51 protein-coding genes and 1 pseudogene (1 of these 52 cut by a window edge) are annotated in these 57272 nt (G+C 67.1%); 23 read left to right on the forward strand and 29 right to left on the reverse strand.

Going from position 1 to position 57272, the window contains the following annotated elements; genetic code table 11:
- The 3 genes from U4012_RS07955 to U4012_RS07965 form a co-directional block, all read right to left on the reverse strand.
- A protein-coding gene (locus U4012_RS07955) for a PLP-dependent aminotransferase family protein (protein ID WP_321797510.1) crosses the window boundary here: on the reverse strand, positions 1 to 143 show its 5' end (the start). The gene continues 1270 nt to the left of window position 1, outside the view; the window shows 143 of its 1413 coding nt (coding positions 1-143); the start codon lies at positions 141 to 143; its stop codon lies off the left edge, out of view.
- Positions 144 to 498: 355 nt separating this feature from the next.
- Complete coding sequence (locus U4012_RS07960; RefSeq protein ID WP_044848158.1) at positions 499 to 951, reverse strand: phosphate-starvation-inducible protein PsiE; 453 nt, start codon at positions 949 to 951, stop codon at positions 499 to 501.
- The gene (locus U4012_RS07965; RefSeq protein WP_415750363.1) at positions 948 to 1322 is read right to left on the reverse strand and encodes a LysR family transcriptional regulator; all 375 of its coding nucleotides are present in this window, start codon (positions 1320 to 1322) and stop codon (positions 948 to 950) included. The genes U4012_RS07960 and U4012_RS07965 overlap by 4 nt, the downstream gene beginning before the upstream one ends.
- A 417-nt stretch (positions 1323 to 1739) precedes the next feature.
- Between U4012_RS07965 and U4012_RS07970 the strand changes: the two genes are divergently transcribed.
- From U4012_RS07970 to U4012_RS07990, 5 genes are all read left to right on the forward strand, one after another.
- Complete coding sequence (locus U4012_RS07970; RefSeq protein WP_321797512.1) at positions 1740 to 2819, forward strand: Dyp-type peroxidase; 1080 nt, start codon at positions 1740 to 1742, stop codon at positions 2817 to 2819.
- On the forward strand, positions 2812 to 3627 hold the full coding sequence (locus U4012_RS07975) for a family 1 encapsulin nanocompartment shell protein (protein ID WP_044848156.1): 816 nt from the start codon (positions 2812 to 2814) through the stop codon (positions 3625 to 3627). The genes U4012_RS07970 and U4012_RS07975 overlap by 8 nt, the downstream gene beginning before the upstream one ends.
- A gap of 98 nt (positions 3628 to 3725) precedes the next feature.
- The gene (locus tag U4012_RS07980) at positions 3726 to 3995 is read left to right on the forward strand and encodes a hypothetical protein (RefSeq protein ID WP_124521663.1); all 270 of its coding nucleotides are present in this window, start codon (positions 3726 to 3728) and stop codon (positions 3993 to 3995) included.
- A gap of 613 nt (positions 3996 to 4608) precedes the next feature.
- Positions 4609 to 7440: an ATP-dependent Clp protease ATP-binding subunit gene (locus tag U4012_RS07985; RefSeq protein ID WP_321797516.1), complete on the forward strand. Its 2832-nt coding sequence runs from the start codon at positions 4609 to 4611 to the stop codon at positions 7438 to 7440.
- 124 nt (positions 7441 to 7564) lie between these two features.
- The gene (locus tag U4012_RS07990; protein WP_321797518.1) at positions 7565 to 9844 is read left to right on the forward strand and encodes an FdhF/YdeP family oxidoreductase; all 2280 of its coding nucleotides are present in this window, start codon (positions 7565 to 7567) and stop codon (positions 9842 to 9844) included.
- Positions 9845 to 9991: 147 nt separating this feature from the next.
- On the opposite strand, the gene U4012_RS07995 is transcribed toward U4012_RS07990, so the two are convergent.
- A complete protein-coding gene (locus U4012_RS07995) occupies positions 9992 to 11413 on the reverse strand; it encodes a cytosine permease (RefSeq protein WP_321797520.1) in 1422 nt (473 codons plus the stop codon).
- 405 nt (positions 11414 to 11818) lie between these two features.
- Between U4012_RS07995 and U4012_RS08000 the strand changes: the two genes are divergently transcribed.
- The gene (locus U4012_RS08000) at positions 11819 to 12742 is read left to right on the forward strand and encodes a LysR family transcriptional regulator (RefSeq protein WP_321797522.1); all 924 of its coding nucleotides are present in this window, start codon (positions 11819 to 11821) and stop codon (positions 12740 to 12742) included.
- A 133-nt stretch (positions 12743 to 12875) separates the two neighbouring features.
- Here the strand turns inward: U4012_RS08000 and argE are convergent, their stop codons facing one another.
- From argE to U4012_RS08025, 5 genes are all read right to left on the reverse strand, one after another.
- Positions 12876 to 14039: an acetylornithine deacetylase gene (gene argE, locus U4012_RS08005; protein WP_321797524.1), complete on the reverse strand. Its 1164-nt coding sequence runs from the start codon at positions 14037 to 14039 to the stop codon at positions 12876 to 12878.
- Positions 14032 to 14709: a DUF1028 domain-containing protein gene (locus tag U4012_RS08010; protein WP_044848150.1), complete on the reverse strand. Its 678-nt coding sequence runs from the start codon at positions 14707 to 14709 to the stop codon at positions 14032 to 14034. Before U4012_RS08010 ends, argE begins: the two co-directional genes overlap by 8 nt.
- 8 nt (positions 14710 to 14717) lie before the next feature.
- On the reverse strand, positions 14718 to 15155 hold the full coding sequence (locus U4012_RS08015; protein WP_124891813.1) for a RidA family protein: 438 nt from the start codon (positions 15153 to 15155) through the stop codon (positions 14718 to 14720).
- A 124-nt stretch (positions 15156 to 15279) separates the two neighbouring features.
- Positions 15280 to 16626, reverse strand: coding sequence for an NAD(P)/FAD-dependent oxidoreductase (locus U4012_RS08020; protein WP_321797529.1), 1347 nt, complete (start codon positions 16624 to 16626; stop codon positions 15280 to 15282).
- A gap of 193 nt (positions 16627 to 16819) precedes the next feature.
- Entirely contained in the window at positions 16820 to 17764 is a 945-nt protein-coding gene (locus U4012_RS08025) for a DUF6396 domain-containing protein (protein ID WP_321797531.1), read from the reverse strand.
- A 533-nt stretch (positions 17765 to 18297) separates the two neighbouring features.
- Here U4012_RS08025 and U4012_RS08030 point away from each other — a divergent pair.
- Both U4012_RS08030 and trpS read left to right on the forward strand, forming a co-directional pair.
- Positions 18298 to 18453, forward strand: coding sequence for a hypothetical protein (locus U4012_RS08030; RefSeq protein WP_193759875.1), 156 nt, complete (start codon positions 18298 to 18300; stop codon positions 18451 to 18453).
- A 210-nt stretch (positions 18454 to 18663) separates the two neighbouring features.
- Entirely contained in the window at positions 18664 to 19677 is a 1014-nt protein-coding gene (gene trpS, locus U4012_RS08035) for a tryptophan--tRNA ligase (protein ID WP_321797534.1), read from the forward strand.
- 114 nt (positions 19678 to 19791) lie between these two features.
- Here trpS and U4012_RS08040 read toward each other — a convergent pair whose 3' ends face one another.
- Entirely contained in the window at positions 19792 to 20205 is a 414-nt protein-coding gene (locus tag U4012_RS08040) for a VOC family protein (RefSeq protein WP_321797536.1), read from the reverse strand.
- Between the two features lie 98 nt (positions 20206 to 20303).
- Here U4012_RS08040 and U4012_RS08045 point away from each other — a divergent pair, with 98 nt between their 5' ends.
- Positions 20304 to 20657 (forward strand): DUF1493 family protein, encoded by a 354-nt coding sequence (locus U4012_RS08045; protein ID WP_321797537.1) that lies wholly within the window; start codon positions 20304 to 20306, stop codon positions 20655 to 20657.
- Positions 20658 to 20716: 59 nt separating this feature from the next.
- On the opposite strand, the gene U4012_RS08050 is transcribed toward U4012_RS08045, so the two are convergent.
- The 4 genes from U4012_RS08050 to U4012_RS08065 all read right to left on the reverse strand — a co-directional run bounded on the left by U4012_RS08050 (position 20717) and on the right by U4012_RS08065 (position 24662).
- On the reverse strand, positions 20717 to 21103 hold the full coding sequence (locus U4012_RS08050; protein ID WP_321797539.1) for a VOC family protein: 387 nt from the start codon (positions 21101 to 21103) through the stop codon (positions 20717 to 20719).
- A gap of 51 nt (positions 21104 to 21154) precedes the next feature.
- On the reverse strand, positions 21155 to 22075 hold the full coding sequence (locus tag U4012_RS08055; protein WP_124485759.1) for a bestrophin family protein: 921 nt from the start codon (positions 22073 to 22075) through the stop codon (positions 21155 to 21157).
- A gap of 175 nt (positions 22076 to 22250) precedes the next feature.
- Positions 22251 to 23258, reverse strand: coding sequence for a cytochrome d ubiquinol oxidase subunit II (cydB, locus tag U4012_RS08060; protein ID WP_321797541.1), 1008 nt, complete (start codon positions 23256 to 23258; stop codon positions 22251 to 22253).
- A 3-nt stretch (positions 23259 to 23261) separates the two neighbouring features.
- Positions 23262 to 24662 carry a cytochrome ubiquinol oxidase subunit I gene (locus tag U4012_RS08065; RefSeq protein WP_321797543.1) on the reverse strand — a complete coding sequence of 467 codons (1401 nt, stop codon included), beginning with the start codon at positions 24660 to 24662 and terminating at the stop codon, positions 23262 to 23264.
- A 408-nt stretch (positions 24663 to 25070) separates the two neighbouring features.
- Here U4012_RS08065 and fdhD point away from each other — a divergent pair, with 408 nt between their 5' ends.
- From fdhD to U4012_RS08090, 5 genes are all read left to right on the forward strand, one after another.
- Positions 25071 to 25940, forward strand: coding sequence for a formate dehydrogenase accessory sulfurtransferase FdhD (gene fdhD / locus U4012_RS08070; RefSeq protein ID WP_124485757.1), 870 nt, complete (start codon positions 25071 to 25073; stop codon positions 25938 to 25940).
- Positions 25940 to 27154, forward strand: a complete 1215-nt coding sequence (gene glp / locus U4012_RS08075) for a gephyrin-like molybdotransferase Glp (protein ID WP_321797546.1) — start codon at positions 25940 to 25942, stop codon at positions 27152 to 27154. Before fdhD ends, glp begins: the two co-directional genes overlap by 1 nt.
- A 190-nt stretch (positions 27155 to 27344) precedes the next feature.
- A complete protein-coding gene (gene moaA / locus U4012_RS08080; protein WP_321797548.1) occupies positions 27345 to 28463 on the forward strand; it encodes a GTP 3',8-cyclase MoaA in 1119 nt (372 codons plus the stop codon).
- Between the two features lie 45 nt (positions 28464 to 28508).
- Positions 28509 to 29072, forward strand: a complete 564-nt coding sequence (locus tag U4012_RS08085) for a molybdenum cofactor biosynthesis protein MoaE (RefSeq protein ID WP_321797550.1) — start codon at positions 28509 to 28511, stop codon at positions 29070 to 29072.
- A 61-nt stretch (positions 29073 to 29133) separates the two neighbouring features.
- Positions 29134 to 29391, forward strand: coding sequence for a MoaD/ThiS family protein (locus U4012_RS08090; RefSeq protein ID WP_321797552.1), 258 nt, complete (start codon positions 29134 to 29136; stop codon positions 29389 to 29391).
- A gap of 57 nt (positions 29392 to 29448) precedes the next feature.
- On the opposite strand, the gene U4012_RS08095 is transcribed toward U4012_RS08090, so the two are convergent.
- Complete coding sequence (locus U4012_RS08095; protein WP_321797554.1) at positions 29449 to 29697, reverse strand: hypothetical protein; 249 nt, start codon at positions 29695 to 29697, stop codon at positions 29449 to 29451.
- A 328-nt stretch (positions 29698 to 30025) separates the two neighbouring features.
- On the opposite strand from U4012_RS08095, the gene U4012_RS08100 reads away from it, so the two are divergent.
- Positions 30026 to 30673, forward strand: coding sequence for an HNH endonuclease (locus U4012_RS08100; RefSeq protein WP_321797556.1), 648 nt, complete (start codon positions 30026 to 30028; stop codon positions 30671 to 30673).
- A gap of 38 nt (positions 30674 to 30711) precedes the next feature.
- Here the strand turns inward: U4012_RS08100 and U4012_RS08105 are convergent, their stop codons facing one another.
- Entirely contained in the window at positions 30712 to 31092 is a 381-nt protein-coding gene (locus tag U4012_RS08105) for a nucleotide pyrophosphohydrolase (protein WP_044848135.1), read from the reverse strand.
- A gap of 483 nt (positions 31093 to 31575) precedes the next feature.
- Between U4012_RS08105 and acnB the strand changes: the two genes are divergently transcribed.
- Entirely contained in the window at positions 31576 to 34161 is a 2586-nt protein-coding gene (gene acnB / locus U4012_RS08110; RefSeq protein WP_044848134.1) for a bifunctional aconitate hydratase 2/2-methylisocitrate dehydratase, read from the forward strand.
- Positions 34162 to 34293: 132 nt separating this feature from the next.
- On the opposite strand, the gene U4012_RS08115 is transcribed toward acnB, so the two are convergent.
- Positions 34294 to 35217 (reverse strand): LysR family transcriptional regulator, encoded by a 924-nt coding sequence (locus U4012_RS08115; RefSeq protein ID WP_321797559.1) that lies wholly within the window; start codon positions 35215 to 35217, stop codon positions 34294 to 34296.
- A 67-nt stretch (positions 35218 to 35284) separates the two neighbouring features.
- Between U4012_RS08115 and U4012_RS08120 the strand changes: the two genes are divergently transcribed.
- Positions 35285 to 35902 (forward strand): LysE family translocator, encoded by a 618-nt coding sequence (locus tag U4012_RS08120; protein ID WP_044848132.1) that lies wholly within the window; start codon positions 35285 to 35287, stop codon positions 35900 to 35902.
- A gap of 88 nt (positions 35903 to 35990) precedes the next feature.
- On the opposite strand, the gene U4012_RS08125 is transcribed toward U4012_RS08120, so the two are convergent.
- Positions 35991 to 37415, reverse strand: a complete 1425-nt coding sequence (locus tag U4012_RS08125; protein WP_321797562.1) for a PLP-dependent aminotransferase family protein — start codon at positions 37413 to 37415, stop codon at positions 35991 to 35993.
- A gap of 388 nt (positions 37416 to 37803) precedes the next feature.
- Here U4012_RS08125 and U4012_RS08130 point away from each other — a divergent pair.
- Positions 37804 to 38040: pseudogene (locus U4012_RS08130) on the forward strand (branched-chain amino acid ABC transporter substrate-binding protein); the annotation flags it as partial.
- A gap of 30 nt (positions 38041 to 38070) precedes the next feature.
- Here the strand turns inward: U4012_RS08130 and U4012_RS08135 are convergent.
- The 4 genes from U4012_RS08135 to U4012_RS08150 all read right to left on the reverse strand — a co-directional run bounded on the left by U4012_RS08135 (position 38071) and on the right by U4012_RS08150 (position 41711).
- On the reverse strand, positions 38071 to 38988 hold the full coding sequence (locus tag U4012_RS08135; protein ID WP_321797564.1) for a hypothetical protein: 918 nt from the start codon (positions 38986 to 38988) through the stop codon (positions 38071 to 38073).
- 153 nt (positions 38989 to 39141) lie between these two features.
- Positions 39142 to 40878 (reverse strand): site-specific integrase, encoded by a 1737-nt coding sequence (locus U4012_RS08140; RefSeq protein ID WP_321797566.1) that lies wholly within the window; start codon positions 40876 to 40878, stop codon positions 39142 to 39144.
- Positions 40879 to 41027: 149 nt separating this feature from the next.
- Positions 41028 to 41219, reverse strand: coding sequence for a DUF2964 family protein (locus U4012_RS08145; protein ID WP_124485744.1), 192 nt, complete (start codon positions 41217 to 41219; stop codon positions 41028 to 41030).
- Positions 41220 to 41231: 12 nt separating this feature from the next.
- Positions 41232 to 41711: a universal stress protein gene (locus U4012_RS08150; RefSeq protein ID WP_321797569.1), complete on the reverse strand. Its 480-nt coding sequence runs from the start codon at positions 41709 to 41711 to the stop codon at positions 41232 to 41234.
- 265 nt (positions 41712 to 41976) lie between these two features.
- On the opposite strand from U4012_RS08150, the gene U4012_RS08155 reads away from it, so the two are divergent.
- Together U4012_RS08155 and U4012_RS08160 are read left to right on the forward strand one after the other, a co-directional pair.
- On the forward strand, positions 41977 to 42738 hold the full coding sequence (locus tag U4012_RS08155; RefSeq protein WP_321797571.1) for a 2-keto-4-pentenoate hydratase: 762 nt from the start codon (positions 41977 to 41979) through the stop codon (positions 42736 to 42738).
- A 143-nt stretch (positions 42739 to 42881) separates the two neighbouring features.
- Entirely contained in the window at positions 42882 to 44288 is a 1407-nt protein-coding gene (locus tag U4012_RS08160) for a 3-deoxy-D-arabino-heptulosonate 7-phosphate synthase (protein ID WP_321797574.1), read from the forward strand.
- A 62-nt stretch (positions 44289 to 44350) separates the two neighbouring features.
- On the opposite strand, the gene U4012_RS08165 is transcribed toward U4012_RS08160, so the two are convergent.
- From U4012_RS08165 to U4012_RS08185, 5 genes are all read right to left on the reverse strand, one after another.
- Entirely contained in the window at positions 44351 to 45406 is a 1056-nt protein-coding gene (locus tag U4012_RS08165) for an AraC family transcriptional regulator (protein WP_321797576.1), read from the reverse strand.
- 139 nt (positions 45407 to 45545) lie between these two features.
- Positions 45546 to 45872 carry a hypothetical protein gene (locus U4012_RS08170; RefSeq protein WP_044848119.1) on the reverse strand — a complete coding sequence of 109 codons (327 nt, stop codon included), beginning with the start codon at positions 45870 to 45872 and terminating at the stop codon, positions 45546 to 45548.
- Between the two features lie 31 nt (positions 45873 to 45903).
- Positions 45904 to 47421, reverse strand: coding sequence for a hypothetical protein (locus U4012_RS08175; protein WP_321797579.1), 1518 nt, complete (start codon positions 47419 to 47421; stop codon positions 45904 to 45906).
- Positions 47422 to 48091: 670 nt separating this feature from the next.
- A complete protein-coding gene (locus tag U4012_RS08180) occupies positions 48092 to 48928 on the reverse strand; it encodes an alpha/beta fold hydrolase (RefSeq protein WP_044848485.1) in 837 nt (278 codons plus the stop codon).
- Positions 48929 to 49259: 331 nt separating this feature from the next.
- Positions 49260 to 50093 (reverse strand): oxidoreductase, encoded by an 834-nt coding sequence (locus tag U4012_RS08185; protein ID WP_321797582.1) that lies wholly within the window; start codon positions 50091 to 50093, stop codon positions 49260 to 49262.
- Positions 50094 to 50187: 94 nt separating this feature from the next.
- On the opposite strand from U4012_RS08185, the gene U4012_RS08190 reads away from it, so the two are divergent.
- On the forward strand, positions 50188 to 51159 hold the full coding sequence (locus tag U4012_RS08190; protein WP_321797584.1) for an AraC family transcriptional regulator: 972 nt from the start codon (positions 50188 to 50190) through the stop codon (positions 51157 to 51159).
- Between the two features lie 57 nt (positions 51160 to 51216).
- On the opposite strand, the gene U4012_RS08195 is transcribed toward U4012_RS08190, so the two are convergent.
- On the reverse strand, positions 51217 to 51906 hold the full coding sequence (locus U4012_RS08195) for a CoA pyrophosphatase (RefSeq protein WP_321797587.1): 690 nt from the start codon (positions 51904 to 51906) through the stop codon (positions 51217 to 51219).
- 334 nt (positions 51907 to 52240) lie between these two features.
- On the opposite strand from U4012_RS08195, the gene U4012_RS08200 reads away from it, so the two are divergent.
- Complete coding sequence (locus U4012_RS08200; RefSeq protein ID WP_321797644.1) at positions 52241 to 53101, forward strand: PhzF family phenazine biosynthesis protein; 861 nt, start codon at positions 52241 to 52243, stop codon at positions 53099 to 53101.
- 58 nt (positions 53102 to 53159) lie between these two features.
- Positions 53160 to 53366 carry a hypothetical protein gene (locus tag U4012_RS08205; RefSeq protein ID WP_321797589.1) on the forward strand — a complete coding sequence of 69 codons (207 nt, stop codon included), beginning with the start codon at positions 53160 to 53162 and terminating at the stop codon, positions 53364 to 53366.
- A gap of 119 nt (positions 53367 to 53485) precedes the next feature.
- Here the strand turns inward: U4012_RS08205 and U4012_RS08210 are convergent, their stop codons facing one another.
- Positions 53486 to 57007, reverse strand: coding sequence for a pyruvate carboxylase (locus U4012_RS08210; protein WP_321797591.1), 3522 nt, complete (start codon positions 57005 to 57007; stop codon positions 53486 to 53488).
- Positions 57008 to 57272 lie beyond the last annotated feature (265 nt).

Below are 57272 nucleotides of genomic sequence, written 5' to 3' on the forward strand. Positions count from 1 at the left end.
AGGTACGCGTGCAGCACGGTCGTGATGCTGATCCGGTGCTGCTGGCTTGCCTGCCGCACCGACGGCACACGATCGCCATGTCGATACACGCGTTGCCGGATGAGTCTCTCTATGTCGTTCGCGAATTTCTCGTAGAGCTTCATCCGCCTCGCCCCGCCAGCGGTGAACCAGCCTGCGACGCACAGGTGCGCGTGCCGTGCCGCTGCACGAAGCCGGATAGCCGTGTCCGGCCGCGGGCGTTCCGGTGCGAGCCACGTCCATTACCGAAATTGAAGGCGGATAGCAATGCGAAATCCATCATGAGAAGGATCGGCATCCTACTGCGTCATTTCGGCGAATGTAAGTGACAGTTTGGCGATCAAACCTCAAATCGCACACGTGTGGTGAACAGATGGAAACGCGGCAGCCGCGAGTCGGCGCCGCACCGAATCAATCTCGGTATAACGAAATGAGCTGCCGAACCGACGCCCCCATCGATCGGGCCCGCACACACACGCATCACCGACGCGCATGCACGTCGTCCTCGACGTCGTCGACCTCCGCCGGAAAGCGATGCTGGCCGAAGCTGAGGATCAGCACGCCTACCGCGAGCAGCACGATTCCGAACGTGGTCATCAGCATCCGCTCGGGGCTGTCGGTGGCGCCGCGCAGGATCAGGTCGCGCGCGAGCGACGTCATCGCAATGAACAGCGGAAAGCGCACCGGCAGCCGGCCGAGCCGCAGGTAACGCACGTTCATCGCGAGCACTTCGAGATAGAGGAACATCAGCAGCAGGTCGGTCAGCGACACCTCGCCCGCGAGCACGACCTTCCACGCTTCCTGCGTCATCGCGAACGCGGTCGCGAGGCCGATCACGATCAGCCCGGCCAGCTCGGCCGCGTGGAGGAAGTGTCCGAAGCGGCGGCGGATGCGCTCGGCGGCCGTATCGGCGGAAACAGTGGACGTATTCAAGGCGATGACCGGTGCAATGAGGGTTGTGCCGCGATCGACGCTGGGTCGACACGGCGGATGGTTTCGGGCGGCGGAAAGGCCGCGACGCGCGCATCGGGAAAGGTTGCGCACGCACCGGCCGCGTTGGTGGCCTGCGCGACCGCGGACAGCGTGCGCCGGCAGCACTGGTGGAACGCGACGCCGGCATCGGTACACGCCACGTCGCCGCCCGCACGCGCCAGCAACAGCCGGCAGCCGAGATACCGTTCGAGGCGGTCCAGCCGCTCGCTGACTTGCGCGCGTCCGAGCTTCAGTTCGGACGCCGCGGCGGACACCCCGCCATGCTCGACCACCGCGACATAAATACGCATCGCTTCCAGCAGGTTCATCATGATGGTCCTCGTCGGCGGGCGGAGCGAACCTAATCTACTGCACGCGCCACGCCCGCTCAAGAGCACAGCGCCGCAGGTTTCAGGAGTACAGCTGCCCGCCCGCGACGCAGAATCGGACCCCGATCAACCCATTCGAATGACAGATTGGCGATACGTGTTCCAAAGACCCGCCGAAGCTGCTAGATTGCATGCTCGACGACGTTACGCGGTGCGGCGAGGTCGCGCGCCGGGCGAACGCGCGGCCACCGAGCCTGCCTCCCCCTTGCGCGCCCGGGCGGCAGGCCGCCGCCGCTGCGGCCCGTTGCGCGATGCCCGCGCAACGTCCTTCATCCGCATGTCACAAAGAGAACAGTCGCATGACACAGTCCAACCGTTCGTCTTCGCGCGCCGCGGCATCCGCGGCCCGTCCGTCCCGACATGACTGACCGGCAGGCCGCGATGCAAACCCGTCCCCCGCTTTCCCAGGCCGTTCACAGCCCGGTCACGCGCAGCGCGATCTTCCTCGTTGCCACCGTCAACCCCGGCGCCGAGCGCGCCGACACGATCCGCGCGTGGTGCGGCGACATCGCCGCGCTCGTGCGCTCGGTCGGCAAACGCGTGCCGGACGGCAACCTGTCCTGCGTATGCGGCTTCGGCGCCGACGCCTGGGATGCGCTGTTCGGCGATCCGCGCCCCGCGTCGCTGCATCCGTTCCGCGAATTCGGCGCCGGCCAGCGCGTCGCGATCGCGACGCCCGGCGACATCCTGCTGCACATCCGCGCCGACGCGATGGACCTGTGCTTCGAACTCGCGACCCAATTGCTCAGCGCGCTCGGCGACGCGGTCACGGTCGTCGACGAGGTGCACGGCTTCCGCAACTTCGACCAGCGCGCGATGATCGGCTTCGTCGACGGCACCGAGAACCCGGAGGGCCGCGACGCGGTCGACTTCACGGTGATCGGCGACGAAGATGCCGAATTCGCGGGCGGCAGCTACGTGATCGTGCAGAAGTACCTGCACGACATGGCCGGCTGGAATGCGCTCGCGGTCGAGACGCAGGAGCGCATCATCGGGCGCACCAAATTGTCCGACATCGAGCTCGCGCCGGACGTGAAGCCGTCGTGCTCGCACAGCTCGCTGACCACGCTCGACGAGAACGGCCAGGAAGTGAAGATCCTGCGCGACAACATGCCGTTCGGGCGCCCCGGCTCCGGCGAATTCGGCACCTACTTCATCGGCTACGCGCGCTCGCCGGCGCCGATCGAGCAGATGCTCGAGAACATGTTCGTCGGTCGCCCGCCCGGCAACTACGACCGGCTGCTCGACTACAGCCGCGCGGTCACCGGCTCGCTGTTCTTCGTGCCGTCGGCCGACCTGCTCGAGGCGCTCGCCGATCGCCCCGCACCGGGCGCCGAAGCCACCGCCACCGCCGCGCAGCCGGCCCCCGCATCGCCCGAGTCGCGTCGTGACGGCTCGCTGAACATCGGATCGCTGAAAGGAGCCAAAGCCTATGAATAACCTGCACCGCGAACTCGCGCCGATTTCCTCGTCCGCCTGGGAGCAGATCGAGGAAGAAGTCGCACGCACCTTCAAGCGCTCGGTGGCCGGGCGCCGCGTGGTCGACGTCGAGGGCCCGGCCGGCCCCGAGCTGTCGGCCGTCGGCACCGGGCACCTGCGCGAGGTCGCGGCACCGCGCGAGCTGGTCGGCGCACGACTGCGCGAAGTCCGCACGATCGTCGAGCTGACGGTGCCGTTCGAGCTGAGCCGCGATGCGATCGACAGCGTCGAGCGCGGCGCGCGCGATGCCGACTGGCAGCCGGCGAAGGACGCGGCGCAACGCCTCGCGTTCGCGGAAGACGGCGCGATCTTCGACGGCTATCTGGCCGCGGACATCGTCGGCATCCGCGAAGGCACGTCGAACCGCAAGCTCACGCTGCCGGCCGACGTCAGCGCGTATCCGGACGCGATCAGCGACGCGCTGGAAGCGCTGCGGCTCGCCGGCGTCGACGGCCCGTACTCGGTCGTGCTCGGCTCGGACGCCTACACGGCGCTCAGCGAAGCGCGCGACCAGGGCTATCCGGTCCTCGGCCACATCAAGCGCATCGTCAGCGGCGAGATCATCTGGGCGCCGGCGATCAGCGGCGGCTGCGTGCTGTCCACCCGCGGCGGCGACTATGAACTGCACCTCGGCGAAGACGTGTCGATCGGCTACACGAGCCATACCGACAAGGTCGTTCGCCTTTACCTGCGCGAAACGTTCACGTTCCTGATGCTGACGAGCGAGGCATCGGTGGCCGTGGCGCCGCAGGGCAACCCGGCGACCTGACGTTCCGCCCGCGCGATGCCCGACCGGCATCGCGCCCACCGGCCGCATGGCCGGCCGCACGTTCGTCGCCGATCGAACCATCCTGCATGGAGCGAGAAATGAGCGAATCGAATGAAGCACTACAGGCACTGCAAGCGTCGATCGACAGCCTGAAGCAGGCCGTCGACGCGAACGCGAGCCGCCAGGCCGGCGACACCGCCGTATTGTTCACCGTGGTGGCGCTGATGCTGGCCGAACTGCCGCCCGACACCCGCAACCTGATCGAGGATTCGTTCTCCGTCTGGGCCAATGGTCTGCAGAATGCGGCACTGTCAACCGACGTGAAGCAGATCGCACGGCAGAAACTTGCGATGACGCTCTCCGACTGACGCCGCCGCCTCGCCACGGTTGGGCCATGTCCGGCCCGCACCGTGCAACCCGCCCGCTTCGCCAGCGGCCGCGCGCCACGCACCGGTTGCGGTGCGCGCGCGGCCCGGCCTGACCCGTGCGCGCACGCTGCCGCGCTGCGCGCTCGCGCCGCCGATGCGCGCGCGCCGTACTGCGTCGCGCGCATCCCTTCCCGTTTGCTCCCTGCCGGCGCCCTGCGCGCCGATGTCGCACCGCGCTTCGCGCGCGTCGCACGCCGCCACGTTTGCGCAGCCCGCGCGCCGCACCCGCACGCGCGCTCGTCTGTACTCCTTGCATCTCATGCTCGCACGCTTGTGAGGGTGCAATTCCCGGCCGGGCCGATGCGGAACTGTGTCTTGGAGGCCCCGGGCCGATTCGCTATTTTGAACGCAGTCGAAGTGATGGCGCAGGCGCCGCGAAGCAGCGGTATTGCCGGCGTCGAGCACGGCCGGTCGCCATGCCGGCGCGCGCGGCGCGACGGCGCCGGCATGGCGCGCGCGCCGCCGGTCGCGTCGTGCGGCAGGCACGCCCCGGCGCCCTCGAGCATCGGGACTTCCGTTTCGATTCACGTTCATTGACAGGAGCCAGACCACCATGCCCGCACTTTGCGACATCTGTCACGCCCGGCCGGCCGTCGCGCGCGCCACCGTGATGCAGGACGGCGAGCGCAAGACGATCTCGATCTGCGACTACCACTTCCGTCAGCTGATGCGGCATCAGAGCATGCTGAACCCGTTCGACTCGCTGCTGGGCGGCGGCGCGTCGTCGCTGTTCGGCGAGTCCGGCGACACGTCGCCGCTCGCCGCGGAGATTCCGCGCGAGTCGGTCGACCCGACCGACGCGTTCAGCGAGCAGACGCTCGAACTGCTGCAGCGCGCGGCCGAGAAGGCGCACGAGCTTCGCCGCAGCGAACTCGACACCGAACACCTGCTGTACGCGCTCGCGGACACCGACGTGTGCGCCGCGCTGCTGAAGGAACTGAAGCTGTCGCCGCAGGACATCAAGTCATACATCGACGAGCACGCGCACACCGGCACGGCCTCCCCCGATGCGTCGCTCGACAAGCTGTCGATCTCGCCGCGCGTGAAGAAGGCCGTGCAGTACGCGTTCCAGGCGTCGCGCGACCTCGGTCACTCGTACATCGGCCCCGAGCACCTGCTGATCGGTCTCGCGTCGGTGCCGGACAGCATCGCCGGCACGCTGCTGAAGAAATACGGCGTGACGCCGGAGGCGCTGCGCCAGAAGGTCGTGAAGGTCGTCGGCAAGGGTGCGGAAGACGGCCGAGTCGACGCGCCGACCGGCACGCCGAATCTCGACAAGTTCGGCCGCGACCTCACCGCGATCGCGCGCCAGGGCAAGCTCGACCCGGTGCTCGGCCGCGCACAGGAAATCGAAAGCACGATCGAGGTGCTCGCGCGCCGCAAGAAGAACAACCCGGTGCTGATCGGCGAGCCGGGTGTCGGCAAGACCGCGATCGTCGAAGGCCTCGCGCAGCGGATCGTGAACGGCGACGTGCCCGAAGTGCTGCGCGGCAAGCGGCTCGTCGAAGTCAACATCAACTCGATGGTCGCCGGCGCGAAGTATCGCGGCGAATTCGAGGAGCGCGCGAAGCAGCTGATCGACGAAGTGACCGCCAAGCATGACGAACTGATCCTGTTCATCGACGAGCTGCATACGATCGTCGGCGCGGGCCAGGGCGGCGGCGAAGGCGGGCTCGACATCGCGAACGTGCTGAAGCCGGCGCTCGCGCGCGGCGAGCTGAGCCTGATCGGCGCGACCACGCTGAACGAATACCAGAAGCACATCGAGAAGGACGCGGCGCTGGAGCGGCGCTTCCAGCCGGTGTTCGTGCCGGAGCCGAGCGTCGAGCAGACGATCGTGATCCTGCGCGGGCTGCGCGACAGCCTCGAGGCGCACCATCAGGTGACGTTCGCCGACGACGCGTTCGTCGCGGCCGCCGAGTTCGCCGACCGCTACATCACCGCGCGCTTCCTGCCCGACAAGGCGATCGACCTGATCGACCAGGCCGCCGCGCGCGTGCGGATCGGCGCGACCTCGCGCCCCGTCGACATCCAGGAAGGCGAAGCGCAGATCGCGCAGTTGAAGCGCGAGCAGGACTACGCGACGTCGCGCAAGCGCTTCGACGAAGCGAAGCAGTTCGAAGAACAGATCAATGAGAAGCAGAAGTCGCTCGACGAAAAGATGGAAGCGTGGCAGCGCAAGACCGGTTCCGAGACGCTCGAGGTGACCGTCGAATCGGTCGCCGAAGTCGTGTCGCGGCTGACCGGCATCCCGGTGTCCGAGCTCACGCAGGAAGAGCGCCAGAAGCTGCTGAAGATGGAAGAGCAGCTGCGCGAGCGCGTGGTCGGCCAGAACGACGCGGTGGTCGCCGTCAGCGACGCGGTGCGGCTGTCGCGCGCCGGGCTCGGCCAGACGCACCGGCCGATCGCGACGTTCCTGTTCCTCGGGCCGACCGGCGTCGGCAAGACCGAGCTCGCGAAGGCGCTGGCCGAGACCGTGTTCGGCGACGAGCAGGCGATCATCCGCATCGACATGTCCGAGTACATGGAGCGGCACGCGGTCGCGCGGCTGATCGGCGCGCCGCCCGGCTACGTCGGCTACGACGAAGGCGGCCAGCTCACCGAGCGCGTGCGGCGCCGCCCGTACAGCGTGATCCTGCTCGACGAGATCGAGAAGGCCCATCCGGACGTCTACAACGTGCTGCTGCAGGTGTTCGACGACGGCCGGCTGACCGACGGCAAGGGCCGCGTGGTCGACTTCAGCAACACGATCATCATCGCGACGAGCAACCTCGGCGCCGCGATCATCATGGACAACCTCACGCAGCCGGAAGCCGCGCGCAAGACCGACAAGGCGATCCGCGAGCAGCTGATGCAGGTGCTGAAGGGCCATTTCCGCCCCGAGTTCCTGAACCGGATCGACGAGGTGATCGTGTTCCATGCGCTGTCGAAGGAGAACATCCGCTCGATCGTGCAGATCCAGCTCGACCGCGTGGTGCGCACCGCCGCCGCGCAGGACATCACGCTCGTGATGGGCGACTCGCTCGTCGAACACCTGACCGAAGCCGGCTACCAGCCGGAGTTCGGCGCGCGCGAACTGAAGCGGCAAGTTCGGCAGATCATCGAAACGAAGCTCGCGAAGGAGATCCTCGCGGACAAGCTTCAGTCGGGCGACCGCGTCGAAGTCGACTACGACACGGCCGGCGACACGGTGACGTTCAACAAGCTCGCGCCGCCTGATGCGAAGGACGCGAAGCAGGACGCCGACGGCAAGGCCAGGCCGAACGGCAAGGCCGCGAAGGCATCGGCCGATGAAAAGGATGACGAAGCAAAGGCCGATACGCCGCCGCCCGTCGCGAAGGCATCCGGCAAGAAGTCGTCCGGTGCGAAGAAGGACGCGCACTGATACCACGCGGGCCCGGATGCCCGGGCCCGCATGACCGGCGCCGTCCGCCGGACGGCGCCGCCCCACGCCGCGACGCGGCGCAACCCGAGCCACCCCGCAGCGGGCCCGGCTCATGGAGATTCACATGACAAATCGACGCGACGTGCCAGGCATCAGGAAGTACGATGGGCCCGCCGGCGGTTGGGGCGCGCTTCGCGCGACAGCCGAGGCCGTGCGCACGCAGATGGAAACCATCGAGGCGCCGATCGTGCTGATGCGGACCAACCAGCCCGACGGTTTCGACTGTCCCGGCTGCGCGTGGCCCGACAAGGAACACAAGTCGACGTTCCAGTTCTGCGAGAACGGCGCGAAGGCCGTCACGTGGGAGGCCACGACCAAGCGCGTGACGCCCGAGTTCTTCGCGGCGAACACCGTGTCGTCGCTGCTGCGGATGTCCGACTACGAGCTGGAGAACATGGGCCGGCTCACGCATCCGCTCGTCTACGATCGCGCGACCGACACGTTCCGCGCGGTCGAATGGGACGACGCGTTCGCGCGCATCGGCGAAGTGCTGCGCGCGCTGCCGCCCGAGCAGGTCGAGTTCTATACGTCGGGGCGCGCGTCGAACGAAGCCGCGTACCTGTATCAGCTGTTCGCGCGCGAGCTCGGCACCAACAACTTCCCCGACTGCTCGAACATGTGCCACGAGCCGACCAGCGTCGGCCTGCCGCAGTCGATCGGGATCGGCAAGGGCACGGTGTCGCTGGAGGATTTCGACCACTGCGAGCTGATCATCTCGATCGGCCACAACCCCGGCACGAACCACCCGCGGATGATGGGCACGCTGCACGAGTGCTCGCGCCGCAACGTGCCGATCATCGTGTTCAACCCGTTGCGCGAGCGCGCGCTCGAACGCTTCGCCGATCCGCAGGACATGATCGAGATGGCGTCGTTCGGTTCGACGCGCATCGCGTCGACGTACTACCAGGTCGACGCGGGCGGCGACGCGGCCGCGCTGAAGGGCATCATGAAGGCGCTGCTGCAGCTCGAGGCCGAGCGCGGCGACGTGCTCGACCGCGACTTCATCGCGCAGCACACCAGCGGCTTCGACGCGTTCTCCACCGACCTGCAGGCCACGTCGTGGGACGACATCGAGCGCGCGAGCGGCCTGAGCCAGGCGCAGCTCGAGCAGGTCGCGCTCGCCTATGCGAAATCGAACGCGACGATCGTCACGTACGGGATGGGCGTCACGCAGCACAACAAGGGCACCGCGACCGTGCGCCTGATCGCCGACCTGCTGCTGATGCGCGGCAACTTCGGCAAGCCCGGCGCGGGCGTATGCCCGCTGCGCGGCCACTCCAACGTGCAGGGCAACCGCACGGTCGGCATCACCGAGAAGCCGTCGGCCGAGTTCCTGCAGAAGATCGAGGACGTGTGCGGCTTCAAGCCGCCCGCGCATCACGGGCACGACGCCGTGCAGGCCATGCAGGCGATGGTCGACGGCCAGGCCAAGGCGCTGCTGTGCCTCGGCGGCAACTTCGCGGTCGCGCTGCCCGATCCCGAGCAGTCGTTTCCCGCGATGGCGAAGCTCGATCTCAGCGTGCATCTCGGCACGAAGCTGAACCGCTCGCATCTGCTGGTTGCGAAGGAAACCTACATCCTGCCCGTGCTCGGCCGCACCGAGCTCGACATGCAGGCGAGCGGCCGGCAATCGATCACCGTCGAGGATTCGATGTCGATGGTCCACGCGTCGGCCGGCAAGCTCAAGCCGGCGTCCGACGCGTTGCGCTCGGAGCCCGCGATCGTCGCGGGGATCGCGCATGCGACGCTGCCGAACAGCAAGGTCGCGTGGCTCGACTTGATCGCCGACTACGACCGCATCCGCGACCTGATCGACAAGACGGTGCCCGGCTTCGAGGCGTTCAACGAACGGATCCGCACGCCGGGCGGCTTCCGCCTGCCGCTGCCGCCCACCGAGCGCGTGTGGCCCACGCCGACCGGCAAGGCGATGTTCTCGGTCTACACGGGCGTGAAGGAAGACGCGGACGTGCTCGGCGCCGAGCAGGTGCTGCGGCTGATCACGCTGCGCAGCCACGACCAGTACAACACGACGATCTACGGGCTCGACGACCGCTATCGCGGCGTGTTCGGGCGGCGCGACGTGCTGTTCATGAACGCGGCCGATCTCGCGAAGTACGGGCTCGAACACGGCGACCTCGTCGACATCGAGACGATCACCGCCTCGGGCCGCACGCTGCGCCTCGAGAAGATCACCGCGATCGAGTACGACATCGCGCCGGGCTCGGTCGGCGCGTATTACCCGGAAGCGAACGTGCTCGTGCCGCTCGACTACATCGACAAGGAAAGCGGCACGCCGTCGTACAAGTCGGTGCCGGTGCGGGTCGCGCGTTCCGCGGTCGTCTGATCCAAGGGCCGGCAGGTTCGCGATGTGCGGTGCGCCGCATGATGCCGCGAACCTGAACCGGCCTGTCACCCTTCTTCCCGTTCCCGGCCGCCGCATCGCAACCGATGCGGCGGCCGCTTCGTTTTCACGTGGCGAACGGCACGCGGCTTACCGCGCCGTCGACGGCGGCAGAGCCGCGCCCGTCTGCCGGCGACGGTACGCGCTGTCGCGCGTCGCGAGCCAGTAGTACAGCGGCGACGTCAGCGCGAGGCCGACGAGCCAGGACAGGTCGGCGCCGCCGAGATGCGCGGGAATCGGGCCCGCATACATCGGCGTGTTCATGAACGGGATCTGCACGACGATCCCGATCGCATACGCGAGCAGCGCCTGCGGATTGAAGCGGCCGTACACGCCGCCGTCCGCCATGAAGATCGACTGGATGTCGTACTTGCCCTTGTGGATCACGTAGAAGTCGATCAGGTTGATCGCCGTCCACGGCACCAGCACGACGAGCAGCGCGAGCACGAGATCGACGAGATTGCCGACGAAGTTGGTCGACGCGCCGATCGCCGCGTAGCAGCACGCGATGAAGATCACCACCGACACCACCGCGCGCGTCTTCGCGGTCGGAATCCACTTGTATGCGAAGGTCTGCACCGACGTGATCACGGCGAGCACCGCGCCGTACAGGTTCAGCGCGTTGTGGCTGATCACGCTCAGCAGGAACAGCACCAGCATCAGCAGGCCGAGCGGGCCCGTCGCCTGCTTGACCGCGTCCATCGTGTCCGCGCCGGCCGGCACCGCGAGCACCGCGACCGCGCCGAAGATGAATGCGAGCGTCGAGCCGATCGTGCAGCCGAGATAGGTCGCCCAGAACGTCGACGCGACGCCGGCGTCGTCCGGCAGGTAGCGCGAATAGTCCGACACGTACGGTGCGAACGCGATCTGCCACAGCGCGGACAGCGACACCGTTGCCAGCCACCCGGCGAAATCGAAGCCGCCGCGCGTGAGGAAATCGGCGGTGCTCACGTGCGACAGGATCATCCAGAAGCCGACCACGATGCCGATGCCCAGCACCCATGTGCCGATCCGGTTCAGGATGTGGATGAACCGGTAGCCGACGATCCCGATCAGCCCCGACCCCACCGCGCCGATCACGATGCCGACGGGCACCGGCACCGACGACGCGATGCCGTGCACCGACTTGCCGGCCAGCACGATGTTCGACGCGAAGAAGCCGACGTACATCACCGCCGCGATCACCGTGACGAGCAGCGCGCCCCACGAACCGAACTGCGCGCGGCTCTGGATCATCTGCGGGATGCCCATCTGCGGCCCCTGCGCCGAATGCAGCGCCATCAGCACGCCGCCGACCGCCTGGCCGACGACGATCGCGACGATCGCCCACATCAGGTTCAGGTGAAAGAGCTGCACGCCGAGCGCGCCGGTCACGATCGGCAGCGGCGCGATGTTGCCGCCGAACCAGAGCGTGAACAGGTCGCGCACCTTGCCGTGGCGTTCTGCGGGCGGCACGTAGCCGATCGTGTGTTTCTCTATCATGGGGGACGCGTTGCGGTCCGCGGTCGTCATGGCGAAGTCTCCTGTGCTGCGCGGCGATGCGCGCGTGCCGTTTCAGCCGGCGCGCGACCGTGCGCGCGCCTGCAATCGGGTCCGGACACGCGGGCGACGCCGATCGGCGCGCCGGCACCCACTACGCCACTACGCGCGGGGACGGATGACATGCCCCGCCGGTGCGTGCGCGCTTTTGTCGCGATCCGGATTGGAGACGATGGTGCGCCACGCATGCGGCGACCGGAAAATACTAAAAATATTTCCGGGACATACGAAAAAGCTCTGCAGCGGAAACGGCGGCGCCGATTTTCTTCGGTTAAGGTGCTACCCGAAACGATGGCCCGGTTGCGCGCGCCGGCGACGCGTGCGCGCCGGAGCCGAGTAACAGGGGTATCAGGGGTAACAGCGGTAACAGAGGTGCTCGTGGCTCACTACACTTTGCGGCAACTGAAATATTTCGTGACGACGGTGGAATCCGGCAGCGTCGCCGAGGCGTCGCGCCAGCTCTTCATCGCGCAGCCGTCGATCTCCAGCGCGATCAAGGGGCTCGAGGAGAGTTTCGGCGTGAAGCTGTTCATCCGCCATCACGCGCAAGGCGTGTCGCTGACGCCGAGCGGCACGCGTTTCTACCGGAAGGCGCAGGAACTGCTGCGCATCGCGCACGAATTCGAACAGAATGCGCTCGCCGACAACGACGTGGTCACCGGCCAGATCGACATCGGGTGCTTCGAGACCGTCGCCCCGCTCTACCTGCCGCAACTGATCGCGGGCTTTCGCGAGCGCTACCCGGGCGTCAACATCCGGCTGCGCGACGGCGACCAGCAGGAGCTCGTTCAGGGCCTCACGGCCGGCACCTTCGATCTCGCGTTCCTCTACGATCACGATCTCGACGGCACGATCGAAACCGAGCCGCTGATGCCGGCGCAGCAGCCGTACGTGCTGCTGCCGGAGAACCACCGGTTCGCGGGCCAGTCGCACGTCTCGCTGCGCGACCTCTGCGTCGAGCCGATGATCCTGCTCGACGTGCTGCCGAGCCGAACATACTTCGTCAGCCTGTTTCACGAACTGGGGCTCACGCCGAACATCGTGTTCGCTTCGCCGTCGATCGAGATGGTGCGCGGGATGGTCGGCCAGGGCTTCGGCTTCTCGCTGCTCGTCACGCGACCGCATTCCGAATACACGTATGACGGCCGGCGCGTCGTGACGATCGGTCTCAGCGAAACGGTCAGCCCGTCGGGGCTCGTGAGCGCACGGCTCAAGCGCGGGCAGCTGACGAAGCAGGCGCAGTCGTTCGTCGAGTTCTGCCGCGAGCGGCTTGCGCAGATCGTCGCGGAATCGGTGCGGTAGAACGACGGGAAAAACCGCACGCGCCGGGGGGCGCGCAGTGTGCGGTTTGCGGTTTGCGGTTTGCGGCCCGACTACCCGACCGACTCAGTCGACTGAATCCGCTGAGTCGGCTGAGTCGTGCGGATCGATCGAATCAACCCGCTTCAGCGAGATACGCCGCAAGCCGGGCGAGCATCGCGTCGCATCCGTGCAGCTGCTCGACCGTGACGAACTCGTCGGGCTTGTGCCCCTGGTCCATGCTGCCCGGCCCGCACACGACGGTCGGAATGCCGGCCTGCCCGAACAGTCCGCCCTCGGTGCCGAACGAGACCGTGCCGAACGCTTCGGAGCCGCTCAGCATCGCGAGCAGTCGCGCGGCTTCGCTGTCCGGCGACGTCGCGAGTCCCGGATACGCGCCGAGCGGCTCCAGGCGAATGTCGGTATCGGGCTGCACCGCGCGCATCTTCGGCAACAGTTCGGATTCCGCATAATCCTGCAGCTTCATCGGTACGTCGTGCGCATCGAACGCCGGCAGCGCCCGCACCTCGAAGTCGAATTCGCATTCGGCCGGCACGATGTTCAGCGCGCGGCCGCCCTTGATCAGTCCAGCCTGCACGGTCGAGAACGGCGGATCGAAACGGTTGTCGCGATGCTCGGGCCGCGCGAGCGCCGCGCCGATCTCGCCGAGCCGGCCGATCAGCTTCGCCGCGTAGTCGATCGCGTTGACGCCGAGCGGCGCGTACGCCGAGTGGCACGCCGCGCCCTTCACGTGGCAACGCATCGCGAGCTTGCCCTTGTGACCGAGCACCGGCTTCAGTTCGGTCGGCTCGCCGATCAGGCACAGGCGCGGCCGGTGCGCGCGCGCGGCCAGCGCGTCGAGCATCGGCCGCACGCCGAGACAGCCGACTTCCTCGTCGTAGGAAAACGCGAGATGCACCGGCAGGCTCGATGCCCGCGCGACGAACGCCGGCACCGCCGCGAGCACCGACGCGATGAAGCCCTTCATGTCGGCCGTGCCGCGCCCGTACAGCCGGCCGTCGCGTTCGGTCAGCCGGAACGGCTCGACCGTCCACGCCTGCCCGTCGACCGGCACCACGTCGGTATGGCCCGACAGCGCGATGCCGCCGCGATCGCGCGGCCCGATCGTCGCGTACAGGCTCGCCTTCGTGCGTTCCGCGTTGTAGAACAGCTCGCTCTCGACGCCGAAGCCGCCGAGATAATCGCGGATGAATTCGATCATCGCGAGGTTCGAATCGCGGCTGACCGTCGCGAAGCCGATCAGCCGCTCGAGCAGTGCGCGGCTCGACGTGTCACTCATCGCCCGGCACCCCGTAGCTCGGCGCGGCGGTCGGGTTCAGCGCGCGCGTCTGGTAATCCTGCATCTGCGGGCGATACGCGTGCCACAGCGCATCGAGCTGCCCGATCGGATCGGCATCGGCCCAGTCGACGCGCAGGTCGACGATCGGCCAGGTCACGTCGCCGGCCACCTTCAGCGCGGCCGAATGCACGGGTCCGGCCTCGCCGCCCGCCGCGATCGCTGCGTGCATCGCAGCCAGCAGGCGATCGGCCAGCAGCCCGGGCGCCTGCTCGAACGCGCGCGCCATCGCATCGATCACGGCCGGCGCGGCCAGCAGATTGCCGGCCGCCACGCATTGCTCGCCCTGCACCGCATGGTGCGTGCCGAGCGCTTCCTTGCCGGTGAAGCACGCGGTCTGCCCCTGCCCGTCGATCACCGTGACCTGCCGGTACTGGCTCCAGCCGTTCGCGCTGAGCGCGTGGTCGAGCGCGGCGGCCGGCGCGAGTTGCCGATGCTCGATCAGATCGAGGATCTGCGGGCCCAGCGCCGGCAGCGTGATGTTCTGCGTCGCGACCGCGCCGACGCCCGCGCGCACCCAAGGGCAGCGTGCGCCCACCGCGATGCTCGACGAGCTGATCGCGATCCCGAGCTGGCCCGTTTCCGGGCAGCGCCCGACGATGGAGAAAGTCATGTCGGCTCCTATGCGCGGTTCGGCTGCCAGTTGTCCGGGATCACGGCGATCACGTCGATCTCCATCAGCCACTGCGGCTGGCCGAGCGCCGACACGACGAGCCCCGTCGAGATCGGATAGACGCCCTTCAGCCATTTGCCGACTTCCTGGTACACCGGCTCGCGATAGCGCGGGTCGATCAGGTAGGTCGTCGTCTTCACGATGTGCGTGATGTCGCTGCCGGCTTCCTCCAGCAGCTGCTTCACGTTCTTCATCGCCTGCGCGGCCTGCGCGCGCGGATCGCCGAGGCCGATCAGGTTGCCGTCGAAATCGGTGCCGACCTGGCCGCGCACGTACACGGTATTGCCGGCGCGCACGGCCTGGCACAGGTCGTTGTCGAGCGTCTGGTTCGGGTAGGTATCCTTCGTGTTGAACATCCGGATACGAGTGTGGGTAGGCTGGCTCATCGAGGTCCTTCGATTGACGGTGTGTGCGCCCGCCGCAGCGGAAGCTGTCGCGGCGGGTTCTGGTTGTAGCGAGGGCGCCGCGTCCGGGCTTCTTGCCGCGCGCGGGCCGTGGCGTGAGCGCGTATCAGTCGATCGCGTCGACGAGCGGGCAGGCATCGACCCGCGCCGTGTGCGCCGTGTCGTCGTGCGCGGTGCGCGTCTCGGCGCGGCGTCGCGACGCGTCGTGATAGTCGAGGTACTTGCGCTGCGTGACGATGTGGTCGGCGATGTGTTTCGCGTCGTGCCACACGCCCCAGATGAAGCTGGAGCCGCGTCGCGACAGCCACGGCAGTCCGAGGAAATAGATGCCCGGCTCCTTCGACACGCCGCGCTGATGCTGCGGCTTGCCGTTCGCGGCGAACGCGTCGACGTTCAGCCAGCCGTAGTCGACCGCGTAGCCCGTCGCCCAGACGATCGATGCGACGCCGGCGCCGGCCAGGTCGAGCGCGAGGATCGGCTCCGCGACGCAATCCGGATCCGGCAGGATGCGGCGCGCTTCCGGTTCCTCGGGCAGGTCGAGGCCGTTGCGTGCCGCGTATGCGTCGGCCGCGTCGAGCAGCGACAGGTAGTTCTCGTCGCCGCGGGCGAGATTGGCCGCGAGATCGCGTTCGAACACCGCGACGCCGCCGTCGAACGACTTCGTCAGCCCCACGAGCGTCACGCCCTGGTGCGCGAGTGCGCGGAAATCGACCGTGTGGCCGCCGCGCGCACCGCTCACCGCGATCGTCACGTGTTCGCGTCCGGGCGTCGCGACTTCCTTGTCCCATTCGCCGAGCACGCCGAGCCACCAGCAGAAATCGCGGCCGCGATACGCGCGCGGCGGGCGGTCATGCGGGCCGACCGACAGGTAGACCTGCCGGCCCGCGCGCTGCAGCTCGTCGGCGATCTGCACGCCCGACGAACCCGCGCCGACCACCAGCACCGCGCCGTCCGGCAATTGCGCCGGGTTGCGATAGTCGGCGGAGTGGATCTGCACGAGGCTGGCGTCGTCCGGCGCGATCGGCGGGATGATCGGGCGCTGGAACGGACCCGTCGCGACGACCACGCGGTTCGCCTCGATCGTGCCGTCCGAGGTTTCGACGATGAACCCCGGCTTGCCCGTGTTGCGCACGACGTTCTTCACTTCGACGCCGGTGCGGATCGGCGCGTCGAACTTGCGCGCATAGGCTTCGAAGTAGTCGGCGACCTGGTCCTTCGACGCGAACGCATCGGGATCGAGGCCGTCGAATTCGAGGCCCGGAAAGCGGTCGTGCCACGCGGGGCCGTTCGCGACCAGCGAATCCCAGCGCCCGGTGCGCCAGCGCTCGGCGATGCGGTCGCGCTCCAGCACGAGATGCGGCACGCCGAGCTTGCCCAGGTGCTCGCTCATGGCCACGCCGGCCTGGCCGGCCCCGACGACCAGCGTATCGATTGAGGTTGTTTCCACTGCCACGGCTGTCTCCTTGAAGTGCGGCTCGCGGCGATGCTCGTGTCGTCGCGCGAGGGGGAATGGAGACATTCTGCTGACAGGCTCGCTAGGGCGAAACGATCATTTTTGTGGTTGTTGACGAGAAAAAAGCTGGGGCGATCGAGCATGGCTGGCGGAACGGGCATACCGCGCCGCGTTCGGCCCAGACTGCCCAACGCTATTCCTGCGTATGTGCACGGTCGATGCGATGCCCGGCGGAAACGGGAAGCGTGTCCGAAACCGGCAGCGTCGGTTTCGCCGCATCGATCAATGTCGCTTTGTTGCCGTCCCACTTGGGCAGTTTGGCCGGCGGCAGCGGCACGACCTTGTCAAGGTTCGGCAGGCGAAGGTCCGGATCGCGCTCGAGGCGGTCGGCGAGTACGCTGTAACGCTCGGCACGAGCACGATCCTTCACGTTACCAACCACCGGATCACCATCGTCGAATGCGCCGAACAAATACCCGGCGCTCTTGGCGCTCCCGTATTTAACGCCATCATGCAGAATCTTGAGGGCTCGGTCGTTGTCTTCGCCAAGCGACTTGTCCGCGCCCACGAGTGTTGTCCCGAGCGCGTAGGCGGCATCCCCGCTACCTTGTGCATATCCGCATTCCAGCATTTGAAGCGCAATCTTGCGATTACCCCAAAAGCCTGCTTTGGGATCGTCATAAATCGCATCCATCTTGCCGCCCAGATAGGCCATCGCATTCGGGCTGCCCCTATCGGCAGCCAGTTGCCAGAATGCATAGGCTCTACTCGCATCCTGCTTCACACCGATCCCGTCCATGTAATACGTGCCCATCAAATCGTAGGCCGCCGGAATGCCGAGTTTCATCGCCTGTTCAGCGATCTGAACGGCGTGTTCGGAATCACGATCCACGCCTTCGCCTCGCGCGTACGCATTCGCCAGATTCAACATCGCCTTCCAGTGTTTGCGCTCGGCGGCCTTCGCCCATAACTCGACGGCCCCCCTATAGTCGCGCTGATCCGGCCACAGCAACGAACTGGTGAGCGCGATCGCTCGCGTATTCCAGCGATCTGCCTCTGGATCGATCCGAGGAGCAACGTCGGCTTCATGCTTGCATTCGAACGCTTCGCGGTGCGGATTGAACGCAGTCAGCGACATGTTGCGAGGAAGCGAATCGTTCCTTGAACAGGCGGCACATCCAACGATCAGAAGAACGGAAGCCAATCGGATCTGCCGGCCACGGTCCGCGGTAATCAGACGCAATCGAATTCGCACGATATCGAATACCTTGCACGACAAGAAATGAATGCACGGTCACGTGCGCAGTATGGAACGGCACAAACGGCCTGCTGACAAGGCCCTCATCCGGCAATTTCATGGGCCGTCGGCAATGGTCCGCAGTCGGGACAGCATCTCCGTTCATATGCCGCTGATTTTACGTTGCGTCCCTTTAACCTGTCCCCACCCCACAATTCTTGACTATGCGCACGCCGTCGAACTGGTAGGATGCGCATCACTAGGCGAGACGCATCCGGCGCACCTGATCGTTCCCCTTTTCGATCTCCCGCACGCGATCCCCTTGCCGGCCGAGCCACGGCTCAGCCCCCCGTCGAACCCCGCAACACCCCGGCGTCGGCCCCACCCGACCCGTTGCAGCAACCGTTGGAGTAGCGCACGTTGCGCCTGCAAGCATGAAGAAACTCAAGCAGCACATCCGCACCTTGGGCGAGATCGACCGCACGCCGCTGGTACGCGCCGGCGCGCTGCTGTTGATGGCCGGCCTGCTGTACCTGCTGTGGCCGTCGGCCGAAACCGCCTACCTCGCGATGGAGTCGGTCATACGCTGACGCAGCACGCCCGTCCCCGCACTACGCTATACTCGCGCAATGGAAACCCAACCTGCCTCGCCGAACGTGCATCGCTGGTGGCGCGCCTGACCCAGGCGGCCCGTTTCCTTTTGCATGTCCCGAACGTGATGCCGCCAGCCATGGCGGCATTGTCGTTTCTGCGCCCGAATCATGGCTGGTGGCTTCGATAACCCGGAGCCAATCCACACCATGACGCACCCGACCCGACCGACCATCCTCACCGGCGACCGCACGACCGGCCCGCTGCATCTCGGCCACTACATCGGCTCGCTGCGCGCGCGCGTGCAGATGCAGCACGACGCGACGCAGTTCCTGCTGCTCGCCGACACGCAGGCGCTGACCGACAACATGGGCCGTCGCCAGCGCGTCACCGAGAACGTGATCGAGGTCGCGCTCGACTACCTGGCCGTCGGCATCGACCCGGCGATCTCGACGATCGTCGTCCAGTCGCAGGTGCCCGAGCTCGCCGAGCTGTCGCAATACCTGCTCAACCTCGTCACGGTCGCGCGCCTCGAGCGCAATCCGACCATCAAGGAAGAGATCCGCCTGCGCGGCTTCGAGCGCGACATCCCGGCCGGCTTCCTGACCTATCCCGTCAGCCAGGCCGCCGACATCACCGCCTTCAAGGCGACGCACGTGCCGGTCGGCGACGACCAGTTGCCGATGATCGAACAGACCAACGAACTCGTGCGCCGCTTCAACGCGACGGTCGACAAGCCGGTGCTGGTGGAATGCGAGGCCGTGCTGTCGGCGGTCACGCGGCTGCCGGGCATCGACGGCAAGGCGAAGATGAGCAAGTCGCTCGGCAACGCGATCACGCTCGGCTCGACGCCGGACGAGATCGCGCAGGCCGTGAAGGACATGTACACGGATCCGAACCACCTGCGCGTGAGCGATCCCGGCCAGGTCGAAGGCAACGTCGTGTTCACGTTCCTCGACGCGTTCGAGCCCGACGTGCAGAAGGTCGACGAACTGAAGGCGCACTATCGCCGCGGCGGCCTCGGCGACAGCGTCGTCAAGCGCGTGCTGAACGAGCGGCTGCAGGCGCTGATCGAGCCGATCCGTGCGCGCCGCCGCGAATTCGAGGCGGACAAGGCGGAGGTGATGGCGATCCTGAAGCGCGGCACGATGCATGCGCGCGAGGTGGCCGGCGCGACGCTGGCCGAGGTGAAAGGCGCGATGGGGCTCACGTATTTCGATTGAGCCGTGCGCGGCAAACGCGGCCGGGCGGCGTGGCGTGGCGCAATGCCGGCGCCGCGCTTACCCCGATGTCCACCGGCACACCGCGAAGCCCCGGTCAGTCGTCCGCAAGCACCGTCACGACCGCTCGTGCGCCGACGGCGCTGCGTGGCACACGGCCTCGATCCGGTTGCCGGCAGGGTCGACGAGAAACGCCGCGTAGTAGTCGGCGTGATAATGCGGCCTCAATCCGGGATCGCCGTCGGACTGCCCGCCCGCGCAGAGCCCTGCCTCGAAAAATGCATGTACCTGCTCGCGAGAAGCGGCCTTGAAGCACCAGTGCCGCTTGCTCGTTCCAACTTCGGCGGGATCGAGATACACGGCCAGGAAAGTCGAGGCGGTGTCGTTTGCATTGCAGCGTTCGCCGTAACCGAGTGCGGCGGGCCGGTCGTAAACCTTGGCCGCGCCAAGTGCGGCCATGACGCCGTCATAGAACGGGCGTGCCTGGTCGATATCAGGAACGCCGATGGACACGTGGTCGAGAAGTTGCATGGGATTGGCTCCGTTGAACGAGCACGAGTCTACACAAACATGTCACTTCGACCCGGCTACCGGTACAACCAGATCGCAAAACCGGAGGACAGGATTCCATGACGGACGACCGCCACATTTGGGAAGCACTGGAAGCATTCGTTCGCGAGGAGGCGGCAGTATCGAGCAAACAGCGGATTACCGCGGAAACCTCGATCGCCGACGATCTCGGACAAACCGGAGAAGACGCGGACATCTTCATGGAGCGCTTCTTCGCGCGATTCGGTGTGGATCGCGACGACTACGATTTCGGGCGTTACTTCCTGATGGAGGGTGAAGGGCTCCTGTATCACCTGGTTCGCAAGTTCATTCTCAGGAAGCCCCATACGTTCGATCGAGACGCGTTGACCGTCGGCATGCCGGGCAAAGCCATCGCGCTGGGTGCGTGGGACGCGGATGCGATCAGGAACTGAACCTCGCGCAGCGTCACCGACGCTTTGATCGGCGCGTCGAACACCGCGCGCGCCACGCGTCACTTCATCTGCATCAGCTGCACGAGGTTGCCGCACGTATCGTCGAGCACCGCGACCCGCACGGGCCCCGCGTCCATCGGCGCCAGCGTGAAGCGCACGCCGAGCGCGTCGAGCCGCGCGAACTCCGCGTCGAGATCGTCGACCTGGAACGACGCCGCCGGAATGCCGTCCTCGTAGAGCGCCTGACGATACGGCCCGACCGCGCGATGATGGCTCGGCTCGAGCATCAGCTCGGTGCCGTCAAGCTGGTCCTTCGACACGACCGTCAGCCAGCGGTACTCGCCCACCGGCACGTTGTTCTTCAACCGGAAGCCGAGGGTGTCGACATAGAACGCGAGTGCCTTGTCCTGATCGTCGACAAAGATGCTCGTCACGTAGATGCGCATGTGATGTTCTCCGAATCACGCGTGCCGCCGCGCGCGTCGTCGCCGTGCCGCTCACGTGATCTGATACGTCGATGCCGGCACGAATTCCTCCGGCATCGCGCGATCGCCCAGCTCCAGCACCGACCGTTCGATCGTGCGCGCCATCGCATCGAGCGCGAGCGCGTTCGGCGCGAGGCCGAACGGCTCCGCGACCTCGTTCGCGATCGCTTCGAGCGCGATCAGCGTGTACGAAATGAACACGCAAATCAGCGGCGTGAAAAACTCCGTCGAATCGACGAGGCCGAACGGCAGCAGCACGCAATAAGCATAGACGGTGCGATGCAGCAGCACGCTGTACGAGAACGGAATCGGCGTCGTCAGGATCCGCTCGCAGCCGCCCACCGCCTTGCCCAGCTCGACCAGCTGCGCATCGAACATCCAGCACGTCGCGTCGCTGCCAGGCGCGCGGCCCAGCGCGCGGACGATTCCGCCGCGCAGTTCGTCGAGAATCGCGACGGGCTGGTAGCACTTGTGCGCGAACGCGGCGGCGCGCTCGGCGCCGAGGATGCGCTGCAGGTCTTGCGCCGGATCGGTATGGCGCAGCTGATGCTTCAGCGCATACGTGAACGCGATCAGCAGATCGGCGAGCCGGTTGCGCTCCGCGTCGCCGACGCTGTCGGGCAGGTAGCGCCGCAGTTGCGACGTGACGGTGCGCGCGGCGATCAGCAGGTTGCCCCACAGAAGCCGCGCCTCCTTGAAGCGCTCGAAGCTCGCGTTGTTGCGAAACGCGAGAAAGATCGCGAGCGCGAGCCCGAACAGCGTGAACGGCGCGGTGTTCAGCGGAATCTTCTCGCCGAAGATGCGCCCGTTCGTGAAGACCGCCAGCGTGCTGACGACCGCCATGAACACGAGTTGCGGAATGATCGACTGCAGCACGGAGCCGTTCCATACGAACAGCATCCTGAGCCAGTTTTGTCGTGGTCTGACGATCATGGTGTTTTCTCGACTGCCAAGGGAATACGCAATGCGGCGTGCCGCCGCCCGATGTGCGACGGCCCGCGCGTGGCGGGCCGCTGTCCGATCGATACCGGGCCGGGTGACGAGCCGCACGGCGTCCGCGCGAGATGATACGCCCGCGCACGCCGCGCGCCGTCACCGGCCGCGCCGGTCAGTGATAGCCGGCGTCGCCCTCGCGCACCTTGCCGCGGAACACGCGGTACTGCATCGCGTTGTACACGAGAATGATCGGCAGCACGATCACGGTGCCGACGAGCGCGAACAGCTGGCTCGAATGGCTCGACGACGCATCCCAGATCGTCAGCGACGGCGGCACGATGTTCGGCCAGATGCTGATCACGAGGCCGGTATAGCCGAGGAACACGAGCGCGAGCGTCAGCAGGAACGGCGTTGCCTCGTGCCGGCGCTTCAGCGTATGGAAGATGCCCCACACGCATGCGACGACGAGGACCGGCACCGGCAGGAACCAGCCGAGGTTGCCGCTGCCGAACCAGCGGTGCGCGACGGCCGGCAGCCCGATCACGGTCCACAGGCTGACCACGCCCATCACGGCGAGCAGCACGCCCGCGAGCGGCTTCATCAGCACGCGCATCTTGCGCTGCAGTTCGCCGTCGACCTTCAGGATCAGCCACCCGCAGCCGAGCGTCGCATAGGTGACGAGCACGCCGATCCCGCAGAACAGGCTGAACGGCGACAGCCAGTCGAACGGCCCGCCCGCGAACTGGTTGTTCACGATCCGGATGCCCTGCAACAGCGAACCCAGCGTGACGCCCTGGCAGAACGCGGCCAGCGCGGAGCCGCCGATGAACGCGAGATCCCACAGGTGTTGCGTGCGGTTCGCCTTCGCGCGCAACTCGAACGCCGCGCCGCGGAAAATCAGCCCGACCACCATCAGGATCAGCGGCAGGTAGTTCGCCGGCAACAGCGTCGAGTAGACGACCGGGAATGCGCCGTACAGGCCCGCGCCGCCGAGCACCAGAAAGGTCTCGTTGCCGTCCCACACCGGCGCGACGGTATTCAGCATGACTTCGCGTTCGACCTTGGCGTCGAAGAACGGAAACAGCAGGCCGATGCCGAGGTCGAAGCCGTCCAGCATCACGTAGAGGAACACGCCGAGGCCGATGATCGCGGCCCACACGACAGGAAGATCGATCTGCATGGCTTACTCCGCTTCGGTGACGTTCAGCGGCGTGGACAGCGCGCTCTTGCGCAGCCCCGGATGCCGGTGCAGCTCGATGTATCCGGCGTGGGCAGCCGGTCCGCGCTTCATCAGGTTCAGCATGTAGTAGATACCCGTTCCGAACACCAGGAAATACACGACCACGAAGATCAGCAGCGACACGCCGACCTGCTGCGCGCTGAGCGGCGCGACCGAATCGACGGTGCGCAGCACGCCGTATACGGTCCACGGCTGCCGCCCGACCTCGGTCGTGATCCAGCCGGCCAGTAGCGCGACGATGCCCGACGGCCCCATGCACACGACGAACCACTGGAACCAGCGCGTTTCATACAGGCGTCCGCCCTTTCTCAGCAGCAGGCCGAGCAGCGCGGTGAGCAGCATCAGCATCCCGAGGCCGGCCATGATCCGGAAGGTCCAGAACACGATCGGCGAATACGGACGGTCCTGCGCCGGGAATTCCTTCAGCCCGCGAATCTCGCCGCTCCAGCTGTGCGTGAGGATCAGGCTGCCGAGGTGCGGCACCTGGATCGCATAGCGCGTCGTCTCGGCCTGCATGTCGGGCAGGCCGACGAGGTTCAGCGCGGTGCCGCCCTTCTCGGTTTCCCACAGCCCTTCGATCGCCGCGATCTTCGCCGGCTGGTATTCGCGCGTGTTCAGCCCGTGCGCGTCGCCGACGACGATCTGGACCGGCGCGAGCAGCAGCAGCATCCACAGCGCCATCGAGAAGCTGCGCTTCACCGGCTCGTCGCGGCGCCCCTTCAGCAGGTGCCACGCGCCGCACGCGGCGACGATGAAGCCCGCGACGATGAACGCGGCGATCGTCATGTGCACGAGGCGATACGGGAACGACGGGTTGAAGATGATCTTGAACCAGTCGACCGGCACGACGAGGCCGTTCTCGATCTTGTAGCCCTGCGGCGTCTGCATGAAGCTGTTCGACGCGAGGATCCAGAACGTCGAGATCAGCGTACCGACCGCGACCATCAGCGTCGCGAAGAAGTGCGCGCGCGGGCTGACGCGCTGCCAGCCGAACAGCATCACGCCGAGGAAGCCGGCCTCGAGGAAGAAGGCGGTCAGGACTTCGTACGTGAGCAGCGGGCCGGTGATGTTGCCCGCGACGCGCGAGAAGCCCGCCCAGTTCGTGCCGAACTCGTAGGCCATCACGACGCCGGAGACGACGCCCATCCCGAAGCCGATCGCGAAGATCTTCGACCAGAACTGGAACATGGATTTGTAGGCGGCGTCGCCGGTGACGAGATAACGCCATTCCAGCACCGCCAGGAAGCTCGCCATGCCGATGCTGATCGCCGGAAACACGATGTGGAACGACACCGTGAACGCGAATTGCAATCGGGCGAGATGGAACGCATCGAAGATTTCCATGACCGTAATTTGCTCGTGGTTGTGAGGACGTCAGCTCGAAGCAGGAAATCGCGCGACGGCTTCGCGACGGCACGTGCACACAACGACGGATCGCAGTGCACGGCAACGAAGCGTGAATGACGATATCGCGTTTCAGACGATACTCGCAATCGCGCGGACGTGCGCTGAAACTGTGCTTTCCCCGGGGCCGAAGATGTGTGTACGAAAAACCCGTTTCGGCGCCGCGAGGCCCTCGGCTGTACTGCTTTCCGCTCTGCAACGCTGTGCATCCGCGGCACCGCCGAACGCCCGTACCATCGGCTCCTGGCCTGCCCGTGGCGAGCGAGCGCGACCCCGCGCACCGCCCCCGCAGAATCCGTTTCGATCGCCCGGGCGCCCGCGCCGGCCGATCCCCCTGGAGAAACCCGCATGGAGCCCAGCGACCGCCCCGACGATCCGGCCGGCACCCGCGCGTGTCATGTGACGCGTCATCGTGCCGGCGACGCGCGGGACACCGTCGATCGCGTCGTCGATGAAACGCCGGTTGCACTCGTATTCAACGGCATCGCGCACACGGTGATGATGGCGACGCCGATCGATCTCGACGCGTTCGGCCTCGGCTTCGCGCTGAGCGAAGGGATCGTCGAGCGCGCGTCGGACGTCTTCGATATCGAAAGCGAATGCCGGCCCGGCAGCGCCGAAGTGCGGCTCACCGTGGCGCAGCAGGCGTTCATGGCGCTGAAGGCGCACCGGCGCGCGCTGGCCGGCCGCACCGGCTGCGGCGTCTGCGGGATCGAGAGCATCGCGCAGCTCGACCTGCATCCGCCGCGCATCGCGGCCGCGGGCGCGGCGGCCGGCATCGGCGCCGACGCCGTCGCGCGCGCCGCCCGCGCGCTGCCGCAGCGGCAGCCGCTGATGCACGCGACCGGCGGCATCCACGCGGCCGCGTGGTGCGAGCGCGACGGCACGGTGCTGGAAGTCGTCGAGGACGTCGGCCGCCACAACGCGCTCGACAAGCTGATCGGCCGGCTCGCGCGGCGCCGCGCCGACCTGGGCGCGGGCTTCGTGTTCCTGTCCAGCCGCGCGAGCTACGAGCTCGTGCGCAAGGCCGCACGCGTCGGCATCCCGATGATCGCGACGATTTCTGCGCCGACCTCGCTCGCGATCGACGTCGCCCGCGAAGCCGGCGTGCGGCTGCTCGGCTTCTGCCGCAACGACGGCTTCGTCGAATACGTGTCGCCCGACCCGCTCCCGTTACCCGAACCGACGCCTGCGCAAGCGCAGGCGCTCACCGCTTGATGAAACCCCTGACCGATTTCGACACCGCCCAACGGCAGTTCGCCGGCGTATTTGCGCCGCCACATGCGGCCGTCTCCATCCCGGTCGCGCAGGCGGCCGGCCACGTGCTCGCCACGCCGCTCACCGCCGTGCTCGACCAGCCGCCCGCCGACCAGAGCGCGATGGACGGCTACGCGGTCCGTCATTCGGACCTCGAATACGGCGAGCCGCTGCGCGTCGCGCAGCGCTGCTATGCGGGCGACGCGCCGTCGGCGCTCGCGCCGCGCACGGCCGCGCGCATCTTTACCGGCAGCCTGATTCCGCCGGGCGCCGACACCGTCGTGATGCAGGAGCACGCGCACGAACAGGATGGCTGGGTTGCGTTCGACACACCGCAGCGCAGCGGATCGCATATCCGCCGCCGCGGCGAGGAAGTGCGCGCGGGCGCCCTGCTGATGCCGGCCGGCATGCGGCTCGGCGCGATGCACGTCGGCGTCGCCGCCGCGCAGGGTTGCGCGCGCATCGACGTGCGGCCGCCGCTGCGGGTCGGCATCCTGACAACCGGCGACGAGCTCGTCCCGTGCGGCCAGCCGCGCGCGCCGCAGCAGATCTACAACAGCAACGCGCCGATGCTCGCCGCGCTGGTGTCGGGAACCGGTGCCGGCGTCGCGGCGAGCGAGCACGCCGCCGACACGCCGGCCGCCGTCGAACAGGCGCTGCGCGGCATGGCCGCGCGCTGCGACCTGGTCGTCTGCGTCGGCGGTGCATCGGTCGGCGACAAGGACCTGCTGCGTCCCGCGCTGACCGCGCTCGGCGCGTCGTTCGTGGTGTCGGGCGTGCGGATGAAACCCGGCAAGCCGGTCGCGCTCGCGCGGCTCGACGAACGGCCCGTGGCGCTGCTGCCCGGCAATCCGGGCGCCGCGATGACCGCGTTCGCGCTGTTCGTCGCGCCGCTGATCCGCTGCCTGCAGGGGCGCGACGACTGCCTGCCGGCCGTGCCGTCACTGCCGATCGACATCGACGTCGAACCCGATGCGCAGCGCGAGCGCGTCGTCCGCGTGCGCCGCACCCTCGACGCCAACGGCGCGCCGGTACTCGATACGCTGCGGCAACAAGGCGCCGGCACGCTGCAATCGCTCGTTCAGGCGAGCGGGCTCGCGCGGCTGCCGGCCGGCCGACGCATCGCGCGCGGCGACGCGGTGCCGTATTACGATTTCGCGCACTGGCTTGCGTGAGCATGCCGATGCGCGTCATGTCCGCCTTGCGTGCAGGCAGGATCACGAACTGTATTCCTGCATTTCGGGCGGGATTGTGTCCCTGTCGGGAAAATCCGGCGGACTATCCTCACGAAGAGGCTCGTCACGACCCGTGCGCCGACACGTCGGCACACAGGCGGCCGATCGGCGACGCCGCTCCGCTCACTTCATGCAGGTCGAAAAACCGATCGTGAATGCCATCGCTCCCGCACCGGCCGCCACTGCATCCGGCGGCGCATCGCCCGGCGCCTTTTCCCGCCCGCTCGACACGCTCGCGCGGCCGCTGCGCGATCTGCGGCTGTCCGTCATCGACCAGTGCAACTTCCGCTGCGGCTATTGCATGCCGCGCGACAGCTTCGGGCCCGACTATGCGTTCATGCCGTCGTCCGAGCGGCTGTCGTTCGCGCAACTGGAGAAGATCGCGCGCGCGTTCGTCTCGCTCGGCGTCGAGAAGATCCGCCTCACCGGCGGCGAGCCGCTGCTGCGCCGCAACCTCGAAGCGCTGATCGAACGGCTCGCGATGCTGACGACCGTCGACGGCAAGCCCGTCGAAATCGCGCTGACGACCAACGGTTCGCTGCTCGCGGCCAAGGCACGCACGCTGCGCGATGCGGGCCTGTCGCGCGTGACCGTGAGCCTCGACGCGATCGACGATGCCGTGTTCCGCCGGATGACCGACACCGACGTGCCGGTCGCGCGCGTGCTGGCCGGCATCGAGGCTGCGCAGGCGGCCGGGCTCGCGCCCGTGAAGGTCAACGCCGTGATCGAGCGCGGTGCGAACGACGACCAGATCCTGCCGCTCGTGCGCCACTTCCGTCATAGCGGCGTGGCCGTGCGCTTCATCGAATACATGGACGTCGGCGGCGCGAGCGCGTGGTCCGGCGACAAGGTCGTGCCGGCCGCGCGGATGCGCGAACGCATCGACGCGAGCTATCCGCTCGTGCTCGTCGGCGAACCGGGCCACGACGCCACCGCCATCCGCTGCCGGCACATCGACGGCGCGGGCGAGGTCGGCTTCATCGCGAGCGTGTCGCATCCGTTCTGCGGCACGTGCTCGCGCGCCCGCGTGTCGGCCGACGGCCAGCTCTATACGTGCCTGTTCGCGACGCAGGGCACCAACCTGCGGCCGTGGCTCGACGACGGCGCATCGGTCGACCACCTCGCCGACGCCGTGCGCGCGCGCTGGACGCGGCGCGACGACCGCTATTCCGAGCGGCGCGCCACGCGTGCGGCCCGGCCGTCGGGCAAGACCTATCCGACCGTGCGCATGTCGCTCGTCGGCGGCTGACGGCTGCCGCGCTCGGCGGCGCGCACCGCTTACTGGAGAACCGTCATGACGAGTTTCACCGAATCCCGTGCCGCGTCACCCGACGATCCGTCGCGTGACGCCGCCCATGCCGAACCCGCCGAGCCGCACGCCGAGCCGCCGCCGGCGATTGCCGCCGGCTTCGAGGTGCGTGTGCAGTACGCGGCGATCGACGCCGGTACCGAGATCGCACCGATCGTTCGGAATCCGAATGTCGGCGCGGTCGTGAATTTCATCGGTGTCGTGCGCAACGAAGGCGACGTCGACGACGTGATCGCGCTCGAAGTCGAGCACTATCCGACGATGACCGAGCAGGCGCTCTGGAGCATCGTCGAGGAAGCCAGCGCGCGCTGGCGGCTCGAAGCGGTCAGGATCGTGCATCGCGTCGGGCGCATTCCGCTCGGCCAGCCGGTCGTGATCGTCGTGGTGGCCGCCGCGCATCGTGCGTCGGCATTCGATGCGTGTGAATTCATCATGGACTTCCTGAAGACGCATGCGCCGTTCTGGAAGAAGGAGATCCGGCACGACGGCGTGGCCGGCTGGGTCGAGCCGAAGGCGCACGACGATCAGGCGATGCGGCGATGGGGTTGAGCGTGCCGGTCAATGCGTTGCCGATTCCGCCCATTCCGCCGATTTCGCCCGGGACATTTCAATGAAACTGACGATCAAATACTTTGCGAGCATTCGCGAACAGCTGCATATCGATCAGGAAGTCGTCGAGATCGATGCGCACGAGGTCACCGTCGACGCGCTGCGCGGCACGCTCGCCGCACGCGACGCGCGCAGCGGCGAAGCGTTGCACATGGACCGGCCCGTGCGGGCGGCCGTGAATCTCGAGATGGTGACCGGGGGATTCGTCGTGCGGGAGGATAGCGAGGTGGCGTTTTTCCCGCCGGTGACGGGTGGGTGATCCGTTCGCATCGGGCGGCGACCGGCGGGCTTCGGCGGCCCGATGCCTGACCGACGGTTAGACGAGTTCGTGAAGAAAATCCGAGACCGGGTGGTCGATCGACGCCAGGTAGCCGGCCATCGCGCCGACCACTTTCCGCACGGCCGGACGCGCGGGCATCCGTTCGCGCGAGGCGAGCAGATTCGGTGTTTCGGCCGTCATCGGCGCACCCTTGCGCGCGCCGAACAACTGCTCCATGTAGAACGCGATGTCCGCGTACGAATAGGTTTCGGCGAGAAATTCCCGGTCGGCCAGCACGCGCTCCATGCGTCGATCGTATTGCCGGGCTTGCGAATCGATCGAGCACGGCACGCGAAAGATGCTGGGGTTTGTTGCGGAGTTGAGGGTGCTTGGGCCGCGGCAGCTTGTCGACAGTTTGAGGGAAGAAATAGAGGCGGCGAAGGATTTATACGAACGGGGACGTGTAGCTCGGGACGTGATTTACGGGAGACTGGCAAGCTGAGGGCTCGCGGAACCAGATTGGCATCCCAACTTGGTGGGCCACGGGAAACGGGCATCAAACGACAAACGCCGCGCGTTATGTTAGATTTCTGGTCTTCAGCCTACCTATAAAGCTAATCGGGCAAAAAAACAAATGGCAACGTGGACCGAAGATATTACACTCGCATTGGAACAGCTTGGTGGCATTGCCCCTCTCTCCGAAATTTACGAGAGGGTTGCGACTATACGACCTAAACCACATCCGGCAGATCTTGGCGCCTCTGTCCGAGGAGCCATTGAGCGAAATTCTTCCGATTCGACGGTTTTTTCTGGAAAAGATCTATTCTTTTCCGTGCATGGAATTGGCGGCGGAGTATGGGGATTACGATCGTTGGAGAAATCCACGCCACTGGCTTCCGATATCGACGCCCTCGGGGATCAATCACCGCAAAGACAACGCCAAGAAACATACCGCATCCTTCGAGACACTGTACTGTCTCGCCAGATAAAGCTCCTACACAAAAACAAATGCCAAATATGCGGGGAATCGATAAAACTTCCTAGCGGAGAGTTCTATTCCGAGGCCCATCATATACAGCCCCTCGGAAATCCGCATAAAGGACCAGATACGTCAGAAAATATTATTGTTTTGTGCCCCAACCACCATGTAATGCTCGATTATGGCGTCATTCCGATCGACCCGCTAAAAATCAGGTTGCATCACAAACACAAAATTGGGGTCAACTACATTTCTTATCACAATAAAGTGATCATGAAACCCGCTCATAAGACGGGCAAATAGATCATAGCCACGCGACTTGCCGTGACTTGCATCCAGCCTCATTTCTCCTGATTTTTATATTCAGAGTATTTTCGCGAGTCGCCCCTCACTCTGTCAGCCGGATACTTTGCCCGGTTGAGCTCCATCTTCTCAAGCACCGCCTGAAAAAGATCGACATCCATCTTGTCCGCGAGGCGAACCAGATACACCAATACGTCGGCCATCTCGTGACGGACGGCCGTCAGGTTGGCTTCGCCAAGTTCGCTCTTGTCGCCCGAAACGAGCCATTGAAACGGCTCCAGCAATTCACTCGCTTCGATGCTGAGCGCTGTCGCCAGGTTCTTCGGCGTGTGGAATTTGTCCCAGTCGCGCTCGTCGACAAACTGGCGGACGAGTTCGCGCAACTCCACTAGATCATTCCGCAACTCAGACTTTTCCACGTAGCGACTCCTGGTGCATATCCAAAATCTACCGATGCCTTCGACGGCATGCGGGCATGAGAAATCCGCCCTTCGGCCTGCAAGTACAGCTCCCCCGCACGGACAGACCCGAATGATATAGGAGCTGGAAGCTGCCCCGGCAAGCGTCGTACCAAGGGCAAGCGAAATGCCGTCCCGCCGTCAGGGCATCGTAGCGACGGCCCAAATTCACGATCACGCCCCTGCGTCGAACCGTCCCGCTCCGGCCCACGCAGTTCGCGATTTTCCGCCCGCTTCGCATCCAGCTTCGATGCGCCCCGCCGGATACCCAGCAAGACGGCTCAGCCGCCACGCGCCGCAACTCTTATATAAGACATAAGACATTTGACGCCTGACCATATTGCGACTAGAATCCCGTCCAAGCAGTGAAGCAGTGTCCGGAACAGCAGCCTCGGCGTGCCTGGAAAGCCCTTCCCCTGAAACGCAATCTCAGCAGGTCCCCCCATGCTTGAAAACTTTCGTGCTCACGTGGCCGCCCGCGCCGCGCTCGGTATTCCCCCCCTGCCGCTGACGGCCCAGCAAACCGCCGAACTGGTGGAACTGCTGGCGCACCCGCCCGCAGGCGAAGAGCAGACGCTGCTCGACCTGATCACCCACCGCGTGCCCGCCGGCGTCGACGAAGCCGCGCGCGTGAAGGCCGGCTTCCTGGCCGCCGTCGCGAAGGGCGAGACGGCCTGCCCGCTGATCTCGCGCGAGCGCGCGACCGAGCTGCTCGGCACGATGCTCGGCGGCTACAACATCCAGCCGCTGATCGAGCTGCTGTCCGACGAAGCGGTCGCGGCCGTCGCTGCCGACGCGCTGAAGAAAACCCTGCTGATGTTCGACCAGTTCCATGACGTGAAGGAACTCGCCGACCAGGGCAACGCGCACGCGAAGGCCGTGCTGCAGAGCTGGGCCGACGCCGAATGGTTCACGAGCCGTCCGGAAGTGCCGGAAAGCCTGACCATCACGGTGTTCAAGGTCACGGGCGAAACCAACACCGACGACCTGTCGCCGGCCCCGGACGCCACCACCCGCCCGGACATCCCGATGCACGCGCTGGCGATGCTGAAGAACGCGCGCCCCGGCATCACGCCGGAAGAAGACGGCAAGCGCGGCCCGGTCAAGTTCATCGAATCGCTGAAGGAAAAGGGTCACCTGGTCGCCTACGTCGGCGACGTGGTCGGCACCGGCTCCTCGCGCAAGTCCGCCACCAACTCGGTGCTGTGGTTCACCGGCGAAGACATCCCGTTCGTGCCGAACAAGCGCTTCGGCGGCGTGTGCCTCGGCGGCAAGATCGCCCCGATCTTCTACAACACGATGGAAGACGCCGGCGCGCTGCCGATCGAACTCGACGTGTCGCAGATGAACATGGGCGACGTGGTCGAACTGCGCCCGTACGAAGGCAAGGCGCTGAAGGACGGCAACGTGATCGCCGAATTCCAGGTCAAGTCCGACGTGCTGTTCGACGAAGTGCGCGCCGGCGGCCGCATTCCGCTGATCATCGGCCGCGGCCTGACCGCGAAGGCGCGTGAAGCGCTCGGCCTCGCACCGTCGACGCTGTTCCGCCTGCCGCACCAGCCGGCCGACAGCGGCAAGGGTTTCTCGCTCGCGCAGAAGATGGTCGGCCGCGCATGCGGTTTGCCGGAAGGCCAGGGCGTGCGCCCGGGCACGTACTGCGAACCGAAGATGACCTCGGTCGGCTCGCAGGACACCACGGGCCCGATGACCCGCGACGAACTGAAGGATCTGGCGTGCCTCGGCTTCTCGGCCGACCTCGTGATGCAGTCGTTCTGCCACACCGCCGCTTATCCGAAGCCGGTCGACGTGAAGACGCACCAGACGCTGCCGAACTTCATCAGCACCCGTGGCGGCATCGCGCTGCGTCCGGGCGACGGCGTGATCCACTCGTGGCTGAACCGCATGCTGCTGCCCGACACCGTCGGCACCGGCGGCGACTCGCACACGCGCTTCCCGATCGGCATCAGCTTCCCGGCAGGCTCGGGCCTGGTCGCGTTCGCGGCCGCCACCGGCACGATGCCGCTCGACATGCCGGAATCGGTGCTGGTCCGCTTCAAGGGCAAGATGCAGCCGGGCGTCACGCTGCGTGACCTCGTCAACGCGATTCCGCTGTACGCGATCAAGCAAGGCATGCTGACGGTCGCGAAGCAAGGCAAGAAGAACATCTTCTCGGGCCGCATCCTCGAAATCGAAGGCCTCCCCGACCTGAAGGTCGAGCAGGCGTTCGAACTGTCGGATGCGTCGGCCGAGCGTTCGGCAGCCGGTTGCACGGTGCACCTGAACAAGGAACCGATCATCGAATACCTGAACAGCAACATCACGCTGCTGAAGTGGATGATTGCGCAGGGCTACCAGGATCCGCGCAGCCTGCAGCGCCGTATCGCGGCGATGGAGCAGTGGCTGGCCGACCCGCAACTGCTCGCGCCGGATGCCGACGCCGAATACGCGGCCGTCATCGAGATCGACCTCGCCGACATCCACGAGCCGATCGTCGCCTGCCCGAACGACCCGGACGACGTGAAGACGCTGTCCGACGTGGCCGGCGCCAAGATCGACGAAGTGTTCATCGGCTCGTGCATGACCAACATCGGTCACTTCCGTGCCGCGTCGAAGCTGCTGGAAGGCAAGCGCGACATTCCGGTCAAGCTGTGGGTCGCGCCGCCGACCAAGATGGACCAGAAGCAGCTGACGGAAGAAGGTCACTACGGCGTGTTCGGCACGGCCGGCGCACGCACCGAAATGCCGGGCTGCTCGCTGTGTATGGGCAACCAGGCGCAGGTGCGCGAAGGCGCGACGGTGATGTCGACGTCGACCCGCAACTTCCCGAACCGTCTCGGCAAGAACACGAACGTGTATCTCGGCTCGGCGGAACTGGCGGCAATCTGCTCGCGTCTGGGCAAGATCCCGACCAAGGAAGAGTACATGGCCGACATGGGCGTGCTCACGGCAAACGGCGACAAGATCTACCAGTACATGAACTTCGACCAGATCGAAGACTTCAAGGAAGTCGCCGACACCGTGCAGATCTAAGCATGCTGTCGCGCTACGGCGGGTGATGCCCGTCGTGGCGATACGCAATGGCGCCGCGGGCTGAATGGCCGCGGCGCCATTTTTTTTTAATTTTTGGATGTCGCCGGCGCTAAAAGCGGTCCGGCTCACACGTCAGGCCATCGCCTTCAGCCAGCCGAGCAGATCCGCTTGTGCGCTTCCGTCCTTCACGGGCTCCGGCGTCAGCAGGCAATAGTGCGAGCCGTCTTCGACGAAACCCATCGGCGCGACCAGCACGCCGCTTTCGAGGTCGTCGCGAACGAGATGCCACGGCCCGATCGCGACACCCAGCCCCGCGACGGCCGCCTGAAGGCTGAAATAGAAATGGTCGAACGCCTGCCCGCGTCCGCTTCCCGCAGCCTGATGCGCGGCCGCCGCCCATTCCTTCCATGCGTCCGGCCGCGTCCGGGTATGCAGTCGCGGCGCGCCCCGCTTCAACGCGCGGTCATGCCGACTGCCTGAAAACCACGCATCGACCTTGTCGGGCCGGCACACCGGACCGACCTTCTCCGCGAACAGTCGCTCCGCGTGATAGCCGGCGGGCCACGCAAAGTCATTGCGGCGAATCGCCATGTCGATGCCGTTGTCGAACGAGAACGGGCCGCCCGCCGCGGCGAGATGGATATCGACGCCCGCGTAAGCCGCCTGGAAATCCGGCCAGCGCGGAATCAGCCAGCGCATCAGCAGCGTCGGTTCGCACGACAGCACCCAACGCTGCGCGCGGGCCGCCTCGGTCCGCAATTCATGCGCGGCCTGTTTCATCAGATGCAGGCCGTCATGGACGGCCTGCGCCAGCTTGCGGCCCGCGTCGGTCAGGAAGACCCGACGACTGCGCCGCTCGAACAACGCCACACCGAGATCGTCTTCGAGCAGACGCACCGCGCGACTGACGGCGCCGTGCGTCAGATGCAGTTCATCGGCGGCGCGGCTGAAATGCTCATGGCGCGCCGCCGCTTCGAAGCAGCGCAGGGCAATCAGCGACGGCAGATTGGCTCTAATTTCATGTGAGTCAAACTCACCATCCTGGTCAGAAATCATCGCTTTTCCTCGCGAATCGTGATCCCTAATATTCGCTCATCACGATGAATTTCAAAAGGGCGATGCAATGACGGAATGGATAGTCGTAGTCACCATCACGCTGCTGGCCGTCGTCAGCCCCGGGCCGGATTTCGCGATGGTCACGCGCAACAGCCTGATGCTGTCGCGCCGCTCGGGCCTGCTCACCGCGTGGGGAATCGGGCTGGGCGTGACGGTTCACGTGAGCTACACGCTGCTCGGCGTAGGCCTCCTGATCCGCCAGTCGCTGTGGCTCTTCAATGCCGTGAAGCTCGTCGGCGCGCTCTACCTGATCTACCTCGGCGCGAAGATGCTCGCGGCCAAACCCGTGGACGGCCGCCCCGCGACGCAGGCCGCGCCCCTGTCGGATCTGGCGGCGCTGCGCACCGGCTTTCTGACGAACGCGCTGAATCCGAAAACCACCGTGTTCATCGTCAGCCTGTTCATGCAGGCGGTCCGCCCCGACACGCCATTGCCGGTGCAGATCGGCTACGGCCTGTTCATCGCGCTGGCGCACGCGGGGTGGTTCAGTCTCGTGGCGCTCTGTTTCTCCGCCGACGCCGTCCGCGATCGCTTGCTGTCCTTGCGTCACTGGATCGATCGCACGTTTGGCGTGTTGCTCGTCGGCTTCGGCGTGATGCTGGCCATCGCGCGCGGCAGCCGCTGATCGCCGCACGCCGACACCCGGGCGCGCAGTTCAACCCGCATATCGCCATCGAGCAGGCCGGCGCACGCGACGCGCACCGGCCTTCGCCTCACCGCATGCACGACGCCGCGAGCTTGCCGACCGCGATCACCGCCTGCTCGATCTCGGGCGACCACGGGCTGCTGTAGTTCAGCCGGATGAAATTGCGGTAGTTGTCGGTGATCGAGAACATGTAACCCGGACCGATCGTGATTCCCTGCTCCAGCGCGAGCTGGTACAGGCGCATCGCATCGACCTGCGCCGGCAACTCGACCCACAGCACGTAGCCGCCCGCCGGGCTCGAGATGCGCGTGCCCTCCGGAAAGAACCGCGACACCATCGCGCGCATCAGGTTCGCCTGCTGCGCATACGCCTTGCGCAGGCGCCGCAGGTGATGCTCGTAGCCGTCGCGTTCGAGAAACTCGGCGATCGCCAGCTGCGGCAGCGACGGCGTCGCCAGCGTGTTCAGGAACTTCAGCTTCTCGACCTGATCGCGATACCGGCCCGGCAACGCCCAGCCGATCCGGTAGGCCGCCGTCAGGCTCTTCGAGAACGACGCGCAGTGCAGCACGATCCCGCTGCGGTCGTAGGCCTTCAGCGTGCTCGGATGCGACTCGCCGAAATACAGTTCGTTATACACACCGTTCTCGATGATCGGCATGTCGATTTTAGTTGCGAACTCCACCAGTTCGCGCTTGCGCTCGTCGGGCATCTGGAAGCCGAGCGGGTTCTGGAAGTTCGGCATCACCATGCATGCGGCGATCGGCTGCGACTTCGCGATCGCCGCCAGCGCCGCGATGTCGATTCCGTATTCCGGGTGTGTAGCGACCTCGATCGCCTTCATCCCCATCCGTTCGATCGCGTGCAGCATCGCGTAGAACGTCGGCGACTCCACCGCGATCGTGTCGCCCGGTTTCGCGACTGCCTGCAGACACAGGTTGATCGCCTCCGTCGCGCCGACCGTCACGATGATCTCGTTCGGATCGACCGACATCCCGTTTTCCAGGTAGCGTCGTGCGATCTGCCGGATCAGGCGCGGATGGCCGGGCGGCAGCCCGTCGGTCACGCCCCACAGCGACTTGTCGCGGCCGGCCGCATACGCGTAGCGGTTCAGCTTCTCGAACGGGAACAGGCTCGGGTCGGGGTACGGCGAGCCGAGCGGCACCGCGTCGTCGGTGCCGATCGAGCGCAGCGTCGACAGCACGAGCCGGCTCATGTCGACCGACGACGAGATCGCGATCGGCTTCGACGGGCGCAGTTCGCGCACCGGCGCATGGTTGTCGTCGCGCCGCAGGTTGACGAAGTAGCCCGACTGCGGACGGCTTTCCAGCAGCCCGCGGCTTTCGAGCAGCAGGTACGCGTGCAGCACGGTCGTGATGCTGATCCGGTGCTGCTGGCTCGCCTGCCGCACCGACGGAATCCGGTCGCCGTGCCGGTACACGCCCTGGCGGATCAGGCGTTCGATGTCGTCCGCGAGCTTTTCGTAGAGCTTCATCGCATGCTCCCCGCCGGCGCGCGCATGCGCGCCGCCCCTCCGTGTGCGTCCGATGCGCGCGTGTTCTGCCCGCCGACCGGGCTGTCGTGACGCCTGATTGCTCCCTCCGGTTTTGCCTTTTCCATCGCCGTGGCTCGCTTTTGAAGATGCGCCGGGCGGCCCGTGACGTCTGGGCTTGCGGCACTGTGCACTTGATGATCGGATCTTAAAAGCAGAACAGTTGGCGCGGAGTACACACATCGGATACGCACACAAGAGTACAGTTCGGCGCGAATTTGCGATTTCGGGCGAACTGTACGTCTTATGAATTGGCGCAGAGGCTGGGGAGGCGGCGGCTGGGGATTCGAGGGGGTACCGGGTGATCGCGCAGTTCGCGGTTGCGTCCGCGGTGTATGCGCCGTTTGCGTACGACGCGACGCTCGCGATGATCGCAGCGATCCGCAAGGCCGATTCTGTCGACCGCAGCAAGATCGTCGCGAGCCTGCCGGGCGTGTCGGTCACGGGCGTGACCGGGAAGATCTCGTTCGACGAGCGCGGCGACCTGATCAAGCCGCCCTACACGCTGTTCCGCGTCGAACAGGGGCAGTGGCACAGCATTCGCACGGTCGGCGGCGCGTCGAACTGATCGACGCCGAGCAGCGCGCGGCAGGCGGCGTCATCGCGCCGTCTGCTGCCGCTGCACCTCCTGCGCCTTCATCTGCAGATACGCGCCGCGCTCGACTTCGTGCAGTTGCTGCGGATACTGCTCGGTCGCGTCGAACCAGCGCGCGAGGCGCTGGTCGAGCGGCTTGTCGAGCGTCGCGAGATACGTGTCGATCGCGAGGTAGTAGCGCATCGTGTTGCGCTCCAGCAATCCGCGCACGCCGCCGATGTATTGCGGCTGCGCAGCCGATGCGCCGCTCGCGGCCGTGAACCCGACCTTGTCGCTGCCGACCGTCGCGAGGTAGGTCTTCATCGCCATGCGGCCGACCGTGCCGAAGCCGTACGAATACGTGAGGTGCAGGAACGTGCGCGACGCGCCGACCGGCACGGCCTCGAGCGCGATCCGGTAATCCTTCGTGCCCATCGGGCCGCTGTCGGCGGTCAGGTCGACCTGGAAGTAGTCGGGCGTCGCGGCCGCCACGCGGTAGCGGAACTGCACGCGGTAGGTGTCCGACAGCTTCTGCTCGATCTTGCGGCCGAGGTTCACGTCGAGCACCGGACCGTTGCCGCCTGTCGACGCGTGACAGTACTTCGTGTTCAGGTGCAGGATCAGCACCGCGCACCAGTTCGCGGGGCCTTGTGCGGGATCGTTGAGCCTGCCGTTCACGACGGCGAACGGATAGTCGACGACCGCGTAGATATCGCCCTTCAGCGATGAAGATGCCTCGGACGATTCGAGGTACAGCGGGCGGTGGAACGGGTTGTTCTTCAGTTGCTCGCCGAGGCTGTGGTAACGGTCGAGCAGTGCCGCCGCGCCGTCGGCGCCATCCGCGCCGAACGACAGCGCGCTCCAGCCGACGCATAGCGCCGCGACGAGCGCGTGCCAGGCGCGGCGGGCGCGCGGGGCTTGCGGGGGGGTGGATGTCTCCATTCTTGTGCTCCTGCCGGGGGCGCGCAGGGATTGCGTGCCTGTTGCGTTACCGAATAAACCGTCTGACCGCCATCGCTGCCCTGTCGTTCCGTTCGTTTCGCATGCAAGCGTCCGTGCACCGGCTCGCTTGCTCCCCGCTTGTTCCCCGCTTGCTCATTTGTCAGCCGAAAACGCACTCGACATCTGCCGCGCCCGCTTCACGTCGTCCCCATGCAGATAAATCGACGTCGTCGAGATCGACGCATGCCGCAGGTTGTCGCGCACCGTCGTCAGCTCCGCACCGCGCGCGAGCGCATGCGTCGCGTGCGTATGGCGCATCCAGTGCGGGCTGGCCTGCCGCAGCTTCTGCGCGAGCGCAGGATTGTCGTCATCGACGAGCGCGGCCGTCTGCGCGAAGAACCGCTGCATCACCTTCCACAGCCGCACGCTCGTGATGCCGGCCGCACCGTCTTCCGCGAGGCTCGCAATCAGCGGCGTATCCGGGCGCCAGCGCACCGGCGTCACCGGCAGCCGCCGCGCGACCAGATGCCGGTCGAGCGCCGTGCGCGCGAGCGGCGGCAGCGCGACACGCGCGGCCTTGCTGCCTTTGCCGATCACCTTCAGCCATGCATCGCCGTGCGCGTCCGTTTCGATGTCGCCGAGCGTCGCGCCGACCAGCTCGCTCGCACGCAGCCCGGTCGCATAGCCGAAATCGAGGATGAAGCGCAGCCGTTGCGCGGCGGCCGGCGTCCAGCCGGACCGCGACGCGCCGGACGGTTTGTCCTTGCGAAACTCGAGCCCGTCCGCGATCGTGCGCACGAGCAGCCACTCGCCTTCGGTGAACGCATGCGACGTGTCGAGCGCATTCGCGCCGCGCGTGTCGCGCACCTTGACGCCCGCGAACGGATTCGCGAGCAGGTAGCGCTGCTCGATCAGCCAGCGGAACAGCGCGCCGAGCACCGACAGCGTGTACGCGGCCGAGCGCGCGGACAGCCCGCCCGAAAACGGCCGCCAGTCCGGCGCGCCGCGCGGCCGCACCGGCCCGACCCAGCGCTCGTGCGGCGCCGGGTTGCGCAGGAACGCGCGATACGCGACCGCATCCTCGGTGGTCAGCGACGACAGCGCGCGCCCGCGCTCGACGATCGCCCACAGGATCAGCCGCTCGGCTTCCTTCCGGTACGCGCGGCGCGTCGCGGCCGATTCGTGCAGCGACAGCCACGCGTGCACGGCCGCGTAATCGTTGTCCGCGTCGAGCGTGCTGGTTGCGCGCGGCGCGCGGAACGTGCCGTTCGATCCGTCGACTTCGTGCGGCAGCTTCAGCTGCTCCCACGGCACGATGCCGCTGCGCGGCGTGGCCGCGATCAGCGCGCGCGCCCGCTCGGTCAGGTCGGGATGCGCGGAAAAGAACGCCTCGATATGCCGCGCGCTCGCCATGCCGAGCCCCGCGATCGCGCGCCACCACTGACGCCGCCGCGGAATCCGCACGGTCAGGTCGGCCAGCGTCGCGATCCCGTGCGCACGCAGCGCGACGACGGCGCGCGCCGGCAGCCACAAGCCGACGTCGTCGCTGATCTGCGGCACCGGCGCGCGCGCATGGCGCAGCACGCCGATCGCATCGGTCGCGGCCTTCGCCATCCGGATGCGCGCACTGTCGGCATGACCGAGCTGCTCCGCGAGGTCGGGTCGCCCGGCCTGCCGCGCGACGCGCACGAGGCCGCGACGAATCCCGCCGATCACGCCGCGCGCCGACCGCCCGTCGCCGAGACGATCGGGCAGATAGCGCTCGACGGCCTGGCGCACGGTCATGCCCGCATACCACGCACGCAGCGCGGCCAGTTCGTCGGCGTCGGGAAAGCCCGCTGGCGCAGGCGCGAATTCGGAGGAAGGCGGTGAGGCGAGGCGCGGTGTCATGGGCGCCAGTTTGACAGAACCGCCGACGCTCGAAAACGCCTCGAGCGCTGCGAGACACGCGCGCGATGCCGGGGTTTGCGGCTTCGCGCGGGAACGGTCAGCCTGTCACAGGCATGCGCCGCATGGGCAGCACCGACGCGGGCCGCGCGTCACCCCTCGCCCTTCGGCCCCGGGTTGAGCATCACGACAAAGCAGGCCACGCCGACGATCAACGCGATCGCACCGCCGCGCAGCGCGATCGTCGTGTCGAACAGCAGCCCGGTCACGACGGCCATCATCCCCGCGAGCGACACGAACACGGCGATCGCCGCGACGACGATCCGGTACTGGCGACGTATCATCGCGCGCTCGCGTCAGGCTGCCGCGGCGGACGCCGGCTCGCCGGAATCGTCGCCGCGAATCAGCAGCACCGGGCACTTCGCGCCGCGCACGAAGCGCTCGGCGACGCTCCCGAGCAGCACGCGCCGGATGCCGCGCCGCCCGTGCGTGCCGACCACCGCGAGATCGATCCCACGCTCCGTCACGTAACGCTGCAGGCGTTCCGCGACGTCCTCGCCGATGCTCTCGGTTTCGACGAGCTCGGCCTCGCCCTTCGCGCCGGCCAGTGCGATGATCTGTTCGGCTTCATGCAGCACCTTGCGCCCGTCGTCGCGGATTTCCTCGATGAGCGCGTGCGGGTCGAAACGGCCCGCGTACGTGAACAACACCGACTTGTCGACCACATAGACGGCGCTGACGTGCGTGTCGCCCGCCAGTGCCACCTTCACTGCCTCGGCAAGCGCCTGTTTCGACGAAGCGCTGCCGTCGACGGCCACCATGATCTTCTTGTACATGCGAACCTCGCTGGGGTGAGTTGCCGGGCGCGGTCGCGCGCGGCCATGTGCCCATCATCGGCGGACGGCCGGTTCGAAGGTTGACGGCGATCAAGATTCCCCGACAGCGGGTCGTGCGGCAAAGCGCCACGCGGAGCAGCCGGGGCGCCGTCCCGGTGGCCGAACCGTGCTGCCGAGCGGCCATGCCGCCGAAGGCGCTATCATCGACGTTACGACCTTCGTCCGGCCCTTTTTTGCCGGCTCACTTTCAACTCGCTCAACCGACATGACAACGACTACCGAACGCGTGGACGGCGCCGCCCAGCATCTCGTCGCCGCCCGCCATGCCGGCGTGCCCGGCCCGCTGCTGCCCGACGCCTTGCGCCCCGAGAACGTCGATACCGCACTCGCGATCCAGCATCGCGTCGCCGACCTGCTCGGCGAATCCATCGGCGGATGGAAATGCGCGCTGCCGCCGCCCGACCGCGTGATCGTCGCGCCGATCTTCGCGTCGACGATCCGCGCGGCCGATGCGCCGTACCGCGTCGTCGGCGGCCCGATCGTGCGGATCGAGCCGGAAATCGCGTTCGTGCTCGATCGCGACCTGCCCGCCCGCGCGCAGCCGTACGACGAGCACGACGTGCGCGGCGCGATCCGCGAAGTGCGCATCGTGCTCGAGGTGCTGGGTTGCCGCTATGCGGAGCCCGCGCGCGCATCGAAGTTCGAACTGCTCGCCGACGGGCAGTTCAACCAGGGATTGTGCGTGGGTCCCGTCGTGCCCGACGGATTGAACGTACCGCTCGAGACGCTCGCGCTGTCGTTCGAGGGTGCGCTGAATCGCACGATCGACGGCCGTCATCCGGACAGCGATCCGCTCAAGCCGCTGGTATGGCTGGTCAATTTCCTCGCATCGCGCGGCGACGGCGCGCGGGCCGGCCAGATCGTGACGACCGGTTCGTATGCGGGCGCGATCGACGTGCCGCTCGGCGATGCGCTGACGGTGCGCTTCGGTGAACTCGGCAGCCTGTCGGTGACGCTGACGGCTTGACGGGCTGACGGCCTGACGTTCAGCGGCGGGGGCGGCTCGCGTGCGGCTCACGCGACGCCGCGCCCGCCCCGCCTGCCGACGCTGCGTGATACCGTTGCACAACGCCCGTCACGCTTGAACCGCGTGCCCTCCCGACATTCGCCATGCCGCCGACACCGTTGCCCGCCCTGCTGGACGAAGTCCTGCGCACCGTCGATCGCCGCTACCGGTTGCCGCCGCTCGTGCGCGCGCCGTCGCTGGCCGACGCCGCGAACCCGGCCGTCGTCATCGCCGTCGCGATCGAGGAAGCGCGCCGGATGCAGGCCGACGGCCGCACGCCCGACCCAGCATTGCAACGCCGCTTCATCGATGCGCTCGCGCGGATGATCGGCGACGCGATGGACCCGCAATCCGGCGACCCCGCCTTCCAGGCCGCGGTGCTTCGGCATCGCGCGGCGGCCGTGCGCGAATACGCGTCGCTCGCCGCGCATGCCGAGCAGGACCGGCGCGCGCTGCGCTCGGCCGTCAACACGATCGCGCATCCGGCCCGGCTCGAGCGGCATGCGCAGGCATGGCAACGCGCGCCGCTCGCGCGGCTGCATGCGGCCGCGGCCGGCGCGTCGTGGGACGATCTCGACGCCGCGCTGCGGCAGCTGCTCGCGCGGCCGGAGATGGCGACCGACACCGCGTTCGAACAGGACGTCGCCAGACTGAAGGACAGCGCCGCGCTCGGGCGGCTGCGGCGTCTCGATGCGCTGGCGCCGGATCCGGACGTCCGGCTGTACCGCACGCTGTGGAGCCGCCAGGGTCCGCTCGAAGGCAGCGCGCTCGCCGTCGCGCAAGGTGTCACGTCGCAACAGCGGGGCGCGGCCGTCGAGGCGCTGGCCGCGCAGGCGCTCGACGCCCTGGCCGCGCAGCTCGATGCGAGCGATGCGCAGCGCACGTATCGCGTGGTCACGTCGATGCGCGTGCCGGCTTCGATACCGGCCAAGCACGACCGCGCGAAGACCGAGTGGGATGCGGTGCTGCTCGCTCGCGCGCGCGGCGACGATCCGTCGGCCGCGTGGCACGTCGTGTTTCTCGTCGAAGCGAAAGCGTCCGCGGATGCCGCGACGACCGATCTGCCGCGCCTGCTGCGCGGCCTGAGCCTGCTCGCGCAAGCCGATCCGGACACCGTCTATGCGTTCGACACGCGCGAAGGCACGGTACGCCTGCACGGCGCGTCGCTGCGCGCGCTGACGATCGACGACGCGGCATTGCAGCGCGAAGTGCTGTACTGCTGCGATGCGTCGGCAGACCCGGCGCCGCGCTTGCTGGGTGCCGCAAGCCGGATGCAGTTGCTGTCGGCGCCGGCGAGCCTCGAATACGCGAGCGCGCTCGCGCAGTGCGCGGATGCCGATCCGCATGGCCTCGGCGCCGTCTGGCAAGCGCTGCTGGAACTGCCGTCATGGCGCACGGTGCTGCACCAGTACGAATCGCTGCGGCAGGTTCGGGCGCTGATGGTGAGCGTCGACGATCTGATGGCCGCGATCGAAGGCGACATGGGCGACAGCGCTGCGAACGAGGCGTGACGTGCGAGTATGAATGACAGGAATGGCACGAATTGCGCGTTGAATCGTCACGCGACATCCGCTCAGTTGTTCAGCACCCCGAACGGTAGCGTCCACCCCTTCAGTCGCCCGCCGTCTCCCCAGCGGCTTTCATCGTCCGCGCCGAACGGCAGCAGAACAGGCGCCGCCGCGCATGCCGGCGTTTCCTTCGGCGTATGGCCGAACTCGGCCTTGAACAGCCGATGGAAGTACTTCTCGTCCGGAAAGCCGTGCGCCCATGCAATCTCCGCGATGCGCTGGTGCCGGCGCTGCGGATCGCCGAGCACGTGGTACGCGTGACGCAGCCGCCTGCGCGTGAGCTGCCGCATCACGCCGCCCTCTTCCTTGAACAGCTGATAAAGCCGCGCCCGCGACACGCCGATGTCCCGGCAGATCCGCTCGGGTGCGAGGTCGGGCTCCAGCAGGTGCGCGTCGATATAGCGCCGCACGCGCTCGATCAGCGCGGTGTCGATCGGTCCGCGCGCCTCGTCGAACGCCTGTGCGCTCGGGGCGACGGCCGCGCTCATGAGCAGCAGCAACGATTGCACGACGCTCGGCAACTCGTGCGTGCGCAGGTTCGGCAGGTTGCGGTGCAGCGACAGCATCTGGTCGCCGAGCAGCCGCCCGACACCGCTCGCCAGCGTCTGCCCGTGCGCGTTCGCCGCATGGGCCGGCAGCAGATAGCGCGGCACCACGAGGCTGATCACGTCGCCGGCCTCGACCCGGCAATCGTTGACCTGCGCGACGTCATAGACGAACAGGTCGCCCGCACGCTTGACCAGTTCCGGCCCGCCGGTGCGGCACGTGAGATGCCCGCCCAGCAGCAGCGTGAAGCGGATCGAATCCTGGCCGTCGAGCCGGATCCGCCGCGTCGTGCGGTGCACCGAGTAGGTCGGCGCGCGCGACCGCCAGCACCGGCTCGAGAAGATCAGCGGGCCGAGCGCCGCGCCGGTCGCTTCCGCGTTGAACGCGCCGTAGTCGCCGAGGTCGTCCAGCCGGTAGTCGCAGAGCATGTCCTTGACCCACACGTGGAATCGGTCCCGCACCGGATAGTCGGTGGTACGAAACTTGAAGACGGGGATGGCATCCGCTTGATCCATGGCAGTTTTCATTCGAGCCGACAGGAAAGGAAGGGATCGGTTCGTCGATTATCGGACCAAAATGCGGCGGTGGACAGCGGGTTCGTCGCAGTGCCCGCCGCGCCGTCGATCGACAGGCGCGCGGCGGGCAGCGCGGGCGTCAGCGACGCGGGTGGCATTCCCAGTCGTTGTACGTCGGCCGGTCGATCGGCGTGAGGCCGGGAATCATGAACACGGTGCAGGTGAAGCGCCGCCCCTTGCCGGTGGTCGCGTCGTAACTCACCTGCTGGCCGCCGAGCCCGTTCTTCTTCCCGTACTGCACGTTGGCGATCGTGATTTCGTCCGACGACGCAAGGCCGATCGTCTTCGCGGTCGATGTCTGCACGTCGGTCATGTTCATCTGCGTCGTGCCGCAACCGGCCAGCGCGAGGCCGGCGGCCGCGGCGCCCAGCGCGGTCCGTACGGTGCAAAGCAAGGTCTTCTTCATGGCTTCTCCTTCGGTTTCCCGCGCAACGCGATCACGAGCCCGGGGTATAGAAACTGGACTGCAGCTGGCTGCCGATACTCGCGACGTACGATTGCCAGAGGAGTGCCATCGACCCCGTCGCGTTGACGGCCAGCGCCGGCCACGATGCGCTCTGTGCCGCCACCGTCGACGCGCTCCACGCCCCGTCCCGATAGCTGGCCGCGATGACGGCCGACGCGCCCGGCAAGCCCGTGTCCTGCCATGCGACCGTCACGTGGCCCGCCGCGTCGATCACCAGCGGCGGGTACTGGGCGGCCGCCCCGTTCAGGTGTTCCGTCAGCCGCTGCAGCGGCCCCCAGTTTCCGCCGGCATCGGACACGCTCGCCTGCAGCACCGCGCCGCCCTCCGCCCACATCACGGCCGCGATGCCGTTGTCGTTGACGGTCAGCATCGGCGTCGCGATGAAGCCGGTCGGCTCAGTGATCGCCGGCGCCACCGGCGCGGCCGGCTGCCACCCGGTGCCGGCGACGAAGCGTTGCGCCATCGTGGTCGTCTCGAGATGCCCGCCGGTCACGTCGAGCTGCCCCCACACCAGCGTGATGTTGCCCTTCGCGTCCATGCCGGCCGCGGGCGAGATGATCGTCGTAAACAGGCTCGTGTTCGACACGGCCTGGTTGACGTCGGTCCAGCCGTTGGTCGGGTCGTACGTGGCCGTCCACAGCGCCGAATGCGTATGGTTGGTCTGCCGCCACGCGAGCACCGCGCGGCCGGACGACAGGACCGACATCATCGGCCTCACGTTGTCCGTATCGCCGGTCACCGCACCCGGCCCGGTCTGCACCGGCATCTGGATCAGCGCCGTGGGCGACCACTGTCCCGCCTGCGTATAGCGCGTCCAGGCGATGCGCGTATCGAGCAGGCTGATCGACTGCGTCCAGGCGACGAGCGCGTTGCCCTGGCTGTCGATCCCGGCCGTATAGGACGACCCGCTCATGTCCGCTGCCAGTTCGGACGCCGTGCCCCAGCCGGCGCCCGGGCTGTACGGGCGCGCCCACAATGCGTACGTGTTGGGGCCCGGCATCCATTCGGTCCAGAACGCGACCGCATGGCCGCTCGCATTGCCGACCAGCTGCGGCGGAACGCCGGTCAACCCGTTCATCGAATGCGTACCGTCGCTCGTGTCGAGCCGCGTCGCGCTTTGCCAGCCCGAACCGGGGACATAGCGCGCGCCCCACATTTCGTTGCCGTACGGACTGGCCGGGTCGACGGTCATCCAGGTGGCGAGCGCATTGCCGCTCGCGTCGATCGTCACGCTGGGGTCGCCTTCCGGCCCCTTGCCGTCCACCGCGACGGCCGTCGACCAGCCGGCCTGCGGCTGCGTGGTTCCGCCGCCGGTCGGCCCGCCATTCGAGCCGCCGTTCGAGCCGCCGCCGGGCGATGTCGTGCCTGAAGGTGATCCGGGGGAGGTCGGCGTCGACTGCGACGCACCGCTCTTGGTCGAGACGTCGTCGCCGCCGCATGCGGTCAACGCGAGAACGACGGCCATGGCCGTCCAGGTAACGGGTTTCATCACAATCCTCTTGTTCTGGATTGACGGCATGTGCTTGCCCGTGCAGCAGGTCGAACCTGCCGCGCATATTGATAAGCAGTGCCATTCAATGGATATGGAATGCCGCGCTTTCGTCGAGCCTCGCCCGGTTCGATCGCGCGGACGGCCTTTGCTTCCGGTACGGACGACGGCTTGCGTACTGCCTCTGTCGCCCAGCGCCGGACACCCCGAAGTGCCGGCTGCATCTTAATTCATACGATCCGGAATCAAGGTGGGGTTGCGTCTACAGTGAGTGGAGATGCATTTCGCCGGGTGTCGGCACGCGCATGAGCCGGTGGTGCGCGGATGCGGATTGCCGAGGCGGGCGGTTGGCGGCGTGCGGTGGACAGCGTGAGGTGGACGGTGGGCGGTGGGCGGTGGGCGGCGGGCGGCGGGCGGCGGGCGGCGGGCGGCGGGCGGCGGGCAGCGGGCAGCGGGCAGCGGGCAGCGGGCAGCGGCTGCAATCGTGCGGTGCATCGAGGGGGAACGGTAGCGAGCCGGACGCTACGCTGCGCCGTGGCGACTTCGCGGTGTCGTGCCGGCAGCATCGTTCCGCGTAGCCGGTCAAACCCGCCGGCGAAGCGAAAGGAAGCTGGCCGGCATCACCGGCCAGCGCGGCGCAGCCCGCGAGAACGGGCTTGCGCCGCCAGCGTTACGACTGGACGAAGGCCAGCAGGTCGGCGTTCAGCACATCGGCGTTGACCGTCAGCATCCCGTGCGAATAGCCCGGATACGTCTTCAGCGTGCCGTTCTTCAGCAGCTTGACCGACTTCAGCGCCGAATCGGCAATCGGCACGATCTGGTCGTCTTCGCCGTGCAACACGAGCGTCGGCACGGAGATCGACCGCAGGTCTTCGGTCTGGTCCGTTTCCGAGAACGCCTTGATGCCTTCGTAGTGCGCCTTCGCGCTGCCGATCATGCCCTGGCGCCACCAGTTCTGGATCACGCCCGGGTGCACCGTCGCGCCCGGCCGGTTGAAGCCGTAGAACGGGCCCGACGGCACGTCGAGGAAGAACTGCGCGCGATTGTCGGCAAGCGCCTTGCGGAAGCCGTCGAAGACCTCGAGCGGCAGGCCTTCCGGGTTCGCGTCGGTCTTCAGCATCAGCGGCGGCACCGCGCTGACCAGCACCGCCTTCGCGACGCGGCCTGCCGGCTCGCCGTGGCGGGCCACGTAGCGCGCGACTTCGCCGCCGCCGGTCGAGTGGCCGATATGGACCGCGTTGCGCAGGTCGAGCGCTTCGGCCACCGCGAACGCGTCGGCCGCGTAGTGATCCATGTCGTGGCCGTCGGAAACCTGCGCCGACCGGCCGTGGCCGCGACGATCGTGCGCGACCACGCGATAGCCCTTCTGAACGAAGAACAGCAGTTGGGCATCCCAGTCGTCGGAAGACAGCGGCCAGCCGTGGTGGAACATGATCGGCTGCGCATCCTTCGGGCCCCAGTCCTTGTAGAAGATGTCGACGCTGTCCTTCGTGGTGATGTAAGGCATGGCTTCAGGCTCCTTTGGGGTAGGTGAACGTCACGTGCCGGCCGGCCACCCGGCTGGATGTCGGTGTCGAACTGCGGCGCGGCGGCACACCGCGCCGGTCGATGCGGCACCTGAGTGTTGTAGCGGAAAACCGCGACCGTGTCATGAAGCCAATTGCATACCGCCGTGTATCGGTTCTCCGCGGGCAACGACGATGTGTGGCGCGAACGACCATGCCGCGTTCGTCACCGGTCCGGACGGGCACAACCTCGCAGCGGTGTGCTCGCATCCCGAGACTTGACCATTCAACGCAACTAACCGTGCGATTTCGCACGCCCCAACCCTCGTGCCTTCAACCGTCCGTCGACACGGTCACCGCCTCCCACGCGCACATGTCGTCTTCCAGCGCCGACCATTTGGCGCGCACGAGCCGAAGCGCATCGCTGCCGAGCAACAGATGGGCCGGCGGATGGTCCGCCTCGATGACCGCAAGCATGGCACGCGCGGCCTTCGCGGGATCGCCCAACTGACGGCCGCTGTTCTCCTCGCGCGCGTGACGGATCGGATCGAAGAGCGCGTCGTAATCGGCGATCGAGCGCGGCGTGCGCGTCATCGAACGGCCGGCCCAGTCGGTGCGGAACGAGCCCGGCGCCACGGCGGTCACCGCGATGCCGAACGGCTCGAGCTCCTTGCCGAGCGTGTCGGATATCCCTTCCAGCGCGAACTTGCTGCCGCAGTAATAGGCAATGCCGGGCATCGTGATGTGGCCGCCCATCGACGTGATGTTCAGGATGCGACCGCGCCGGCGTGCGCGCATGAACGGCACGACGGCCTTCATCATCGCGACGGCGCCGAATACGTTCACGTCGAACTGTCGGCGCATCTCCGACAGCGGCGACTCCTCCATGATGCCTTCGTGCCCGTAACCGGCGTTGTTCACCAGCACGTCGACGGGCCCGACGCTCGACTCGATCGCCGCGACGACGCCGTCGATGCGCTCGAAGTCGGTCACGTCGAGCACGCGCCCGATGGCCGCATGCGGGGACAGTACTTCGAACGCCCGCTTCGCCGCTTCGCTTCTCACGGTGCCGACCACCGTATGACCCGCGGCCAGCGCCGCTTGTGCGAGTGCACGGCCGAAGCCGCTGCTGACGCCGGTGATGAGCATGATAGTGCCGGATGCCATGTGAGCTTCTCCCGAATGTCGATCGAAGCATGCATACTAGTCTGACGATCCACGTAAACTAAGCCCGGTTCCGCTGATTTTCTTGCATAAAACTATGAGCACCGCGCCCTCTTCGTCCCGATCGCCGCAGCTGCCCGCGCGCAGCCGCCAACACCTGATCGCGTTGCTGCATGCATTGGCGCCGGACGAAGGCTACAACCTGACCGCACTGCCGAGCGTGCGCATCCTGCGCTCGAACCGCGCGCTGTCGCGCACGCCGGTGCTGTACGACCCGGGCATCGTGATCGTCTGCCAGGGCAGCAAGCGCGGCTATTTCGGCGGCGAACGCTACCTGTACGACGAGGCCCACTACCTGGCCGTAGCGGTGCCCGTGCCGTTCAGCATGGAAACCGACGCAACGGCGGCGCACCCGCTGCTCGCGCTGTATCTGCACCTCGATTTCCCGATGGCCGCCGAACTGGCCGCGCAGATCGACCGCGAAGGGATCGCCGAACCCGTGCAGGCGCCGAGAAGCATGATGTCGACGCCGATGGACGACGCGATGCAGGCGACCGTGCTGCGTTTCGTCGAGGCGCTGCACCGGCCGCTCGAAGCGGCGGTGCTCGGCCGCGGGTTGCTGCGCGAACTGTATTTCCGCGTGCTCACCGGCGCGCAGGGCAGCGCCATGCGCAACGCGCTGGCGATGCGCGGACAGTTCGGCCGGATCGGCCGTTCGCTGCGCCTGATCCACGCCGACTACGCGCAATCGCTCGACGTCGCGCAACTGGCCGCGGAAGCCGGCATGAGCGTGCCGAGCTTCCATAGCCACTTCAAGGCGATCACGCAGGTGTCGCCGATGCAGTACCTGAAGTCGACGCGGTTGCATCAGGCGCGCTTGCTGATGGTGCGCCAGGACCTGACCGCGGAGGCGGCCGGCCATGCGGTCGGTTATGCGAGCCCGTCGCAGTTCAGCCGGGAATTCAAGCGGCTGTTCGGGCTCACGCCCGCGCAGGAGACGAAGCGCATGCGTGCGCAGTTCGCGATTCCGGCGGCGTTCGAGGATTCGGTGTTCGTGTCGTCACACTGAGCGACGCGCCGCGAGCGGCACGCGTGACTCGGCGGGCCCGAGGCCCCGCGCGTGAAACTAGTCGGGACGTGCACACTCTCCACCCGCGGCATCGCGCACCAGACCCGCCAGCGATTTCAGGATGAACGCGGTCACGCCCCAGATGTCCTGCGTCTGATCCGCCCAGTACCAAGCGCCGGCGCGTTCGCCGTCGCCGTATTGCCGCGGCAGATCGGGATTCAGCAGCGTCGAAAACGGAAACTCGAAAATCGCCTCGACTTCAGCGGGTGCGGCTTCCCATGCGGCTGTTTCCGACACGAAGCCGATCACGGGAAAAATGGCGTGATTGCGCTTTCTCGTTTTATGAATCGGCAAGCTTCCGATCATCCGCACCGCATCGGGCGCGAGGCCGATTTCCTCGAACGCCTCGCGCAGTGCAGTCGCGCCGATGCTGGTGTCCGATTCCGCCGGACGTCCGCCGGGGAAACTTACGTGCGACGAGTATTCGCTGAGCCCCGACGATCGCTTGGTCAGCAGGATCGTCGGCTCGCGCCGCGTGACGATCGCAACCAGGACAGCGGAGAATTTCCACTGTCGGTCGTTGTCCGCGAGGTAGAGCTGCGCCGTGGGCCACGGCGTGTCGGCCGGGATCAGCAGGTTTTCCACGCCGCGTGCGAGCATTTCCAGCATGGATTGCGGTGAAGCGGTGCCCGCCGATGCGTTCGCGAGTCCACCCCCGGTTTTCAGGTGGCTTCCGTCGGATGCCATGTCTTCCTCCTGCATGCAGAATGCTGCAAGCGTTGAGCGACACGGAACCCGACCTGTGTTGCATGGGCACGGCGTCGTTGTGTTTGAACCGGACGGTTCCGGATTCGCAGGCGGCCGTCTGCTCCGGCGAAAAAATTGGCGCGATCGTTGCGAAAATTCGCGTGGCCGGGCCGAAGCGGAGAACCCTGATGATGCACGAAAATTGAAATGCCGAGCGACCGCGCATCGATCGATGCACTCGGTCCGGCAGAATGCAGGATCGTGCCGAAGCATCCCGACATCCGGGCGATGCTCGCACGCCCCGACCAGCACGCCCCTCTCACACGAGATCGAGATGACCCAGTACGCGTTCCGCCTGCTCAATGTATTCGCCGAATCGACGTTCGGCGGCAATCCGCTATGCGTGTTCGAAGATGCGCGCGGCATGGACGACGCGACCATGCAGGCACTGGCCGTGCAGTTCAACCTGTCGGAAACGACGTTCGTGCTGCCGTCGGCGCGTGCGCATGCCCGCGTGCGCATCTTCACGCCCGGCCATGAAATGGCGTTCGCGGGCCATCCGACGCTCGGTACCGCGCATGTCGTGCGCGACCTGTTGAAGGCAGGCGACGCACTCGCGCTCGAATTCAAGGCCGGCGTGGTCGACGTCAAAGCCGGCGACGACGTGTGGACGTTCACCGCCCCGCACGCGGGCATGCCGAAAACGGCGCCTTGCGCGTTGCCCGATACCGATACGGCGGCCATGCTGGGACTGACGACGGACGATTTTCTCGCGCCGCCGCTTTGGGTCGACACAGGCGCGGACCAACTGCTGGTCGCCGTCAAGAACCCCGCCGCCGTGCGCCGCGCCCGGCCCGACAGCGCCTGCCTCGAGCGCTGGCCGACCAACAGCCTCGGTCGAAAGACCGCCTATGTGTTCGCGTTCGACCCGCATCGTCCCGGGAAAGTGGTCTCCCGCTATTTCTTTGCGAAACAGGGCGGCGGGATTTTCGAAGACCCGGGCACGGGGTCGGCCTGCGCGAATCTCGGCGGCTGGCTGCTTGCGGCCCATCACGCGCTGCCCGCCGCGTTTGAGGTCGAACAGGGCGAAGCCGTCGGCCGGCCTTGCCTGCTGCGGTTGTCGGTCGGCTCGAACGGTGAAATCAGCGTCGGCGGTCGCGTGGTCGAGCTCGGACGCGGCGTCATCAACGTGTAGACGCAACGACCTGCGACGCCGGACGCGCGCGCGACACGCCGCCATCCATGCGTCGTGCGTGCTGCGGGCCGGCGCGGGAGCGATCGACGGCCGGGGCATCGACGCACGCCGGGCGTCGCCGCGCTTGCCATGCTGCACGCATCGCCCGCCCGAGCCGATCGCCGACATCAACGACCCGGCCGCCGAAATCGCGCACACGTCGTGCGCCGCCTGCAACGCGTGCTTCGGCGCGGCCGCCGTGTGGCCGCTCGTCGAGCGCGCGTAAGGGACGAGCCGCAGCGCTTCCATCACATGCTCGCGCATCTGGCCGAACTGTTCGCGCGGTTCGTGATCCTCGCGGCTGCACCCGATCGGCTTCGCGAATACGACCGGGCGCGGCAACCGTCATTGCGCCGGGTCTTTCAGCTCGATCAGCAGATCCTTCGCCGCGACTCGCTCACCCGGCTTCACGTGTACGGCCGCGATCTCGCAGTCGCGCTCCGCCGCGATGTGCGTTTCCATCTTCATCGCCTCGAGTGCGATCAGCGTCGTGCCGGCCGACACACGCTGCCCCGGTTGCACGGCGACCGTGACCACCGAGCCCGGCATCGGCGCGGCGACATGCAGCGGATTGGCCGGATCGGCACGCTGCAGGCCATGACGCTCCTTGCCCGCCTGCACGACGCTCTTCTGCTCGACCAGCGCGGAACGCGACTGGCCGTTCAGCTCGAACAGCACCTTCACGATGCCGTCCTGCGCATCTGCATGCTGCCCCTGCAGCGACACGAGCAGCGTCTTGCCCGGCTCGATGTCGATCGCCACTTCTTCCTGCGGCTGCAGCCCGTACAGGAACGCCGGCGTCGGCACGACCGACGTGTCGCTGTAGGCACGAACGTGCGCGTAATAGTCGACCGTCTGCTTCGGATACATCAGGTAGGACGCGAGCTGCCGGTCGTCGAGCGGGCGCTCGCACGCGGTCTCGGCCTGCTTGCGTGCCGCGTCGAGGTCGACCGGCGGAAGCTGGTCGCCGGGACGATACGGCGCCGGCGGTTCGCTCTTGAGCACCTTGCGCGACAACTCGGCCGGGAAGCCGTCGGGCGGGAAACCCAGCTCGCCCTTGAACAGCGACACGACCGACTCGGGGAACGCGATGTCCTTGTCCGGATTGCGCACGTCATCTACGCCGAGGTCGTTCGCGACCATCATCAGCGCCATGTCGCCGACCACCTTCGACGTCGGCGTGACCTTCACGATGTCGCCGAACAGGCGGTTCACGTCCGCATACGCACGCGACACCTCGGTCCAGCGATGATCGATGCCGAGCGAGCGCGCCTGCTCGCGCAGGTTCGTGTACTGGCCGCCGGGCATCTCGTGACGGTAGACGTCGGCCGTGCCCGCGCGGATCTCCGATTCGAACGGCGCGTAATAACGGCGCACGCCTTCCCAGTACATCGACGCTTCGTGCAGGCGATCCTGATCCAGCTCCGGATCGCGTTCGCTGCCGGCCAGCGCCGCCGCGATACTCGACAGGTTCGGCTGCGACGTGAGCCCGCTCATCGCGTCGAGCGCGCCGTCCACCGCGTCGCAGCCCGCACCGACCACCGCGAGCACCGACGCCGCGGCAATCCCGCTCGTGTCGTGCGTATGGAAATGCACGGGCAGCCCGGTTTCCTCCTTGAGCGCCTTCACGAGCGTCGCGACAGCCTGCGGGCGGCAGATACCGGCCATGTCCTTGATGCCGAGCACGTGCACGCCGGCCCGCTGCAGCTCGCGCGCGATGCCGACGTAATACTTGAGGTCGTATTTCGAGCGCGACGTGTCGAACAGGTCGCCGGTGTAGCAGATCGCGCCTTCGCACAGCATCCCGCTCTCGCCCACCGCATCGATCGCCACGCGCATGTTGCGCACCCAGTTCAGCGAATCGAATACGCGGAACACGTCGACGCCCGCGCTCGCGGCCTGCTGCACGAAGAAGCGCACGACGTTGTCCGCGTAGTTCGTGTAGCCGACCGCGTTCGAGCCGCGCAGCAGCATCTGGAACAGGATGTTCGGCACGCGCTCGCGCAGCAGCGCGAGCCGCTCCCACGGATCTTCCTTCAGGAAGCGCAGCGCGACGTCGAAGGTCGCGCCGCCCCAGCATTCGAGCGAGAACAGCCGCGACAGCTCGCGTGCGTAGAACGGCGCGATCGGCAGCATGTCTGCCGTGCGCATGCGCGTCGCGAACAGCGACTGGTGCGCGTCGCGCATCGTCGTGTCGGTCAGCAGCACCTGCTTCTGGTCGAGCATCCAGCGCGCGAACTTCTCGGGGCCGAGCTCGCGCAGTCGATCGCGCGTGCCGGCCGGAATCGCCACCGCCGTATCGACCTTCGGCAGCACGGGTTTCGGCAGCGGCAATGCCGGCAGCGTGCGGCCGTTCATCTCCGCATTGCCGTTCACGTTCAGCTCGCCGAGATAGCGCAGCAGCTTCGTCGCGCGATCGCCGCGCTTCGCGAATGCGAGCAGCTCCGGCGTCCTGTCGATGAAGCGCGTCGTCACGTCGCCCGCGATGAAGGCCGGGTGATTGATCACGTTCTCGAGGAACTGCAGGTTCGACGTGACGCCGCGAATCCGGAACTCGCGCAGCGCGCGATCCATCCGGTGGATCGATTCGGCGGCCGTCGGCGCCCAGGTCGTCACCTTGACCAGCAGCGAGTCGTAGTACGGCGTGATCACCGCGCCGCCGTAGGCAGTGCCGGCGTCGAGGCGCACGCCGAAGCCCGCCGCGCTGCGATAGGCCGTGAGCCGCCCGTAGTCGGGCAGGAAGTCGTTCTCCGGGTCCTCGGTCGTGATCCGGCACTGCAGTGCGTTGCCGTTCAGCGGAATCGCGTGCTGTTCCGGCACGCCGGCCGCGCGCGCGACGAGCGCGCCGTCGCCGTCCGTCGCGTCCTCCGCGAGGCCGATCCGGCCACCTTCGGTGATGCGGATCTGCGCCTTCACGATGTCGATACCGGTGATCATCTCGGTCACCGTATGCTCGACCTGGATACGCGGGTTCACCTCGATGAAATAGAACTGGCCGGTGTCGGCGTCCATCAGGAACTCGACGGTGCCGGCATGCGTGTACCCGACCGCGCGCATCAGGCGCAGCGCCGATTCGCACAACGCCTGCCGGCCGTCGTGATCGAGATACGGCGCCGGTGCGCGTTCGACGACCTTCTGGTTGCGCCGCTGCACCGTGCAGTCGCGCTCGTACAGATGCACGACCGTGCCGTGCAGGTCGCCGAGCACCTGCACCTCGACGTGCCGCGCATTGCGCACGAGCTTCTCGACGTATACCTCGTCGTTGCCGAACGCGGCCAGCGCCTCCCGGCGCGCGACAGGCAGCAGTGTTTCGAGGTCCTGATCGTTTTCCAGTACGCGCATCCCGCGTCCGCCGCCGCCCCAGCTCGCCTTCAGCATCAGTGGATAGCCGACTTCTGCGGCCAGCACCTTGCAAGCATCGAGATCGTCCGGCAGCGGCGCGGTCGCGGGCATCACGGGCACGCCGGCGGCGATCGCCGCATTGCGTGCGGCGACCTTGTTGCCGAGCGTGCGCATCACGTCGGGAGACGGGCCGATCCAGCGGATGCCGGCGTCGATCACGGCCTGCGCGAAATCGGGGTTCTCGGACAGGAAGCCGTAGCCCGGATGGATCGCGTCGACCTTTGCTTGCCGCGCGACGCGCAGGATGTCGTCGATGTCGAGATACGCGGCGAGCGGCTTCTTGCCTTCGCCGATTAGGTAGCTCTCGTCCGCCTTGAAGCGATGCAGCGCGAGGCGGTCTTCCTTCGAATACACCGCCACCGTACGCATGTTCAGTTCGGCGGCGGCACGCATCACGCGGATCGAGATTTCCGAGCGGTTCGCGATCAGGATGGACTGGATTGGGATAGGCGTCACGGCGGCCATGGATAGTGAATGGTTGAATTGAGTTCGCCGCCGCGGCGTGCTCCGCCCGCCTGCTTCATTGGGCGGCGTGCGGATCGTCGCGTCGGTCATTCGCGGTTGCATCGTCGCGGCTTGCGCCAGTCGACATGTTCGCCAGATCGCCGGATGATCGCTATCGACATCGCGACGACGAATAGCATCCAGCCGACCAAACGGAAATAAGGGACCGCTCGCCGGCCGGTCCGGTCGTCGGTCGAAGCACGGCGAGCCCGTGGCACGAACCGCG

Origin of the sequence: Burkholderia sp. BCC1988, from assembly GCF_905339895.1 — a bacterium.
Lineage (GTDB): Bacteria > Pseudomonadota > Gammaproteobacteria > Burkholderiales > Burkholderiaceae > Burkholderia.

Bases quoted from the DNA above. Each gene is read 5' to 3' on its own strand.
- U4012_RS07965 (WP_415750363.1), bottom strand. From the start codon at position 1,322: ATGATGAACCTGCTGGAAGCGATGCGTATTTATGTCGCGGTGGTCGAG.
- U4012_RS07970 (WP_321797512.1), top strand. From the start codon at position 1,740: ATGACTGACCGGCAGGCCGCGATGCAAACCCGTCCCCCGCTTTCCCAG.
- U4012_RS07975 (WP_044848156.1), top strand. From the start codon at position 2,812: ATGAATAACCTGCACCGCGAACTCGCGCCGATTTCCTCGTCCGCCTGG.
- U4012_RS07980 (WP_124521663.1), top strand. From the start codon at position 3,726: ATGAGCGAATCGAATGAAGCACTACAGGCACTGCAAGCGTCGATCGAC.
- U4012_RS07985 (WP_321797516.1), top strand. From the start codon at position 4,609: ATGCCCGCACTTTGCGACATCTGTCACGCCCGGCCGGCCGTCGCGCGC.
- U4012_RS07990 (WP_321797518.1), top strand. From the start codon at position 7,565: ATGACAAATCGACGCGACGTGCCAGGCATCAGGAAGTACGATGGGCCC.
- U4012_RS07995 (WP_321797520.1), bottom strand. From the start codon at position 11,413: ATGACGACCGCGGACCGCAACGCGTCCCCCATGATAGAGAAACACACG.
- argE (WP_321797524.1), bottom strand. From the start codon at position 14,039: ATGAGTGACACGTCGAGCCGCGCACTGCTCGAGCGGCTGATCGGCTTC.
- U4012_RS08010 (WP_044848150.1), bottom strand. From the start codon at position 14,709: ATGACTTTCTCCATCGTCGGGCGCTGCCCGGAAACGGGCCAGCTCGGG.
- U4012_RS08015 (WP_124891813.1), bottom strand. From the start codon at position 15,155: ATGAGCCAGCCTACCCACACTCGTATCCGGATGTTCAACACGAAGGAT.
- U4012_RS08025 (WP_321797531.1), bottom strand. From the start codon at position 17,764: ATGTCGCTGACTGCGTTCAATCCGCACCGCGAAGCGTTCGAATGCAAG.
- U4012_RS08030 (WP_193759875.1), top strand. From the start codon at position 18,298: ATGAAGAAACTCAAGCAGCACATCCGCACCTTGGGCGAGATCGACCGC.
- trpS (WP_321797534.1), top strand. From the start codon at position 18,664: ATGACGCACCCGACCCGACCGACCATCCTCACCGGCGACCGCACGACC.
- U4012_RS08040 (WP_321797536.1), bottom strand. From the start codon at position 20,205: ATGCAACTTCTCGACCACGTGTCCATCGGCGTTCCTGATATCGACCAG.
- U4012_RS08045 (WP_321797537.1), top strand. From the start codon at position 20,304: ATGACGGACGACCGCCACATTTGGGAAGCACTGGAAGCATTCGTTCGC.
- U4012_RS08050 (WP_321797539.1), bottom strand. From the start codon at position 21,103: ATGCGCATCTACGTGACGAGCATCTTTGTCGACGATCAGGACAAGGCA.
- U4012_RS08055 (WP_124485759.1), bottom strand. From the start codon at position 22,075: ATGATCGTCAGACCACGACAAAACTGGCTCAGGATGCTGTTCGTATGG.
- cydB (WP_321797541.1), bottom strand. From the start codon at position 23,258: ATGCAGATCGATCTTCCTGTCGTGTGGGCCGCGATCATCGGCCTCGGC.
- U4012_RS08065 (WP_321797543.1), bottom strand. From the start codon at position 24,662: ATGGAAATCTTCGATGCGTTCCATCTCGCCCGATTGCAATTCGCGTTC.
- fdhD (WP_124485757.1), top strand. From the start codon at position 25,071: ATGGAGCCCAGCGACCGCCCCGACGATCCGGCCGGCACCCGCGCGTGT.
- glp (WP_321797546.1), top strand. From the start codon at position 25,940: ATGAAACCCCTGACCGATTTCGACACCGCCCAACGGCAGTTCGCCGGC.
- moaA (WP_321797548.1), top strand. From the start codon at position 27,345: ATGCAGGTCGAAAAACCGATCGTGAATGCCATCGCTCCCGCACCGGCC.
- U4012_RS08085 (WP_321797550.1), top strand. From the start codon at position 28,509: ATGACGAGTTTCACCGAATCCCGTGCCGCGTCACCCGACGATCCGTCG.
- U4012_RS08090 (WP_321797552.1), top strand. From the start codon at position 29,134: ATGAAACTGACGATCAAATACTTTGCGAGCATTCGCGAACAGCTGCAT.
- U4012_RS08095 (WP_321797554.1), bottom strand. From the start codon at position 29,697: ATGGAGCGCGTGCTGGCCGACCGGGAATTTCTCGCCGAAACCTATTCG.
- U4012_RS08100 (WP_321797556.1), top strand. From the start codon at position 30,026: ATGGCAACGTGGACCGAAGATATTACACTCGCATTGGAACAGCTTGGT.
- acnB (WP_044848134.1), top strand. From the start codon at position 31,576: ATGCTTGAAAACTTTCGTGCTCACGTGGCCGCCCGCGCCGCGCTCGGT.
- U4012_RS08115 (WP_321797559.1), bottom strand. From the start codon at position 35,217: ATGATTTCTGACCAGGATGGTGAGTTTGACTCACATGAAATTAGAGCC.
- U4012_RS08120 (WP_044848132.1), top strand. From the start codon at position 35,285: ATGACGGAATGGATAGTCGTAGTCACCATCACGCTGCTGGCCGTCGTC.
- U4012_RS08125 (WP_321797562.1), bottom strand. From the start codon at position 37,415: ATGAAGCTCTACGAAAAGCTCGCGGACGACATCGAACGCCTGATCCGC.
- U4012_RS08135 (WP_321797564.1), bottom strand. From the start codon at position 38,988: ATGGAGACATCCACCCCCCCGCAAGCCCCGCGCGCCCGCCGCGCCTGG.
- U4012_RS08140 (WP_321797566.1), bottom strand. From the start codon at position 40,878: ATGACACCGCGCCTCGCCTCACCGCCTTCCTCCGAATTCGCGCCTGCG.
- U4012_RS08145 (WP_124485744.1), bottom strand. From the start codon at position 41,219: ATGATACGTCGCCAGTACCGGATCGTCGTCGCGGCGATCGCCGTGTTC.
- U4012_RS08150 (WP_321797569.1), bottom strand. From the start codon at position 41,711: ATGTACAAGAAGATCATGGTGGCCGTCGACGGCAGCGCTTCGTCGAAA.
- U4012_RS08155 (WP_321797571.1), top strand. From the start codon at position 41,977: ATGACAACGACTACCGAACGCGTGGACGGCGCCGCCCAGCATCTCGTC.
- U4012_RS08160 (WP_321797574.1), top strand. From the start codon at position 42,882: ATGCCGCCGACACCGTTGCCCGCCCTGCTGGACGAAGTCCTGCGCACC.
- U4012_RS08165 (WP_321797576.1), bottom strand. From the start codon at position 45,406: ATGGATCAAGCGGATGCCATCCCCGTCTTCAAGTTTCGTACCACCGAC.
- U4012_RS08170 (WP_044848119.1), bottom strand. From the start codon at position 45,872: ATGAAGAAGACCTTGCTTTGCACCGTACGGACCGCGCTGGGCGCCGCG.
- U4012_RS08175 (WP_321797579.1), bottom strand. From the start codon at position 47,421: ATGAAACCCGTTACCTGGACGGCCATGGCCGTCGTTCTCGCGTTGACC.
- U4012_RS08180 (WP_044848485.1), bottom strand. From the start codon at position 48,928: ATGCCTTACATCACCACGAAGGACAGCGTCGACATCTTCTACAAGGAC.
- U4012_RS08185 (WP_321797582.1), bottom strand. From the start codon at position 50,093: ATGGCATCCGGCACTATCATGCTCATCACCGGCGTCAGCAGCGGCTTC.
- U4012_RS08190 (WP_321797584.1), top strand. From the start codon at position 50,188: ATGAGCACCGCGCCCTCTTCGTCCCGATCGCCGCAGCTGCCCGCGCGC.
- U4012_RS08195 (WP_321797587.1), bottom strand. From the start codon at position 51,906: ATGGCATCCGACGGAAGCCACCTGAAAACCGGGGGTGGACTCGCGAAC.
- U4012_RS08200 (WP_321797644.1), top strand. From the start codon at position 52,241: ATGACCCAGTACGCGTTCCGCCTGCTCAATGTATTCGCCGAATCGACG.
- U4012_RS08210 (WP_321797591.1), bottom strand. From the start codon at position 57,007: ATGGCCGCCGTGACGCCTATCCCAATCCAGTCCATCCTGATCGCGAAC.